We start from the raw sequence: 40,543 nt of genomic DNA on the forward strand, positions 1-40,543 counted from the left end.
TATATTTAGAATGCATGGGTTTGAGTCGATAAAGTCTGCTATCGACCAAATATCTCACAATATACCTGCCATGTCATCTTTACTCGTTTAATCTCTCTATTACCCATTCTTGAAACAGCCCTGCCTTAAAAAGGGGGGAGAATTAAATTCTTCCCCCTTTTTAAGGGGGATTGAGGGGGATCTCTTAGAGTTTTTGACCGCAGAAAGTAATTCTTAAATGGTTTCTAAAGTAAGTGGGCTGAATTAAATATAAAACGCTAAAACCTGCGGCGCACGCTGCGAGTGCGCCGCAGGTTTTAGATCTGGATTTTAATTATGCTGAGGTACTTAGACGCAGTGCAGTTAAACTAAGACATAAAGATCATAGATTTAGATCATAAATTACAAGGCATGGCACTTTTTACACTGCGATCGCTCAGAAAAGACTTTGGCATCAAAGAAATCCTCAAGGATGCTAGTTTTAGCCTCGATGAAGGCGACAAAGTTGGGTTGATCGGCACCAATGGATCGGGAAAGTCTACATTACTCAAAATGATTGCGGGGCTTGAGCATAGCGATGGGGGCGAACTATGGGTCAATTCCAGTGCCAAAATCATTTATTTGCCACAGCAACCAGACTTAAATGAAGAAAATACCGTATTGGAACAAGTGTTTGCCGATAGTGGCGAACAGATGGCATTAGTTAAAGAATATGAGGAGATCTCTGATAAATTGACCCACGGACATGGAGATCAGGATCGCTTACTGGAGCAGCTATCGCGGGTTTCCGAACGGATGGATCTAACGGGCGCATGGGATTTGGAAACCAATGCCAAAATCGTCTTAACCAAATTAGGAATTGACGATCTTGAAGCGAAAATCGGTAGCCTTTCTGGGGGATATCGCAAACGGATTGCGATCGCCTCCGCCTTACTCTCTGCTCCCGATGTTTTATTAATGGACGAGCCAACTAACCACCTTGATGCGCTCTCTGTGGAATGGTTGCAAAGCTACCTTAATCGCTATCGTGGTGCATTATTACTGATTACCCACGATCGCTATTTTCTGGATAAAGTTACCAATCGGATTATTGAAATTGATCGCGGCGATTTGTATTCCTATGCAGGTAACTATTCCTATTATTTAGAAAAAAAAGCCGAAGCTGAAGAGTCCGCATTGAGTACACAACGCAAACATGCTGGACTATTGCGACGAGAATTGGAATGGCTCAAAAAAGGGCCTAAGGCGAGAAGCACTAAACAAAAAGCTCGCATCGATCGCGCCCATGCCCTGCAAGCAACTGAATTCAAACAGGCTAACGCGAAAGTTGATATCACTACCGCAGGGCGGCGCATCGGCAAAAAAGTAGTCGAACTAGATCGCATTGGTAAATCCTACGGCGATCGCACTTTAATTAAGGGCTTTTCCTATAACTTTACTCCCGAAGACCGCATCGGCATTATTGGTAGCAATGGCGCTGGCAAGTCCACCTTGATGAATATTGTCACGGGACGTTTGCAGCCCGACGAAGGAACTGTCGAAATTGGTACAACCATCCATTTCGGCTACTTCGATCAGCATTCGGATGATCTCGCCGAACATGGCAATCAGCGAGTAATTGACTATCTGAAGGATGTTTCGGAATTAGTCAAAACTGCCGATGGTAGCGTGATTACAGCTTCGCAAATGTTAGAGCGCTTTCTGTTTCCTCCCAATCAGCAGTATGCACCAATTAATAAACTCTCTGGAGGGGAAAAGCGACGTTTATTTCTATTAAAAGTATTGATGGCAGCTCCGAATGTCTTAATTCTTGACGAACCGACCAATGATCTCGATGTTCAGACCCTCGCAGTTTTAGAAGAATATCTTGAAGATTTTAACGGCTGTGTGATTGTGGTTTCCCACGATCGCTATTTTCTCGACCGTACTGTGGATATGGTGTTTTCCTTTGAGAAGGCTGGAGAAGTCCGTCTATATCCTGGCAATTATTCGGTTTACTTGGAATATAAAAAAGATGAAGTGGAGGCCGAGAAGGATGCTAATGTCACCAAAGAACTATCGCATAAAGCTGCCAAAGAGCAAAAAACGAATAATTCAGTTCCATCCAAACCATTAACTCCTTCAACGACGGAAGTCGTTAAGCCCAAACCCGAGATCAAAAAAGCATCACAACTTTCCTATAAAGAAAAACGTGAGTACGAATCGCTAGAAGCAAAGATCCCCAAACTGGAAGAAGAAAAAAGCCAAGTGGAGAAAAAACTTTATCATAATCCTCCCAGCGGACATCAAGAACTACAAAAGCTGTCCGACCGTTTAGCTGAGTTAACCCAAGAAATTGATCGATCAACCGAGCGATGGCTCGAACTCGCCGAACGAATTTAGCTGCTATATTCTTATTAGTTTAGTAGCTTCGCCCATAACATTGTAGTGATGAAACCCGCTCAATCTGACCAGACGATATCTAGTGATTCAACTAGTCGTTCAAATTGGAATCTATCTCGATTTGGTTTGGATTTTAAAAATTATCGCTGGTGGATGGAGATGCTCTGCATCGCGATCGCCTATTTTGTGGTGTCTAGGATCACGGCTAATACAATTATTGCTAAAAGTATTGGACCATCTCCCGTTTGGCCTGGAGCGGGGGTAATTGTGGGATTGCTTTTAGTTTGGGGGCGATCGCGCTGGTTGGGTGTTTTCTTAGGGGCGTTGTATCTCAATTCCCACCGTAGTGGGCTTTCAATTCAAGCAATGTTCACCGCTTCAGGTTCGACCATTGGCTCCTTAATCACAGTCTCTTTGATTTTGCACCTCACGGGTACAAATTATCCCTTCAAGCAGGTTCGCCATGTAGTTATCTTCTCCCTATGCTCGTTATTTAGTGGGACAGTGCTTCAGACGATCACAGGAGTCACTAGCTATATGTTGCTGGGGATGTATATCAAGGGCGGATTTTGGAGCTTTTTCTGGCCTTGGTGGATTGGGGATTCGGTGGGGGTTCTCCTCTTTGCGCCCTTAGTATTGGCATGGTTGCGATCGCTTCAGGATAGTGCCATCCCATCTTGGCGAAGTTGGGAAGTCTTAACAGCTATAACGAGTCTGATTGGCGTTGCTTATTTTTCCTTTTATGACAGTCAACCGATCGAATACCTATTATTACCCCCATTACTATGGTCGGCTTTTCGGTTTGGGGCAAAGTTAACAACTTTACTGGTGATGCTTGTGGGGATGACCGCCTCAGTCGCCACAGCCTATAAGTATGGGATTTTTTACAAGGCCATGGAACAGGGAGATTCCCTGCTACTTTTACAAATTTTCATGGGCGTAATTGCCGTCGCAACCATGGCAGTTCTCGCGATCGTCGCTGAAAACCGTAAAGCCAATCTCCGTTTGCAAATGGCTAATGCCGACTTAGAGCAGAGGGTCTTAGATCGCACCAGAGAGCTGCGCCAGAGCGAAACCAAGGCCTTAGAACTAGCTGCCAAGGCTGAAGCTGCCAATCAGGCTAAAAGTACTTTTATTGCCAATATGAGCCACGAACTGCGATCGCCATTAAATGCAGTGATCGGCTTTTCGCAGCTCATGATGCGGACGAACGACCTACCAAGGGAACATTATGAAAATGTCAGTATTATCAATCGCAGTGGTGATTATTTATTGACATTAATCAATAATATTCTTGATCTATCGAAAATTGAAGCGGGTAAGACAACGCTCAATACGCAAAATTGCGATTTGTACTATCTCCTTGAAGATTTGGAGGATATGCTCCAACTAAGGGCGACCAATGCGGGAATAGAGTTGATTTTTGTGAAAGATGATCGGGTGCCGCGTTTTATCCGTATTGATGAAGTTAAGCTCCGCCAAATTTTAATTAATTTACTTGGCAATGCCATCAAATTTACGAAAATGGGGAATGTCAAGCTGCTCGTTACAACTGTCGATGTTGCCGAACAAGAATGTACTTTAAATTTTAGCGTTCGGGATACAGGGGTGGGGATTGCCCCTGAAGAGTTGTCAGATTTATTTGTTTCGTTTTCTCAAGCTCAAGCGGGAAAGGAAAAACAAGAAGGGACAGGACTAGGCTTATCCATTAGTCAAAGGTTTGTCCAATTAATGGGCGGAGAGATTACCGTGGCTAGCGAACTTGGTCAAGGTACGACCTTTCAATTCCAAATTCCCATACAGTTGGGTAGAGAATCGCTCGCCGATGCTAATCCCAAAATGCGGACTTTAGCCCTTGCCCCCGATCAACCCACCTACAAAATTTTAGTTGTCGATGATAAACCCATTAATTGCCAACTATTGATTAAGCTATTGCAACCGATGGGCTTTGAGGTGCAAGAGGCGAGTAACGGACAAGAAGCGATCGCTATTTGGGATCGCTGGGAACCGCATCTGATCTGGATGGATATGCGAATGCCGATCATGGATGGATATGAAGCCACAAAACATATTAAGTCCACCCTTAAAGGGAATGCCACGGCTGTAATTGCCCTCACTGCTAGTGTTTTAGAAGAAGAAAAGGCTATCCTGCTTTCGGCTGGGTGTGATGACTTCATTCGCAAGCCCTTTAGCGAACAGATGATTTTTGATACCCTTGCGAAACATCTTGGCGTACGCTATTTATACGAACAGGTTCCCACCCATGCCCAAGAGCTAGAATCTTCTTCCCTAGAGATAAACTTAAATTCTGAAAATTTAAAAATCATGTCCGAAAGCTGGGTTATGCAGTTATACAAAGCAGCGATGGAAGCGGACAAAAATATTGTGATTGGCTTAATCGATCAAATTCCCGAAGAAGAAATTTCCCTAGCGCGATCGCTAACTAAACTAGCCCGTAATTTCCAGTTTGAGAAATTAATCGACCTCACCGAGCCTGTCATATTTACATACAAACAATAGTTCTTTGTGTTCTAATTAAAATAAATAAAAATAGTTTATAGAATCATTTAATCTCAATATTTCTATGAATTATATAGATTAGATTCAGGTTTAAGTCGCAATATTAATTCATGATCTACAATCCTTCTCTTGAACTAACAGGCAATATCCTCCTAGTAGATGATCTCCCTGAAAATTTACAACTACTGAGCGACCTATTGCTTACGCTTGGCTATAACGTTCGTAGTGTTACTAGTGGGCGGATGGCTCTGAAAACAGCGAAGGTAAAACGTCCCGATCTGATCCTATTGGATATCAAAATGCCAGAGATGGATGGCTATCAGGTTTGTCAAGCCTTGAAGGAAGACGAAGATTTACGGGATATTCCTGTGATTTTTATTAGTGCGTTAGATGATGTTTTTGATAAGGTAAAGGCTTTTTGGTCTGGTGGCGTTGATTACATTAGCAAACCGTTTCAGAGAGAGGAGGTTGTAGTGAGGCTAGAAAATCAACTCACGATTCAACGTCAGAAGCGTTTTTTACAAGATGAAATTGCCAGACATAAAGAGACTGAGGAGATGTTATATCAGTCTAGAGCTTTAGTTACTAGCGTTTTAAATAGCGTGTCCGATGGCATCGCGGCATTACAGGCGGTGCGCGATCCGACGACGGGTGACATTATGGACTTTCGCTGTCTCGTTTTAAATCCGATGATTGCCCGATTTTTCGATCGCAGCCGCGAAGACTTGATCGGTAAACTTGTTGTTAGAAGATTTTTAGAAAAATTTAATCGCAAACTATTTGAAAAACTTGTGAACGTGGTGGAGACTGGCGCTTCGATGGATGAGGAGATCTACTATCCCCTCCATCCTCCAGGGTGGTATCAGATCATAGCGGTCAAATTAGGAGATGGTTTTACGGTCACGATCAGAGATATTACATTGAGAAAGAAATCAGATATCGATACGCAATCGCATAACTAATACCAAAAAAAATGGCTACGCCATTTTTAGTTTTTCAAACCCTTACTAGGTTTGGTTTTTAATCCACAAAAGTATTGTCAACGTCAGTTTGGGTTAAGCTGGCAAATTTTAAAAGCCCAAAAGTAAAAGCCTTGCTACGCAAGGCTTTTACTTTTGGGCTTTGAGAAAGGGTTTGCATCGCAAACCCTTTCTCAAAGCCCGTTTCAATTTATCCCGAACTCATGCTATTGTCACACTTTCGTGAAAAACCAAAAGAAAGGAAAAGATGAGTGGTGACGCGAAGCGTCACCACTCATCTTTTCCTTTTTAAGAATCTTGCTTGCCAACGGAATAATTAATGGCATAGCTCCAACTTAACAAGCGCAACCATAGGCGAGGATTAGTCGGTTCGAGCCAAGTTTGAGAACTACGCAAAATCTGCGGCAACCATCTACCCAAAAGCGCATTAGTTAACGAACTGCGGGTAAATGCACCATAACTAGATAACCATTTCAGCAAGTCTTGTATCCCAGCCATTTCCAAAATCCAGAGAATTAACTGAGGATTTTTAAAAGCGGCAATGAGAGCAAGACGATTAAACATGAGCCATCCCAGACGATCTTTGATAAAGCGATCGCTAACAGGTTGTGGCTCATCGGCAAGCAATCCAAAGAAAGTATTTAGCATCGAGTTCACTCGCTCAGGGGGCAAATGCATTCCCGTCGGAACCATCATTCCTTTTGAGAATAGCCATGTGACCGCAATATTGCTTTGATAGGCATTAATTTGGCTCAGATCATCGGCTTTTAATAAATCATGCTTGAGAGCCGTATCCAGTAAAGTCGCAAGACGGGGCAAATTGCGCACGAGGGAACCAAAGCCTGTAAAGACTAGGGGTGATTGTAAGGAAGCGGCATCACCGATCGCTAGAATTCGATCAAAGGCACATTTCTTAGAATTTTCATTGAGGCTGTAATGTCCCGTAATATAGCCAAAGGTCGCCTTCTTCCAAGTTAGTTTCTCCAGATCACAACGACGATATTCAGGCAAAATCGTGAAGAAGTCCTCATACATTTCCAGTAATGATCCCGGATTATCAGGATGGACTTGGTGATAATGGAATAGATAAATCGTCAGTTCATCTTTCTCGGCTGGGAATAATTCCCAAATCAATTGTCTGCCGCGCGAAATATCGCCATGACTAAACAGAACATCGCCATACTTTGAATCCCATACATGTTTATCAAAACCTTCGAGAACTGCGCCCACAGTCGGACAGACGCTATCAAAGGCTTGACCTGCATTGAGTTGCTGGGCGATCGCTGAAGCCGATCCCATCGCATCAATTACTAAGCGCGAATTGAGAATTACCTCGGCATCGGTTTCCAGATTCTTTGCGAAAATAGTCGCACCATGATCGTTAATTACGACTTTCTGGAATTCAGTGCGATCGCAAATTACTGCGCCATACTGATGTAATTTTTTGCTACAAATTTCTAACAAACGATTAGTATCGATCGCAATATTTAAAACCGTAGGCGTATGCAGCACTTTAGCTTTTAGGTGCGCTGGATTATTGCTATCAAAAAACTTATTAAAGCCATCGACATATTCCGCTGTGATCATCGCTTCAAATTCTTCTTTAGTGAAGAGTCCAAAGTTGATGAGATTCTGAAATTCGGCGCGAGAAATATTCCATTCCCGATTCATTCGCCCAAAGGGAATGCGTTCCACTAAGCAAACGCGATAGCCTAACTTTGCCATCATCGCCGCATGGATTGCGCCCAATGCTCCGCCCAGATAAACGATGTCATAGATTAAATCTGGGTTGACATCTGGCTTTACAGAATTAGCTTGTGAATCCTCAAAAATTACCTGTTTGGGAGTTTCAGGATTCTTCACACTTTCCCGCCAACGCTTTTCCCACCAGTAGACGCGATTGAGATCATATTCGCCATTGGGAATCCGTTGAAAGAATTTAACCGTAAGCGGATATTCCTCAGCAAGGGCTTCAAAAATTGATTGATCAGGTGCGATCGCAGGAGGCTGTTTAAACTCATAGGGAAAGGCAAGTCGCGCTGCTTTCGTTAAATGATCGAGAAAATCCTTTTCGCCATCCATCACCTCATCCGACCAGCGAAATATTTTTAGATAAGTCGTGCGCTGCAATGTCCAGATAAATACTGATAATTGCGCGATCGCTCCTGAACGATTTTGGCAATCGAGGATAAAGCCATGCTTAGCAACGGATTTTTTCCCAAAGGGGGGTTGGTACTCAGTCTGGAGCCATGTTTTCACGGCTGCAACTTGAGGTGTCGGGATCTCGATGTAAAGTAACTGCTGCATGGCTAAATCATTATCTTCAGTGTTCTCATTTTGGCATATAGGCGATACTAAATAAGCGTCAGCTACATTGTAAAGGCTCTAAGCATTCTGAAACTAATCCCTTAAACTAATCATTGAGGCTTTGCAAAATACTCTCAACCAATTTGTAAACACGAGTACCTAATTGTGAAGTCCAGTATCCATTTAGGTTTAAATCAAGACTTCGCGATCGCTCAATTGCGCTTTTGACATTAGGTTTGTAAGCCAAGACATCCAAATTACTCTTATTGTAGCTTCCTAAAATATTTCTAAGTCTTATTTCAAAATCTTTGCAAGTCCTATCTTCGGGGAGTAAATCTCCAAAATGTAAGCATAGCCAAATTTCAAAGCATGGATTACTAATAGCTAATTGATATCCTTTTTGCCTAGCTTGAGGACAAACAGCGATTAATTGATCCTTTTTGACCCAGCGATCTACGTCAAGTACTAGCCAAAATTCATCTTCCTCATCAAAGTCATATAAATCCTTGAATTTATCCAGACGCTCCAGCACATATTCAGGTGCAGACTTGTTATCATCTCCAGTAGCTAATATTTCTACTTTGACTTTACGGCTACCGAACATTTCAAAATATTGTTTTTCAGTATCTTTACCTTCAGTTGCTATGACAAATAATTTTGCACTTCGGCGATCGTGTTTACGGTCTAAAAGTTTTGTACGGTTTATCTTCCTCATAGCTTCGATCAACTTACCGCACTAGATGAAGCCTCTTCATATTCAAACCATCCCAATTTTTTGGGATCACCAAAAAAGGGAATAGAACCAAAACGACCATTCAAATAACCTTTTTCAACCTTAAGATCGGGTCTAACTTTGAATTCTGCCAAAGAATAGCAATCTGATATTCCATTTTTATTTTTTTCAACAAACCATATCTCATCACGTCTCAATAGGTCTAAATCTAATAAATTAGTATCATGAGTTGTAAAAATAAGTTGATTCCCCGTAGATCTATAATTTATTGCAGACTCTACAAAACGTCTAGACAAAAGTGGATGTAATCGTCTATCTAACTCATCAATAAATACAACTTTTTCTACATCTTTTCCTAAAATATACAGAGAGGGAATCAAATTAATTAGGCGCTGTGTCCCTTCTGATTCTTCATCCATAGAAAAATCAATCAAATCTCCATTCTCGTGACGATGACTAGTTTTTAGTTGAGTTAAATTAACCAGACCATTTTTGTCTTTAAATAACAGAAAACGTCCACCTTGAGAGTTCTCAACTGTTGTGACTGAATTTTCTTCTAGTTCCTCAAGAATACTATCCCTAAAGCCTTTGGACATAGTGGGAAAATGATTGTCGAAATCTAGTTCAACCATATCAGTTGATATTGCTTCAATACCTGTTCCAGCAAAAACAAGGAATTTGCTCAGAAAATCTGTAAAGGAATCATCTACAGCCACCCCAACCTCTAAATTTTTGAAATTTGATTCAGCAGGTACAATCATGAGTACATTTTTAAACCAGTTAAAAACTGGCATCAAAATCTCAATCCTGCGATCAATTGCTTCTGTTAAAAAAAGTTGGTTTGGTCTTGTCCCTGTAGCAATAAATTTTAAATTAAGATGTCGGTTGGAATCTTTACCTTTAGTCGCACTTCTTCCCTTAAGTATTATGCCGAACTCAACGCTTGTCTCTTTCTTTGAAGAAGTAGAAGTAAATCGTTCAAAATACATTACCTCTTTTTTTTTGCCTTTAGGAATGCCATGAAGCCATTCTTCAATAATTTGTTCTTTGTTTAATATAAATCCGTAAGAATATTGAGAACCTAGATGAGTAAAAATAAACTCGAACTTACTAGCTTCTTTATCATAATCACCCAGCTTAAATGTAGTTACAGAAATAGATTGATTGCTTCGAGTACCTTTAACAACTAGGCTTTTTACAAAACTCATAGCTTTAATAAGATTTGATTTGCCTGCAGCATTAGCTCCATAAATAGCCGCAATTGGCAATACAGAACGACCTTCTCCTGCTTCATTTTGAGCAAGATGATCACTATGCTGATTATCACTATTAACTGCCACCATACTAAAAGTCACTTCATCTCTGAAGGACAAAAAGTTTTCTATGGTGAATTGAATTAGCATTTTTTAATCAAGCATATTTAGAATTTTGCTTGATTATAGTTTATATGGTTCCTCCAAATGACAATTTAGGAGAAAAAATCTCCTAAATTGTCATTTGGAGGGGTATTTCTTATGAAGTTACTACCACTTAGGGTTTGACAATTAAAATACCGTAGGCATCGGGATTGAGGTATTTGCGAGCGGCGGCTTGGATGTCCTCTTTGGTGATGGATTTAATTAAATCGGGATAGTTTAAAGCCGAATCTAGTGAACCGACAATGCGATCGTAATAGCCATAGATGCCCGCACGTTCTTTGGGGGACTCATTGCCAAAGATAAAGCGATTGGTAACTTGAGTACGGATCTTGGCTAGTTCCTCATCGGTGACAGGAACTTCGTGGAGTTGGCGAATATGCTCGCGAATTGCTTGCTCGACGATCGCTACATCTTCGATATTTAACTTAGCAAACACTTGAAAAGTACCTTGCCAACGCATTGCCGAATTACTGACAGAGATGCGATCAACGATCCGCCGATTTTCGCGTAAGTCTTGTACCATGCGCGATGTGCGTCCGCTCCCCAGAATATTGGCAAGAATGCTCAGAGGATAGGTTTCTGATATTTCCTTCAAACCAGCAACCCGCCATGTCATGCTCAATCTAGCTTGTTTGAGGCTTGTGTCTGTTACTTCACGCCGCACGATTTCTGTAAATGGCTTTTCTGGCGTAAAAGTTGTTTTCGGCTTGAGTTTTGTCTGGGGCTTGGCTTTAGCCTTGGAGCTATCAGCGATGGTCTTCTCTTCGTTTTGTTGCTCAAAGTAATTGGCAATTACGCCGATCGCCTCACTAACTGGTAAATTACCAACAACAGCGATCGTCATATTTTGGGGCACGTACCATTGCCGATGAAACGATCGCATTTGCTCGGAAGTGACTTTTTCAATTACATCAACAGGCCCAAGTACCGCTCGACGGTAGGGTAAACTTTCGTAGGCTAATTCGGAAATATGGCGATAGATTCGGCGATCGGGATTGTCCTCACTGCGCCGAATTTCCTCTAGTACCACATGCCTTTCGCGCTGAAATTCATCATCGGGAATACTTGCCTTGAGGACAATATCTAGCTGCAATGGTGCAAGCTTGGCAAAATCATGGGGAGCTACATTGATATAAAAATGCGTGTAATCTTGACTGGTAGCAGCATTGGTATTGCCCCCGTGGGATTCGATCTCTCGCTCAAATTCACCAAGCCCAAGGCGCTCGCTGCCTTTGAACACCATATGCTCTAAAAAATGGGCCATTCCGTTAATGTTATCGCTCTCAACAGCCGAACCAACATCAACCCAAATACTAAGATTGACTGCATCAATGGGAACTTGCTCGGCAATAACTCTGATCCCGTTGGGCAGAATATATTGAGTTGGTTCCTGAGAAACTACTTGGGTAGCTAGATCGTTGAGAGCACGATCTGGAGCAGCTACATCTAACCGACGCGGAACGACGATCGCTGTCATGGCAAATTTGTTTTTTACTAAATTTTTGACTAAAAAGCAGGATGGCAGGAAATTAAGGTTTTTGTATGTATAAATTTTAGGATTGAGATGGGCGGTACATTGTACCGCCCATCTCAAATGTTATGAAAAGATGACAAACTAAGGAGGTTTTAAGCGAAGTTAAAACCCATATTAAAATTTTACAAACCCGTTCGAGCTGAGGGAAATACCTATTTGAAAATATATCTCAATAATTTTAATTTAAAAAACTAATTAAAAATTAATTAATAGCTACATTTTCTCTAGGGCTTGTAACTTGTAATAGGCTTCGCGCAGAGGCAAGCTTGATGTATTTTCTAGCATAGCAGCAAAATCATAGGATTCTTGGTAAGCAAGTCGTGCTTTTGGCAGATTACCAAAAGATAGGTATAGATCCCCCAGATATCTTTGGATGATAGCCGCTGTTTCTTGATCGCCCATCACTAAAGCTAAGCTGGAACGATTTTGCAATAGTTCTTCAATACGATAGAAGTTTGGTACTTCGAGATAGGCTGCAATAAGGCGATCGCTGGCGACGGACATCAATGGGTAGTTACGATGTTGGCGAGCGAGGGTGAGGGCATTGCCGTAATCTGCGATCGCCGACTTGTAATCATCTAAAGCCATCCGACTATCGCCACTGTGAATGTAGACATAGCCTTCGCCAATGGGCTCGCGAATTGGATATTGCTTGATGGAGGCGTAGTAAAGCTTGATTGCCGCTAGATGATCGCCGTAACGCCCTGCAATTAATCCCTTGTTATTTAGAGCGATCGCCGTATTTAGTCCCTGATCGTTTTGCTCGGACAGGGCGAGAGTAGTTTTATTGAGCTTGGCAACGGGCTCTACATCGCTTTGATTGATGGTCAAACTTGTCAAATTATTCGCGGATTCAATAATCGCTTCCTTGTCCTGCAAGGTATTGCCATAGCCAATTCTTTTGATGAGTGTATCTTGAGCCGCTTTATTGGCTCCGATCATTTCATAGGCATCGCTTACTCTCGCCAAGGTATAGGAAATTGCGGCTTGGTCGTTGACTTGACGGTAATAACCGATCGCATAAAGCCAAGTTTTAATCGCCTCGCGGGGTTTTCCATTCTTCAGTTCGTCGTAACCGCGATCGAGCAAGCGATCGGCTTCATCTCTGACAGATCGATTTTCTGGGTTGACTGTTGCTTGCTGAGCTTGAGTTGGCATCGGCACGACGATCGCCCCCACAAAGGCAGCGAGAATTGTTGCGCCAATATTAGCAATTGACATTTTCTGACGCTTTCTATACATATCCCTACATCCTCACCAAAAGGTGCACACATTGTAGCGACTAAAAAGCAGTTTTTTCTAGAATTTTTCTGACTTTCTACAACTTTCTATGACTTTTTCTGACAATTTATCCAAAGCCATAATTATCTATAAGTAGCTAGGCGCAATTAGATATAAAGCCCCAGAGGCTGTAGCGCACGCTGCGCGTGTGCTACAGCCTCTAGGGCTTTATATCTATTCCCTAAGAAGAGAGGGTTTAGCGTTTCTTTTTCCCCTTTGCCGTGATCGTTTCAGACTGGGCAATTTCCGCATCTAGTATGGTTTGCCCAGTGGCCGCGAGAAATACATCATCCAAACTAGGACGCGATTGAGACAGGCTGAAGACGCTAATATCAACCGCTGCCAACATATTTTGAATTTCGCTAATGGCATTGGCCTCGGGGGTGACGAATAAGTTAACGGCATTCCCCTGCGCTGAATTAATTGTAATGCTCTGGACGATGGGGAGCTGTTGCAAAATCTTCTGGGCATGTTCAGCCTCATGACGCTCCGCAAACTCGCGAATCCTGATGGTGATGCGATCGCCACCTACCTTAGCTTTTAATTCGTTAGTCGTACCTTCGGCAATAATTTTGCCCCTATCGATAATGGCAACGCGATCCGCAAGCGCATCAATTTCTTCGAGATAGTGGCTGCTGATCAGTACCGTTACCCCCGATGCGCGTAATTTTCGCAAGAACTCCCAAATTGCGATCCGACTTTGGATATCTAGCCCCACGGTTGGCTCGTCAAGGACTAATACTGAGGGTTGATGTAATAAACCTGCGGCAAGATCTAGACGCTTTTTCAGTCCGCCTGAATAGGTTCCCGATAGTTTATCTGCGTAGGGTTCTAACTGTAATAAATCCAATACGCTGTCAATGCGATCGCGAATTTGTCTGGGAGGGATGTGATATAAAGCCGCCTGAAACGCCAATAGTTCTCTTCCTGTCAAAACTTTATCGAGAGCTACCTCCTGCGCCACGTAGCCCAATTGGTTGCGAATTGCTCTTACTTCCCTTACCCCAGCAACTTCGATCAAGCCTGAATCTGGTGCAGTCAGAGTACAAAGGCAACGCATCGTTGTCGTTTTACCTGCCCCATTAGGGCCCAGCAGACCATAGATTTGCCCCTGCGTAACATTTAGAGAAATTCCATCTACGGCAACAGTCTCGCCATAAGCTTTCTTGAGGTTTTCAATTCGTACTGCCTGCATGGATTTATCTAAAATATTGATTTCTATCTAAATTATTCTATCTAAATTAGTAGTTCGGCATAAAAAAGCTGAAACCAGAGAGCGTACCATCCGCTACGCGGGCGGTACGCTCGTCTAGGTTTTAAGTTTACTTATGCTTAGCTACTTAATCATTTTAACCGTGACGTTCTTAAAACGGCAATAAAATCTTCAGTTTTTTTCGCGATCGCTACTTAAAAGAGTTTTTCAATATTTATGAGGCTCCTTTTTATTGTTTCAAGAGCAGAGAATATCACAAACAAGAAAACTGCCTTATAAAAGCTCGGCGAAATCCTATTATTTCGTATGATTATTTCTGTTTTGAACTACTTGAATATCGTACTCCCGATAATTTATTGGGGATCGCGACAAAAGCAAACTTGTTTTCTAAGTTTTCTGGAACGCTTAATACTTTTGAAATCATCAAACTTATCCCATGATGCCGCGATTTTACATGACAGCCCTAAATGATTCGTGAAAGGTTATATAACTTACTAGCTATGCATCCTGAAGTGCAAAGTCTTCAATTGATTTGGCGATCCCCAGCTATATATGCGTCGCAATATATTATGTCGAAATGTATTTTTAAGTTAACTTTGATTTCATTCTTGAATATGGTTTTGAATACAAATCTATTATTTTATTAACGGGGATTTCGAGCGAATTAAATTTACCAGTTTGAGCTACCAGTTTAAGTCAATCCAATAGGTGTATTTGCTAAGTTTAATATAGGGGTAAGAAGAAGATTATGCTAACAATGAATCGTACTTTGGACGAAAAAATTGCCGTTATTGATCGCGTTTATCTGAACGATAGCGATATTTACAACTTAGAGCGTTTTGCTAGTGGTTTTTCCCTACGAGTCAAGACTTACAATCTGCTCCGCGATCGCGCTGATGAAATCACAATTCGCGCACTGCAACTCTTGGCTCAGCAGTATCCTGAATTGGTTCAAAAACAATTGCAACGCTGCAAATATGACATGTCAAATATGATTCGCTATGCATCACTAGCTGTTTTGCGTGATGACGAACTATTTTTCCGTGAAGCTTTGATGGATTGGTTGGCAAATATTATTAATTCCTATCAAATTGCGAAGGAATGTTCTACGGCTTATCGTCTGTTGCAAACCGTTATTGATGAGAGACTACCCGCAGAATGTGCAGCCTTGGTAAAGCCCTATTCCGATATGGCTGTCTCCTCATTGCTCAATGCCTAATGCTTAAGTGATAGCAATTTCCTGAAGTGAGCCAACACTTCAGGAAATTAAAAAACAAACCCAGTGAGGTTTTGAGATTTCCAAAATGGCAACGCCATTTTGGAAATTACTATCAGATCGGCGTTTCAAGAGAACGCCCTCATAATTTTTATGTTGCAGTATTCTCACAAGTTTTAGTTTTTTGGAGAAGATGCTATGGATACCCATGCCCCCACCACCATCGATCGCAAATCTACAGAAATAGAGCGTCAGGCGGCGCTACATCAAATCTATACCCAAGTGCTAGAACGTCAGCCCTATGAGTACGAGCGTAGAGCAATTGCCAAGATTGAGAAAGAATTCCTTAAAGGAAAACTAGGCGTTCGACATTTCATTGGCGAATTCATCATGTCATCGGTCTATCTCAACAATTTTTATGTGGGCTGCTCGAATCTTAAATTTGTAGAATTTAGTTTTAAGCATCTCCTTGGTAGAGCGATCAAAGGACATGAAGAGATCGCCAAGTATATCAATTTGTTGATGATGGAAGGTGTAGCTGCTTTTTTTAACGAAATTCTTGGCTCTGAAGAATATCGCAAGGCCTTTGGAGGGTTCACGATTCCCCATGCGCGGGAGATCAATTTCTACGAGTCACCTCGCAACTACCTGCAAACAAATCTCTTGCAGCATGAACATTTTGGTCAAAGAGGAAAAGTAATTCCTACGATTTACTGGCAAGAACTAAAAATGGACTGCGAAACGGGGACTTGTGTGATGCCAGATGCAAAAATTGAGGAACATCAGATGCCTCAATCTGTTAGAGAATCTAAGGGAAAAGCCGCCGTTTCTCAGGAGTTAACTGAGGAGATTGAAGAGCTTTTACAGATGCTTCAACATAGTGACGCTAGACAGGTCTTACAGAATATGAACGAGAATCAACGGGAGCTACTTCGTAATTTAGCTAAGTAATTTAGCTAAGTAATACCAATTCCCAAAATGGCGTTGCCATTTTGGGAATCTCAAAACCTTATACAAAATCACAAAATGGCTACGCCATTTTGTGATTTTAAAACCCTTACTGGGTTTGGTTTGCAATTTCCAAAAGTGTAGCCACACTTTTGGAAATTGATATTACTGGGTTTGGTGTTTAATTCACAAAATTGTTGCCACACTTTCGTGAATTAGTATAATTAAAAACTAAAACCAGAGAGAGTAACGCCCGCGTAGAGAGCGTTACTCTCTCTGGTTTTAGCTACTTAGCTGAGTTTGTAAGGTCTAGGAAAATAAAAGTTTAAGAAGAATTTATCGATTTAATAAACTTCGCTTAACCTGATTGTGTCGAGAAACACATAGGATAGCAAATGTGTACCTCACGCTGATATGACATATACGTTCTCAAGCTTCGATCTTAACTCCACAAACTCTGTAACTGACTGGCGGCGATCGCTCGAAGAAATTTATCGCGGTCGCACCATGCACACTTACAAAAGTGGTCAAATTATCCCCATGTATCCCCATGAAGTGTGGGTAGTTTGTCGCGGAGTTGTCCAATTAAATACTTTGCATCCCTCTGGCGATGAAGTTCTAGTCGGATTTGCAGTACAAGCAATGCCCTTCGGCTTGCCCCTGACGAACTTAGAACCCTACCAAGCGATCGCTCTATCAGATGTTGACTTGATGCGGTTTACGCTGATCGAACTCGAGCAGTCTCCGCAACTTTATCAGGGGATTTTGCAGCATCTCAATCGCCGACTTCAGCAAACTGAGGCTTTATTGGCTCTCGTAAGTAATAAGCGAGTTGAAGAACGTCTCCGCCAAATTTTACTTTTGCTTAAACAAGAAGTAGGAGTAACGGTTGATGAGGGAACTCGGTTAACTGTGCGTCTTACCCATCAGCATCTTGCCAGTGCGATTAGCAGTACCCGTGTCACGGTAACTAGAGCAATGAAATTGTTACAGGACGAAGGCTGGCTCAAAGTTGATCGCGATCGGCATATCATTTTAGTTTAGAAACTTAGTCTAATACCGATTCCCAAAATGGCAACGCCATTTTGGGAATCTCAAAATCTTACTGGGTCTGTTTTTTAATTCACTGAAGTATTGTCACACTTTCGTGAATTGGCATATAAACCTAAAACCAAAGGTAGTACCAGCCGTGTAGCGGCTAGTACTCACTCTAGAAATAATAAAGCCTTGCTCAGCAAGGCTTTATTATTTCTAGAGGTATTATTTACTACTTCTTGAGAATAGTAACGACAAGAGCAGTACCATCGGTTACGGGCTTGACACCTTCTGGATAGGCAATTTCACTGACGTGAACGCCTTTACCAATATCGAGCCCAGTGATATCGATTTCAAAGCTCTCAGGGACATTAGTAGGGGCGCAAGCTACACGAACGTAGTTCTTGATTGTATCTACAGAGCCACCGCCAACTTTTACACCGACAGGTACGCCAACGAAGTGGAGAGGAATGTCTACTTCAATTTTTGACTGGGACTCGATCGCAAAAAAGCTGAGGTGATAAATCGAATTCTTGTAGGGATGATTTTGCACTTCACGCAATAATGTTTTGCCTTTGAAGTCACCGTCAGTTACATTTACTTCGATTAATGTGTTATTAATCGTCGCTTCCCGTAACAAAGTAGTTGCTTCTTTAGCATCTAAAGCGATCGAAATCGACTCAGCCCCTTTATGTCCATATACAGTGGCAGGGATTTGACCATCACGACGAAGTGCGCGATTGTTTGCGGGTGGACGGGTGGTAGCGTTGATTTGTAATTGCATTTTTTTGTAACTTTATGATTGCTTAATGGCTTTTAGCCGCTAGTGATGAGCTATTGGCTTTTAATTTGTAGTGGTCATTACCTAGATTTAACCCAGAAGCTAAAAGCTAAAAGCTAAAAGCTAAAAGTTAAATCTAAGCTTTCAACAAACCACGTTTTGGTCCATGGATTGGGTCTTCCACGATGATCGTTTGCCCTCGGCTTGCGCCTAGGGAGATAATTGCGATCGGAGTTCCTGTCAAATCGGCAAGGAACTTAAGATAGTCCTTTGCCTCTGAGGGTAACTCCTCGACGGTTTTACATTCACTAGTCGATCGCCGCCATCCTGGCAAAGTCTCGTAGATGGGGATCGCCCTAGCAAAGGCGCGTGCATCACTGGGGAAATCGCGCACGACTTGACCATCTAGTTCATAGGCAATACAGACCTTGATTTCTTCGAGATCATCGAGTACGTCAAGTTTGGTAACAGCGAGACAATCAAGTCCATTAATGCGAACCGCATAGCGACCGATTACGCCATCAAACCAACCACAACGGCGCTTGCGTCCCGTGGTTGTGCCAAATTCGGCTCCACGCTCACCGATCTGGTTGCCAATCTCATCATGGAGCTCGGTGGGGAAGGGACCTTCGCCAACGCGAGTTGTATATGCTTTGGCAACGCCGATGACGCGATCGATGGAAGTTGGTCCCACTCCTGCACCAATACAGGCTCCGCCTGCAACGGGATTGGATGAAGTGACGTAGGGATAGGTGCCATGATCGAGATCCAGCAATGTGCCCTGTGCGCCTTCAAACAAAATATTGCGTCTCTCACGGATTGCTGCATCAATTTTGAGGGATGCATCAACTACATGAGGACGGAGGCGATCCGCATAGCCACGATATTCGGCAATAATTGCTTCAGCATCGAGCGGTTCTAAATTATAGAGCTTTTGTAAAACAATGTTTTTTTGCTCGATCGCCCAACGCAGCTTTTTCGCTATGCGTTTCTCGTCCATTAAGTCAATGATCCGAATGCCAACCCGCTCAGATTTGTCAGCGTAGGTTGGACCAATTCCTCGTCCCGTAGTACCAATCTTGTGTTCGGCTCGCTGATCCTCGGAGGCGCGATCTAGAACACGGTGATAAGGCATGGTCACATGGGCGGTTTCCGCAATAAAGAGGTTATCCGTTGATATACCCAAATCTTTGAGTCGATCCACTTCTTCTAGAAGCACCTTCGGATCGATCACTGTGCCACTGGCAATGATGCATTCCGTTTTGGGATACAGGATTCCCGAAGGAATCAGGTGTAGCTTAAAGGTGCGATCGTTGACGACGACCGTATGTCCTGCATTATTACCGCCTTGGTAGCGAACAACGACATCTGCGGAGCGGCTCAGCAAATCGGTGATTTTGCCTTTACCTTCATCACCCCACTGTGCCCCAATAACAATTACATTAGCCAAGAGTCTTGCTGCTCAATAAAATCTCACAATCGTTTATTATTGCAAAAGATTGCATTGTTTGTCAATGTCTTGAACGAGCTTTTTTAGCCTTAGCAATACCTAGTTTTTTCATTGAAGGATTAGAGATTGCGGCGCGAAGTGCCGCAATCTCTAATCCTTCAATGGGAAGGGATTATCTATCTAGATTGAATGATAGATGATCGATTAATGGGCGATGCATAGTAACTATAACTTGCCTAAGCTTTAAGTAATTCGATCGCGGACTCTGCGGCGGCAAGCCCTGAATGATAGGCTGCTTCAATATTCTTACCTGCACACCAATCACCAGCGCAGATTAGCGGTAATGGAATTGCTGTGGATAAGCAAGAAACACCTAAAGACTCTTCGGCGAGGGCATAGCGCCAACGATGTACTTGCCACCATTCGGGACTAGCTAGCCATTTTGCTAATAATCTCCCCACTTGGTTGAGTAAAGGTTTCCCAGCAATTTCCAAATCGGGCTCTTCCATAGATTGCTTCGCAAAGTCGGCGGTGCTTTGGAGTACAAATACTGGTTGGATAGCTTTATCTGAATGTTTGCTACTGTCGTAGCTAATCCAATCAAGAATTGGATCGTTAATACAGCGAATAGCCTGCCATTCTAAAGGAACAGAATTACTGGCATTGTAGCCAGCCATAATAGTGACGCTAGGCGCAAAGGTAACAGACTGCACCGCGTGCAAAAAGTTGGGAGCCGCCGCAAGCACTTCTTCAAATATTGGGAGAAATTGGGGGGCGGGAATGGTGGAGACGATCGCCGCAGTTTCCAATAATTCTTGGCGATCGGTTACTAGCTGCCATTTGTCGTCTTTGTGACTGACACTAACGATACGAGCATTATTAATGATCGGGATTTCATGGGCAAGATATTTGGCGATCGCGGTCATACCCATTGGACAGCAGTAACGGGTGTGTCTTGCATCTGCTTCTGGGGCGATCAATCCCGATGCCGAGAGCTGATAGACATCACGAGTCCATTCTTGCACGATCCCCCTATCCTGTAGTTTACGCACAAACCTACCAAAACTATCACTCTTCACTGAAATTAGTTGCGCACCATGATCGACCCAAGTGCCTTGCAAACGTCTAGTTGCCATACGTCCTCCGACCCCTGCGGATTTCTCGACAATGGTTATATCTAGCCCTGCTTGCTTCAGTTGTTGGGCACAGGTTATACCAGCTATTCCTGCGCCGATCACGATTACATCTTTCATACAGTTTCAGTTCATGCCTCTTGAAGAGCTTAGCTCATCTTTAATTAATCGCAACCATCAAAAATAGTTTTTCATCACCTCCTTGAAATAAGTTGGGATGAAAAAATAAGCAGTTCAGCCAAAATCAGAGAATGTACCGATCGCTAAGCGGTCGGTACATTCTTCTCGGTTTTCTGAGCTGATTATTAAATCTATAGTGTATCCTGTATTTTCTCACCGTCATGATATGCAGCGAACAATACAGGACAGGTTTTGCCCCATGCGATCGCGCCATTGGCATCGAGACAAATTGCCCCAAAATCGCGATCGCGACTCTTTGCCTCAGCAATCGATTTTTCGACCGCTTGCTGAAGTGTCATCCCATCAGTGACTCGCACCACTACTCTAGTGGCAAATCCTTCATCGAGGATATCTTCGCCAACACCCGTACAGCTTACGCCTGCAAGTTTGTTAGCGTAGTTACCCGCAGGGGTTGCCGAGTCGCTGACTCGACCGATGCGCTCGAAACCTCTTCCGCCTGTGGATGTCCCCACACAAATGCTGCCATATCGATCTAGTACCACTGCACCGATCGTTCCCATTGCCACATCTGCCATCTTGCGAGTGAAGTTAGTTTTGCGCTCCTCTACCCATTCCGCAAGGCGTTCATCGGTGAGGGGATTGTAAATCGGGATGCCCAATTCGCGAGTAAGCTCCGCCGAGCCATAATCAGATAAAACGCGATCGTCACTAGTCTGCAAATGCTTAGCCAGATCAATGGGGTTTTTAACTCTTGCCGTATTGATGACACCACTGAAACTTTGGCGATCGCCATCCATAATCGAGGCACTCATGCGGATTTGCCCATCGGACTGCAATACGGAACCAGTTCCCGCATTAAAACGAGGATCGTCTTCCAGCATTTGACAAGCCTTGACGACAGCATCGATCGCCTTCGCGCCATCGAGCAACATCGGGTAAACGGTTTCAAGAACGGCAAATAGAGATTTGCGGACAGGTTCATAGCCGCCTTTACTTTCGACCGTGCTACCTGCGCCGCCATGAATAATGATTTTTGGTTGCATTTTTTATTTGGTAATTGGTAATTGGGGATGGGTAATTGGGGATGGGCGATTGGCGGTTAGCTTTTAGCGATTAGCTTTTAGCGGTTAGCTTTTAGCGGTTAGCTTTTAGCGGTTAGCTTTTAGCGGTTAGCTTTTTAAAATGGGAATTGGGGTTTCATTATCATTATTTAGATGTGACTTTTGATTCTCAATCACCAATCACCAATCACCAATCACCAAAAAGCTAACAGCCAACAGCTAACAGCTAACAGCCAACAGCCAACAGCTAACAGCTAACAACCAACAGCTAACAGCTAACAGCTAATAGCCAACAGCTAATAGCCAAAACCCCTACAATTCTCCAAATCCCTTTTTCTTTTTCTTCTTTTTGCCATAGGCAGGATTGCCTGATGGGGCTTGGTTGCCCATACCGCCCATTCCAGGGAAACCGCCGCCACCCATATTGGGCATTCCAGGGAAACTTGGCATCTTGCCCTGTCCCATTTGCTGCATCAAATCTCTCATCCTCTGGAAATCAGCCACGAGCTTAGTCACATCCTGAAGCTTGTAACCCGAACCATTGGCAATCCTTTGTTTGCGGCTAGGACTCTTGGCAATGAGGTTAGGATCCTTGCGTTCTTGTTTTGTCATCGAAGAGATCATCGACTCACAACGTTTGAGTTGCTTTTCGGCTTCTTGGATTTGTGCATCGTTGATTTTCATTCCTGGAAGCATCTTTAACATTCCCCCAAAAGAACCCATGTTTTTCATCATGCGAGTATTTTTGAGGAAGTCGTCAAAGTCAAACTGAGCTTTCAGGATCTTTTCTTGGAGATTTGCTGCGTCGGTGAAATCAATTTCTTCCTGAGCTTTCTCAACCAGAGTCAGTACGTCGCCCATGCCCAAAATCCGTGAAGCCATCCGTTCGGGATAGAAGGGTTGTAATGCTTCGACCTTTTCGCCGACACCGATAAATTTAATGGGCTGTCCCGAAATCTGCCGTACCGATAGCGCTGCACCACCGCGAGTATCGCCATCCATCTTGGTCAAAATTGCGCCTGTAATCCCAATCTCATCATGGAAGGTGCGTGTCAGTGTTGCCGCCTCTTGTCCTGTCATCGCATCGACGACTAGAAGTACCTCATTGGGCTTTATCGTATCTTTAACGCGCTTGAGTTCATCCATCATGTCGCGATCGATCTGCAAGCGTCCCGCCGTATCGATAATGACGGTATTAACGCCCAATTCCTTCGCCTTTGCCAAACCTTGACGGGCAATCTCGACAGGATCGGCATCGGCTCCCATTTCAAAGACTGGCACGTTGATTTGTTTGCCGAGGGTCAGCAACTGATCGATCGCGGCGGGACGATATACGTCAGTCGCTACGAGTAAAGTCGTGCGATCGAGTTTGCGTAAATGTAAAGCTAATTTGGCGGTAGCAGTCGTTTTACCCGTACCCTGCAAACCTGCCATCAAAATTACTGTGGGGGCGTTGCTTGCCTCGGCAAGCGGTACATTTGCCTCGCCCATCGTCCTGACCAATTCGTCATAAACGATCTTGATAAATTGCTGATCGGGGCGCACACCTGCGATTACATCAGCCCCTTGAGCCTGTTTGGAGATTTCTTCGACAAATTCTTTGACAACCTGTAGGTTGACATCTGCCTCTAAGAGCGCCCTGCGTACCTCACGAATCGCGCCCTGTATATTGGATTCAGAGATTTTGTCCTGTCCGCGTAACTTTTTCCAAGCCGCCTCAAATTTATCGGCGATTTCATCAAACATATCTAGTTTTGCTTTTGCTTTTGGTTCTAACTACTAATTTACCGTTACCACCGTTACATTGATCGCGATCTGTGAAAATTATGGCGGCGATCGCTATATTCAAAGATTGAGTCAGGGCTATTGATGTTGTTTAACCTAAAGCCTATTTCGTATAAGCACTTAGAAAAACTAATTGGTTTCTCATATCTTCAGCAGATTTTTGGCTGATCAATTTTAGCAATCCGCGTAATTGTTCTCCAATTGAATAGCGCTGTTGTGGAACAAGGATGATTCCACTATGCTCCATATCTTTTGCTAGAAAAATATGGTGAAGTTGCTGAAAATCCCCCATATTGAAACTATATATAACTCTTCTCTGTTCCGTTGCCCAAATTAGTTGTTCTTCGTCAGAGAAGCTAAATCTTGCAGCATCAGTCACTGTAATTACGTCAATATTAGACTTTCTGAGAGCTAAAACTAAAGCAATTTGAAGAGCATCTTCATCTAAATAAAGGCGAATTTGACTCATCGATTTGCGTAACTTGCTTCTAAATGGGCAAAGTCTTGATAGTAATTAGTGATTTCTAAGTCAATCAGTTCTTTATTGGAATAGTAGTAAGCAAGGGCAGCATATACCTTTGCTAGATCTAGATGTGGTCTTTGCTGAATGATTTCCTCTGGTTTCATTCCCGCATTAAAATCCACTGCGATCGTCTGTACGGTGGTTCTTGTGCCAGCGATGCGAGGACGACCACCACAAATTCCATGAGTTTGGGTAATTAGAGTACTGATGTCAACAATTGTTTGCATAGTTAACTCACTAAGATTTTCTAATAATTACTATCTTAGAGCCTGTTTGAAATGTCTCGCAAAGGCTTTGTGTATCAATGAAGAAAATTCAAGCTAAAATCGTGATATTAAGCTGTGAGTCTCCAAGCCATGATCCAAACTTTAACTGAGGGCGATCGCGAACATATTGTTAGGCAATTTGTAACGTGGGAGCAGTTCCAAGCATTGGAATCTGCTTTTGCAGATATTGATGGTGTGCGCCTGACTTATTGTGAGGGAGTTTTAGAAATTTTAGGTATCAAACGACCTGATGAAATGATCCGTACTCTGCTTGGAGCATTGTTAGGGCAGTATTTCATGATCAAGCATATTTGGTTTGTTTCTACTGGCGCATATACCCAGTCTTTGCAAGGACGCACCAACTTTCAAGCGGATTTGTCCTATAACTTTGATACGGAGAAAGAGATTTCGGATTTGTGTATTGAGGTGGTGGTGACGAGTGGTAATGTCGCTAAGCTCAGAAAATATCAATTGCTAGAGGTTCCTGAAGTTTGGTTTTGGGAAGATGGGAAGATTAGTGTTTTTTGCTTGCGGTCTGGGGATTATGTGCAGAGTTCCCATAGTTTATGCTTGCATGATTTGGATATTGAGCATTTGGAGCAATGTCTGTTGATGGATTCTCAGTTAGATGCAATGTTAGCTTTGGCTGAAAGGTATAGATAGTTTTTTATGGATTCAGTAAGTATTGTTACTAACAGTTCAACAAAAATTAAAGGTAGGAACTTAACAACTAAATGTAGGAACTTAACAACGTGCAAGTTAACAACAGTATTGATCAAGTGATTTTTGAAGAAAGAGATACTCAAATCTTCAATATCCCTGATACAAAAACTAAACTATCAACCTTACAGAACTACTTTTTCCCTCGACTGGAGATGTTGCTACGCTATACCCTTAATATTGTGGCGGAGGTATATGATGTCAATCCATATGAAAGAATGACCTTTGTTTACTGTCCAAATCATCGAGACAAAGCAAAGGAAAACAAAGACTTTGGAATGGTTCATATTGGAGTTGGAGCAAAACGCGGTGATAAACCTCTCAAAATTATCAAAAGAAATGGACAACCTTTTTCCTTTCATCCAACTTACCTAACTTTCAAGGTGTTACCTAGTGGAACAATTCATGCTGAGTTATTACCATTTAGGCAAGGAGTTGATGATGCTTATGTATCAAACATTTCAGGGATTATTGAAAAGTACAGTGATGTGCTAATGCCGATTTTATCGCTGGCACACATTTCACATAAAACATATAATCCCTTCTATGAATTTCTCCCTTTGTATAAAGCAATTTCACCTGAAGAAGTGGGTTATAATGGGATAAAACTTGTATCACCTAAATATTACTTTCCTGTTGATTCTAATCGAGGTTTATATGAATTGATTGTTGCATTCACACTTTTATATGCTTTAGCAGAGTCGTTCATCTGTATTGGGGAAGGAAAAGAACCCAATCTTGGCAAGATGCTCGAACAGTTTAAAGAATGGTATATCAAACTTGAAAATTACGAAGAAGATAAAGAGGAAGATATAGAAGAAGATTTTGAACTTTTAGAAATATCTGACCTTGATAGTTATTCTTTTGTGCGTGCAGGTAAATGGTGGTCTGTTTTGGCTAGAGATAAATGGAAATGTCTTAGTTGTGGTAGATCCGCAAGAGAAGATAGCGTTTTATTGGAAGTTGACCACATCATTCCGCGCTCTAAAGGAGGCTCTGATGACATCATCAATCTACAAACCCTCTGTAAAAAATGTAATATTGGTAAAAGCAACAAAGATAGTACAAGATTATGATCCAGTTATTTTAAGAGATCGCCTCTTGATGGGATATGTATTGATATGTATTAGGCGATCGCAGTTTATAGAGATTGAGTTGAGGGCGATCGCTTTTTGATGGGTGTGATGTAGGCGATCGCGGGTTGTTGAGTATGAGTTACTGGTGATCGCTTTTTGGTGGATTTTGTTTTAGGTGATCGCGAGTTTTGAGATTGAGTTGGGGGCGATCGCTTTTTGATGGATTGTGTTTTAGGCGATCGCAGGTTGTTGAGATTGAGTTGAGGGGCGATCGCTAGTTATCTTGGACTAGATTAAGCAATAAAATTGTTAATATTGTAGTAACTAACCACGAAAAATTATGACAAAGATAGAGCTAATCGAAAAGCAAATCGCTGATCTTGACTATGACTCATTTGCACAATTGCGTGAATGGTTTATTGAATTTGATCAAGCGATTTGGGATAAAAAACTCGAATCAGATTCTAATTCTGGCAAACTTGACTTCCTGATCAATGCTGCACTTGTTGAACATCAATCAGGGGAAACGATAGATCTGTGAAACATAAAACAGCATCCAGCTTTTGGAAGTATTACGAGAATCTACCAACAGATATTTGCGACCTTGCTGATAAAAACTTTCAGCTATTGAAAGATAATCCTTCGCATCCATCCTTGCAGTTTAAAAAAGTTGGGAAGGTATGGTCTGTAAGAGTTGGGTCTAATTACCGAGCGATCGCTACCCAGATTGAAGAGGGATATTTATGGATTTGGATAGGTACTCATGCTGAATATGATAAATTGCTGAGATAGGTGCTAAATATGTTAACAAATTCAGTAAAACTTCTAGATGTAGTAGCTCTAACTATCGATCTTCCCCAAGATAATCTATGGCGCGGACAGGTTGGCACAATCGTTGAAATACTTGCCAATGATCAAGCCTTTGAAGTCGAATTTAGCGATCGCAATTGAGTTGAGAGGCGATCCTCGTATTCACTGCAATTATAGAAACTGGTATAATCCAAGAATCAGTTTTAGCAAATTCGAGCCATGTTGTTTGATTGGGATGAGGAAAAAGCCAAAAGCAATCTTGCTAAACATGGAATCTCTTTCGATGAAGCCACTTCTGTATTTGACGATCCCTTATTTTTAACCTTTTCCGATCCAGAACACTCACTTCAAGAACAACGTTTTCTTATTATGGGAGAATCAGCGAGAGGAAGATTACTAGTTGTTTCTTACACTGATCGCAAAGATATCACACGTCTAATTAGCGCCCGTACAGCCACTCGCAAAGAACGTAAAGCATATGAATCAGAACTTTGAAATGGAAGATGATTTACGCCCCGAATACGACTTTACTCAACTCACTGTTGTTGCTCGTGGGCAAGGTAGGAAGCGATTGCCAATCACTGTGCAACTAGATCCCGATGTTGCAAAACTTTTCCCAGATTCAGGAGCCGTTAATGAAGGTTTGCGCTTATTAATGAGACTGATTAAACAATCTCCATCTCAACCAAATGAACAGTCTTTAACAACATATAGCAATTTGTAAATATTGCCTTTCACATATTTTAGTCGATCTTCTCTTGATAGGCTATGTATTAGGCGATCGCAGATTGTTGAGATTAAGTTAGGGGCGATCTCTTTTTTGTTGGAATTTAGGCGATCGCGTTTTTAGAGATTGAGTTGGGGCGATCGCCTTATCTTAAAAAACGATGCTAATATGAATTTAATCTACTCTGTAAGGAGTCAACTGTATGGCTAATATTACTTACGATGAACTTTTTGGAGCAGTGTTAACCCTGCCACCTCTATACAGAGCAATGCTTGCCGAACATCTTCTTAATAGTCTTGACGCAGTTGATCCTCAAGTTGAACTAGCTTGGGGTACAGAAATAACAAATCGCATAGAGGCTATCGATGCAGGTAAAGTCGCATTAATTCCAGCAGATCAAGTATTTCAGAAACTTAGGAATCGATAATGTTGCTTGAATTTGATCCTAATGCACAATTGGAACTTGAGGAAGCAACCTCATACTATGACAGCATTAATCGTAAACTAGGCAATACTTTTATTGATGCAGTCGAACGGACACTGAATCGTATTGTTCAGTTCCCCGAAGCATGGACACCAATGATTGCAAGCACAAGACGCTGCCACGTTGACGGATTTCCCTATGGCATTGTTTACAGAACCTACAATGAGCGCATCCAAGTTTTAGCTGTAATGCATTTGCAGCGCGAACCACGATATTGGATAAACAGAATTCAAGAGTGATGATAATAAAGTTGTTGAAATACTTGCAGATGGTCAAGCCTTTGAAGTCGAATTTAGCGATCGCAATGGTCGCACATACGAATCTCTAGGATTAACTCCAGAAGAATTTATGATCCTACGTTTCGAGCCAATATTACCTAATTCAAAAGCTCAACTAATTACTGTATGATCGCTTTTTGATGGGTTGTGATTTAGGCGATCGCAGATTGTTGAGATTAAGTTAGGGTCGATCGCTTTTTTGTTGGAATTTAGGCGATTGCGGGTTTTTGAGGTTGAGTAGAGGGCGATTTTTGATGGGTTGAGTTTTAGGCGATGCAAGTTAGAATGCTATAAGTACCTGTAATTAGGACTATAAAATCATGTCAACACAACAAGTCACCTTTCAAGAATGCAATACCCACTTCGCACAAATTTTTGAACGAGTATTAAAAAATCACGAAGTCATTTCAGTTTATAAAGAGCCAGAGCAAGGCATCGTCATACTAGACGCAAAAGAATATAGCAGTCTAGTCGAAACCTTGTACTTATTAAGCAATACTGCCAACCGCGATCGCTTATATCAAGGCATCTTACAACATCAACAAGGTCAAGTAAGAGAAATAGATGTTAAAGCTTACTTGGACTGAAAATGCCTTAAAAGACTTAGATTGGTGGCAACAGAACGACATCAAGATGCTGAAAAAGATTATCCAAATCTGTCTTGAAATTTGTAAAAACCCTACAACAGGATTGGGAAAGCCAGAACCTTTGAAATTTGAACTACAAGGTTACTGGTCTAGACGCATCAACCAAGAACATCGCATTATTTATGCTTTTGATGAAAACCAAGTGACCATTACCCAGTGCAGATTTCATTATCACAAATAGTCGGGTGAAGCGGCGATCGCTCTTTAATTAGGTTGAGTTTTAGGCGATCGCAGATTGTTGAGATTGATTTGAGGCGATCGCTTATTCCCAAAAATCAATATTGACAATAGAGTCAGTATCTTTCTCAAACTCCCATTCGTTAGGGAAAGTAAAACCTTTTGACTGATATTCTTTGCGATTATGCTTTACAGCAAATCGCAAAGCATCACTAAAATGTTCATCCCAATAGCTTTTGAGACTGGGATAGTTATTAAGTAATACCTCAAACTATTTCCTATTGACTGCGTTCTAATAATGCTACCCAGAGACGACGGGAACCAATTTGAGAACTATAAAATAGCAAATCGATTAACAATTTTAAGGCTAGTCGCTGAATCGCATCGGGTTTAGCCTGTTCCTCTTCTGCCATGCGTTCTTGATACAGACTATTAAAGCGATCTAGATAATCGCCGAGAATCGGTTCGCGGTAGGGAGGGTGTTTGAGAGCAGTACATTTCTCTAATTGAGCGACCGCATTACGAATAGCAAACTGCTGCTGCGCTGCTAAGGTACAACTGATTAAAGTCATGGCCCTTGCCTCATCAACATCTAGTTTTTTGCGCCCCTTCCCCTTGCGTAAGGGACTAGCCTGCCGTAACCGCCATAGAGTAATGCGATCGCTTAAAATCTCCTCCAAACCCAACTTTTCCGCAACCGCCAGCATTTCATCGGAGCCAATCCCCGTTAGAGCTTCCAAGGACAGCAGCACCAAATCCAGATGCGCTTTGATTGCCTGTAACTGAGGCAATTCTGGATCGTCAAAAGAAGGTGCAGGTTGGTTCATGAGTCAGAACTGGATTTAATTTGCGGTAAAGGAGGCAAGGGTAAAGGGCGATGTTTACCTCTTGAGTTTTCAGCAAGAGCTTTTGGTACATTGTCAAGCAAGGTAATATCTCCTAATTTACTGCTTAACTTGTCGCTTGCTAGATCGATCGCTTCCCCACGAGAAGCACTCCTTGCCCTGCCTTGAGTTGCCCAAGCCTGCATGAAACTAATCTGTTCTCTCGCTGTACTTGCTAGGGGATAGGTTTCCTTGATAGCGCCTAAAATATCCTCAGTACTAACGTCACGCTGTTCGTGGAAAGCGCGATACATCCCTTCAACGATCGCCTGTTCTATTTCCGCACCGCTAAATTCCTTAGAGATAGCAGCCATGCGATCAATATCAAAACTAGGTAACTCGGTCGGACGAAAACGTTTTAAGTGGAGTAAAAAGATTTCTTTCCGTTCTTCATAGGTGGGCAAATTAATAAAGAAGAGTTCGTCAAACCTTCCCTTTCGCAATAGCTCAGGGGGCAAGGCATGGATGTTATTGGCCGTTGCTACCACAAATACTGGGCTAGACTTCTCTTGCATCCAAGTTAACAGGGTTCCTAAGACCCGTTGACTGGTTCCCGAATCGCCCATACTATTCGCAATTCCACCGAAGGCTTTATCAATTTCGTCAATCCAGAGAATGCAAGGTGCTAGGGCTTCGGCAAGCTGGATCGTTTGGCGCGTGCGGCTTTCCGACTGCCCCACTAAGCTGCCAAATAGGCGACCAACATCCAATCGTAATAGGGGCAATCGCCAAAGATTGGCGATCGCTTTGGCACAGAGACTTTTGCCTGTTCCCTGAATCCCCAACAATAAAACTCCTCTGGGATTGGGTAAACCGAACGCTCTGGCTTCATCGGAAAAAGCCTGCTGTCGTTGCATTAACCAAAGTTTGAAATTGTCTAAACCGCCAATGCTATCTAAGGTCTCATTGGGAGTAAAGAACTCTAAGAATTCCGTTTGTCTGATGCGTTTTTGTTTCTCAACTAAAACGCGATCGATATCCGATTCATTCACAAAATGCTTTTGAACGATCGACTTAGAGAGGGTATGACAGATGCGATCGCGGGTCATGCCCATACAGGCTTTAATCAACTGTTCGAGACTATTACCCTCCATTCGCAACTGTTCGGGGGGGATCATCTGCTCGATAATATGACGGATTTCCGCCGTTTCGGGTAATGGAAAATAAAGAACTGCGATCTGTTCTTCGAGTTCCGAAGGCATCTCTAATAATGGACTCAACAGAATTAGGGTTTTACGCGAATTCCGAAAACTGCGATAAAGATTGCGAAGTTGACGCACCAAAATCTCATCTAGTCTTGGCGCAGCCAAACGCCGATGTAAATCTCGAAATACATAAATAGTTGCCGTTTGGCGATCGCTATTCTCCACCACTTGGAGAGCTTGCAGTAAATTATTTTTGCCTTCCTGATTATGCTCGAACCCACGCACGAGATCGTAATAAAGCATCTGACGGGGGGGACCACATTCCTGCGCGACCTGAGCGATCGCCTTTTCCGCACGCTCTTCCTCCCATGTCACGACATAAATAATCGGACATTTTGCGCGGATCAATAGACTAAGTTCTTCTTTAAAATTGAGAGATTTCATGCAGGGATGCCTTGGATTTCTAAAAACTCGCTGGGTGACATTGGCAAGCGGTTTTTCACAGATAATTTGACAAATAATTTCACAAATAATTTTAGAAGAAATCGTCGTTTGCTAACTGTCGATTTGGAGTTGGCAGCGATCTTAAATAGCTGAGAAATTGTAGTAGCTCGTCGTTACTTAATTGCTGCCGTGACTTTTTATCAAAAGTCCGTACTAAATAATCGCGCCCTTGGGCTTTTGTCCAGTTTAGACGCTCCATCTCCACATCGATTTTAGAGATCGGATCGGATAGATCGATTGGTTCGGGCGCGATCTGGGGTGATGAAGACTTGATCGTCGTAGGATTAGTCGTAGGATGAGACGAACGAGATGTTGTTACGGTTTCGCTAGGATTTTCATGGGGTGACGATATTGCGTTAGGTGCTGGTTCGCTCGGCGCATAGTAGACATGCTCTTCGGGTATATATTCGCTTGTCCCATAGTTACTTGATGCATAGTTTAAAGTCGGTTCGGCTTGAATGGTTTGCATCGTATGGCTTAACTGGGGATTAGCATTACGCTCCGAAAGGTTTCCCGCACTACCTAGGGCATTAAAATTAGCTGATGGCAGGGAATTGACCGTTGCAGGCTCCCGCGAAACTTGGGTGAGCATGGGCGATCCATAATTGCCATAGTTATTATCAAATCCATTGTCAAAGGCAAGCCCCGCGATCGTCAGAGCCCGTTTAATAGCCCGATCCTCTGCTATTTCAAGATCACTATCGACAGCCGTAGCAGTGCCCATAACCGCATCTCCTTCCGAGACGATCGCCCTAAAAGCATGGAGCCCGTCGATTTTGGGGAGCATCTCAGTTTGAATGCGACCTTGAGGATATTGAGAGCGAAACTGGGCAAACATAAATAAGTACGAAATCAATGTGGTTTAAGTAATTGGGGCAGGATCGAGGATGTTTCACAAACCTAGATAACTTATTGAAGGGTTATGTTTAGTAAAGTCTTAAAAGAATATCGGCATTGGCGATCGCGTGCAACATATCTCAAACCTCAGCTCTAAAAATTCTCTTAGTCTAGTAAGTATGGGCAACGTTTCACGCCGCCCATACCTATTTAGTACCAACATTCGCTAAGGTTACCCTATACCCAGGAATCTTATCCTCATCGACTTCATCGATCTGATCGGGATCGAGGTACTCATTGGCATAGCGTAAATACACTTTCTCGCTGACAAATAGATCGAACAGATCGGGGTCGATGTGATTTTCTAACTTCATCTTACCGAGAATTTGGAGGCATTCAGTTAAAGTTTTACCCTGTTTATAGGGGCGATCTTTAGCGCTGAGGGCTTCAAAAATATCAGCAATTCCCATCATCCTCGCAGGCAGAGACATTTGTTCGCGCGTTAAGCCTCGCGGATAGCCTTTCCCATCCATTCTCTCATGGTGACCGCCAGCATATTCTGGTACGCGACGAAGATTGCGCGGATAGGGTAATTGTTCGAGCATTTCGATCGTAACCACAATATGATCGTTGATAATTTTGCGCTCTTCGGTAGTAAGGGTTCCCCTAGAAATATTGAGGTTGTATAGTTCGTTCTCAGTCAAGAAATTAGTTTCGACACCCATAGGATCGATCCATCGATAGGTCGCAATGATTTGCAGCCTTTCTTTATATTCATTACTCATAAATTCGCCACCAATATTACAAATACGAAGAAAATCTTGGTCGCTGGAATATTGAGCGAGTTTTTGCTTAAACGACTCCTCTAGGGCAGGAATAATGCTGAGATTGCCTGACTCGATCGCCGCAATTTTTTGATTAAGAAAGCTAATTTCGGCATCCCGTTTGAGGACTTCAAAGCGAGTATTAATTAAGTGAATGCGATCAAATATTGTTTCGAGTTTAGTTGCTTTATCGATTACATGTACTGGGGTGGTTACTTTACCGCAGTCATGGAGCAGCCCTGCAATTTTTAGTTCGTATCTTTCCTCATCATCCAAACGGAAATTTTTGAAAATGCCATAATCTGCTTTACAGGCGGCATCGGCAATCATCATGGTCAAGGTGGGGACGCGGCGGCAGTGAGCGCCGTTGTAAGGCGATTTTTTGTCGATCGCCTCAGACATGAGATTAATAAATGATTCAAATAACTCGCGAAATTGACCGATTAGTTTGTTATTGGTTAAAGCGATCGCGGCTTGGGATGCTAAGGATTCGCCAATGCGCTGGGCAATCTTAGAAAATTCAATAATTTGACGATCATCTCCCTTGGCATTAATCAATTGCAAAACGCCAATCAATTCATTTTCATGATTGAGCATCGGTAAGGTCAAAAACGACTGCGATCGATAGCCCGTTTTGGTATCAAAAGCTCTAGTGCCCGCAAAGTCGAAACCCTTGGCAGTATAGGCATCAGGAATATTAATTGTTTTTTTGTACAAAGCGGCATGGGCGGCCACCATCGTGTTATTGGGATTCCCATCCGCGTCGTAGAGAGGCAAGGGATCAAAAGGAATCGGCTCTCCGAGTTGTGCGCCCATCATGATACCGAGAGAATCATTCATGATGATTTCAAATTGAAGATGCCGTTTGTCCTCCGTGGCTAGGTATAGTGTTCCACCATCGGCGTTTAAGATTGCCTTGGCTCCTTTTAAGATCATTTCTAGCAGCTTGGGCGTATTTTTTTCGGTCGAGAGTGCTATCCCGATCTCATTTAACTTTTCGATTAGTTCAAAGGATTCCGTTTTTGTTTCGCCCATATCCATTAGTTTGCATCTCTATTTATCAACAGCGTCTTGGTTTGGAAATATCATGAGGGAATTAATTTATTAACTTTTCTTGGGTTGATTCGGTTGAATAAATATTTTTGGTAGCGGAGGCAACCCAGTTTTTTCCCAGAACTGTTGAAATTGTTGAGGTTGAACTAGCTTCCATCCAAACAATAAAATCGTAGCTAAAAATGTTGTTGCTAGACCAAATTTTATAAAGTTGATCGCATTAAAGCCTTTGAAATTAGAGCTTGTGCGAGGGCTGGACTGTGGACTTGTGTCTCGGTCTACACCTAGATAGGCAGATTTTGAGGTTTCATTGGGTGAATTTGTGGGTTGGTGAGAGGATTGAACGGGTGTTTGCTCTAATTGTTCCTGTAGCTGTTTGATGACGAGTTGCACAATTGGTGGTTCTTGATCGGTTCTAGACCATTGTCTGGCAACTGCTGAAGGAATAGCGCAGAGGTTTTTAGACTCTAGCTTGGCAATGCGATCGCGTAAGGATATTTCATCAGAAATTAAAACTACACATTGTTGCGGATGAGCATTAGCAACTCCAGCAGCACTTCGAGCAACGTTCATCATCAATTTTGCCTTACGACTAAGATTTTGGGTAGCCCTAATCGCTAAATCGCTACGGTCAGAAGTTAAGGGGGTAGTTTTCCAGTTGAGTTTTGGGAGTAGTTTCTGAAATTGTTTAGCGGCCGATTCGTTACCTTCAGTTTTGCCACTGGCGATATTTCTAATTTCTACTGCTACAACCTCTGGCAAAAGACATTCGCCCAATTTGGCGATCGACTGCCAAGTATGAGGATCGGTTTGAGTAATGATACTTGTTTCCACAAGCAATAGATAAGAAACGTTGTACATAGGCAAAACATGGGTTTTATTTTTAGATAGTGTCATCTATCTAAACAATTAAGTGAGATTAAGTGAAATTAAGTGAAATAAAATCAAAGCCTAAGCTTATTTGAGCAGACGGGAACCTTGCCAATTACCGAAATTATTTGTACTACCCCCAATCCCATAGCTACCGTAAAATTCTTGACAACCCTCTCCAAAAACTATAATTCCTTTACCCTGTTGCTTCGGCTGTTGATTGGGCGTTTCCTGCCAATCAAAGGAAAGGACATTCTTGTTCAGCCTACCAGTTAATTCACCGCTAATTTTACCGCGTTCAAAATTTGTATATTCATACTTCCCTGAAACGAGGTTCTCTGCCTCTGACTGCAAGGTTACTTTGCCAAAGGGCGTTTGCCAATCTCCACCGATCTTAGATTTACAGATGAGGTTGCTATCTGGAGTTGCTTCAGGTGCGGTCAGATACTGCAATCCAAACATTGCGACCATAATCACGCCGCCGACTCCTAAAGCTACAAAAAACCAAGCGGCAGAAGCTTCCCATTCAAAGGTTTTGGCGGGGAGGTTGGTTTCCTGTGAGGTTTGCTCTGGAGTGGTTTCGCTTGCCGATGACGATAGAGATTCCTCTGCGGGAGGCGAAGGCTGTGGCTGCTTGCTTTTACTAAACCAAAGTTTTTGCATAGTTAGGGCAATGGTTGTGTTGCCAATATCTAGTATTACATTGTTGCATGATGATAAAACGCGTGCCGATCGATCCGCTCAGCGATTATGCTTAGCAATGGTGTAAGTAGCTTTTAGGTAACTCCATGTCTCAACCTTCGGAAACTGATATCCAGCAGATTTTCGATCGCATTGCCCCATTGTACGATCGCTTTAACGATCTGCTGAGCTTAGGACAGCATCGCGTTTGGAAAAAGATGGCTCTGCGCTGGTGCGAACCGCGACAGGGGGAAAAATGGCTCGATCTTTGCTGTGGTTCTGGGGACATGACAACCTTACTGGCTCAACTAGTTGCGCCAAGGGGGCAGGCGATCGGCGTAGATTTTTCTAAACAACTATTAGCGATCGCCGCCGATAAGACCAATAACTACGCGCCCACAATTCAAAAATGTCTCTCATGGCAAGAAGGGAATGTTTTGGAGCTACCTTTTAGCGATAATACCTTTGACGGAGCCACTCTCGCCTATGGGTTGCGAAATGTGACAAATATTCCTCAATGTTTAGCCGAATTGCACCGCGTTCTCAAACAGGGAGCAAAAGCCGCCATCTTAGACTTTCATCGCCCTAGCGATCGCCTAATGCAAAGTTTTCAAGATTTTTACTTGGAGCGAGTGGTCGTACCCATGGCTGATCGCTTTGCGATGACTGAGGAATATGCCTATATTGCCCCAAGTTTAGCGAGGTTTCCCGTTGGTACTGAGCAGGTAAAATTAGCCAAAGCCGCAGGATTTATGCAGGCAACCCACTATGCGATCGCCAATGGCATGATGGGAATATTAGTTTTGCAGAAAAAGCTTTAGGAATTTAAGGATGGGCGGCGCTTAGCGCCGCCCATCCTTAAATTCCTAATACTCGATCAATTTGTGGTTTGTAGTCTATAGATTTATTTGCTTGGTTACAATTGATGAAGTACATCCTGCCCACTAAACGAACACATACTCTGGTTTTGATTTTTAATCCTGCCGAATTACGTAAGTAAGTGGGCTTCATTAAATATAAAACCCTAAAACCTGCGGCGCACGCGCAGCGTGCGCCGCAGGTTTTAGCTCTGGATTTTAATTGTGCTGAGGTACTTATTTAAATGCCAATTTACAGCGCTTTGCGCTCAAACCCAAACCAAGAAGATTTTTGAAAGCTTTGCAAAGCAAAGCTTTCAAAAATCTTCTTGGGGTTCGTTTGATCGATAATTGCTGTAAGTACCAATTTTAAGTGCCAAGTCAAACTTCAATGCTGAATTATCTGAATTTATGGTCGTAAAAGTTTTAGAACTGCCAAGTTGGGAAAATATTAAACGGGAATGGCGTGATGCTGATGTATTACTGCTGGTTTTTCCGATTTTATTGACGATTCTAGGTGGTATTGCCATTTTTAGCTCGGACTATAGCGCTAGACGTACCGAATGGTGGCAGCATTGGGCGACTGGTTTAGTAGGATTGACAGCGATGTTTTCGATCGCGCGATTTCACTACGATCGCCTGTTGCGCTTGCATTGGGTTACCTACGCCATTACCAATATCTCCTTGATTTTGGTATTAGCGATCGGGACGACCGCGTTAGGAGCAGAGCGGTGGATTACGATCGGCGGCTTTAACATTCAGCCTTCGGAATTTGCGAAGGTGGGCATCATTATTTCTTTAGCGGCCGTAATGCACGATCGCCCAATTCACAGTCCCATCGATGCCTTTAAAGTTGCTTGGGTAACATTGCCCCCTTGGATTTTGATCTTTTTACAACCAAATTTAGGTACGGCTCTGGTATTTGCGGCAATTACCATTGGAATGCTCTATTGGGCAGGGGCAAGTCTAGGTTGGCTGGTATTGATATTTTCGCCAATTGTTTCGGCGGTCTTGTTTTCGCTTTATTTACCTGTTTGGATTGTCTGGGTGATCCTGATGGGGGTGGCGGCTTGGGTCTCTCTGCCTTGGTTTCGTATTGCTAGCACGATCATAGCTGTGGTTGTTAATTTAGTGGCGGGACAAGCTGGAGCGATCCTGTGGAATGTGCTGCATGATTACCAAAAAAAGCGGTTACTTCTTTTTGTTGATCCCAATCAAGATCCCCTTGGCGCTGGTTACCACGTCATTCAGTCAAAAATCGCGATCGGTGCAGGGAAATTGCTCGGTCAGGGTTGGCTGAAGGGTACGCAAACCCAATTAAATTTTATTCCCGAACAACATACAGATTTCATATTTTCGGCGATCGGTGAAGAGTTTGGCTTTATTGGCTGTATCTGTGTGTTGCTATTGTTCGTTGGTATTTGCTGGCGTTTGCTGGTAATTGCCGTAAATGCGCGGGATAATTTCGGCTCATTGTTAGCGATCGGTGTATTTTCCTTTGTGCTATTTCAAACCTTTGTAAATATTGGCATGAATATTAATGTCGCCCCTGTAACGGGCATTCCCCTGCCTTGGCTCAGTTATGGGCGATCGGCATTACTCGCTAATTTTATGGCGATCGGCTTGGTGGAGTCGGTTGCCGCCCATAAACGAACGATCAAGTTTTAGGTAATAAGTTCGCTTTCCGCTCAGCTCATTTATAGCAATTATCGATCAAACGAACAAAGTAAAAATCATGAAAGCGTTGCAAAGCAACGCTTTCATGATTTTTCTTGGTTTGGGTTTGAGCGCAAAGCGCTGTAGGATTGCTATAGCTGTTGCCAAATAAGCTCAGGAAGCCTTAACTTTGCCTAGAACAAATTTAAAATTGCTGTGGTTATACTATTAAAGCTAATTTAAGTGCTTCTTGAGCAGTTTTTATAATTATGCCGACACAAGTTGAAGATTATCGATCGCCTAAGGTCACCGTTGTTGGTGCGGGTAACGTTGGCGGCATGTTAGCTCAGCGCATTGCTAAGCAAAATTTGGCAGATGTGGTGTTATACGATATCGTGCAAGGCAAACCCCAAGGTATTGCCCTCGATCTATTACAAGCCCACACAATTTCCGATCTTGATCGCCAAATTATTGGTACTAATGACTATGGCGATACCAAAGATTCTGACATAATCGTCGTCACTGCGGGCTTACCACGCAAAGATGGCATGAGCCGCAATGATTTATTGAGGATTAATGCTTCGATCGTCAAAGAGGTAGTGCAACAGACGATCGCTCTATCCCCTAACGCGATTTTACTGATAGTTACTAATCCGCTAGATGTAATGACCTATCTGGCATGGCAAGTAAGCGGATTACCACCTCAGCGGGTAATTGGTATGGCAGGAGTTCTAGATGCTGCGAGATTCCAAACCTTTATTGCGATGGAACTAAAAATTTCCAGTGCTGATATCTATACTACTGTTTTAGGTGGTCATGGTGATTTGATGCTTCCTTTGCCACGTCTATCAACGGTAAATGGCGTGCCAATTACCGAACTGCTATCTCAAGAGGCGATCGCTAGACTAGTGGAGAGAACGCGTAATGGAGGTGCTGAAATCGTGCAGTTACTCCAAAATGGCAGCGCTTATTTTGCTCCATCGGCGGCAGTCAATGTCATGGTGGAAGCAATCATTAGCGATCGGCATCGGGTTTTGCCTGCCGCAGCTTATCTGACAGGCGAATATGGTTTAAGGGATATATTTATGGGTGTTCCCGTGCAATTAGGGCGACAGGGCGCGGAAAAAATTGTCGAGCTAAAGCTTTTAGATGAAGAACTTGCCGCACTCCACGCTTCAGCAGCATCCATCCAAGCAAATATTAATCTATTGTGATTAATTTATTGTGATTAATCTATATCTAGAAGAGCATACCGCCCGCTACGCGGGCGGTATGCTCTTCTAATACCAATTCCCAAAATAGCGTTGCCATTTTGGGAATCTCAAAATCTTACTGGGTTTGGTGTTTAATTCACAAAAGTGTTGTCACACTTTCGTGAATTGGTATAACGTGATTTTGGGATAATTTGAAATGGGATTTGAGAAAGGGTTTGCGTAGCAAACCCTTTCTCAAAGTCTAAGAGTAAAAGCCTTGCCACGCAAGGCTTTTACTCTTGGAATTTTAAACCCACATTCCGCTCTTATTTTACTGAAAAAAGTATTTAGAAAACAAATCCTTATACAGTAAGTGTTTTGAGCTTTGCCAGCAAAAATATCACTATCTTAATACTTTAAATAGTGATGCACTA

The 40,543-nt window shown here is 42.7% G+C and carries 38 protein-coding genes and 3 pseudogenes; 21 read left to right on the top strand and 20 right to left on the bottom strand.

Annotation, left to right across the window (positions count from 1 at the left end):
- The first annotated feature begins 390 nt into the window (after window positions 1–390).
- From PseudUWO310_RS16115 to PseudUWO310_RS16125, 3 genes are all read left to right on the top strand, one after another.
- The gene (locus tag PseudUWO310_RS16115) at window positions 391–2,361 is read left to right on the top strand and encodes an ABC-F family ATP-binding cassette domain-containing protein (protein WP_142603063.1); all 1,971 of its coding nucleotides are present in this window, start codon (window positions 391–393) and stop codon (window positions 2,359–2,361) included.
- Window positions 2,362–2,409: 48 nt separating this feature from the next.
- Window positions 2,410–4,881 carry an MASE1 domain-containing protein gene (locus tag PseudUWO310_RS16120; protein WP_142603065.1) on the top strand — a complete coding sequence of 824 codons (2,472 nt, stop codon included), beginning with the start codon at window positions 2,410–2,412 and terminating at the stop codon, window positions 4,879–4,881.
- 110 nt (window positions 4,882–4,991) lie between these two features.
- Window positions 4,992–5,843 carry a response regulator gene (locus PseudUWO310_RS16125; RefSeq protein ID WP_055076982.1) on the top strand — a complete coding sequence of 284 codons (852 nt, stop codon included), beginning with the start codon at window positions 4,992–4,994 and terminating at the stop codon, window positions 5,841–5,843.
- A gap of 306 nt (window positions 5,844–6,149) precedes the next feature.
- Here PseudUWO310_RS16125 and PseudUWO310_RS16130 read toward each other — a convergent pair whose 3' ends face one another.
- The 6 genes from PseudUWO310_RS16130 to PseudUWO310_RS16155 all read right to left on the bottom strand — a co-directional run bounded on the left by PseudUWO310_RS16130 (window position 6,150) and on the right by PseudUWO310_RS16155 (window position 14,329).
- Window positions 6,150–8,168 (bottom strand): FAD-dependent monooxygenase, encoded by a 2,019-nt coding sequence (locus tag PseudUWO310_RS16130; RefSeq protein WP_142603067.1) that lies wholly within the window; start codon window positions 8,166–8,168, stop codon window positions 6,150–6,152.
- A gap of 106 nt (window positions 8,169–8,274) precedes the next feature.
- A complete protein-coding gene (locus tag PseudUWO310_RS16135) occupies window positions 8,275–8,895 on the bottom strand; it encodes an RloB family protein (RefSeq protein WP_223805701.1) in 621 nt (206 codons plus the stop codon).
- Window positions 8,892–10,304 carry an AAA family ATPase gene (locus tag PseudUWO310_RS16140; protein ID WP_142603069.1) on the bottom strand — a complete coding sequence of 471 codons (1,413 nt, stop codon included), beginning with the start codon at window positions 10,302–10,304 and terminating at the stop codon, window positions 8,892–8,894. The genes PseudUWO310_RS16135 and PseudUWO310_RS16140 overlap by 4 nt, the downstream gene beginning before the upstream one ends.
- A 127-nt stretch (window positions 10,305–10,431) precedes the next feature.
- Window positions 10,432–11,796: a M16 family metallopeptidase gene (locus tag PseudUWO310_RS16145; protein WP_223805702.1), complete on the bottom strand. Its 1,365-nt coding sequence runs from the start codon at window positions 11,794–11,796 to the stop codon at window positions 10,432–10,434.
- A 270-nt stretch (window positions 11,797–12,066) separates the two neighbouring features.
- The gene (locus PseudUWO310_RS16150; RefSeq protein WP_190316055.1) at window positions 12,067–13,095 is read right to left on the bottom strand and encodes a hypothetical protein; all 1,029 of its coding nucleotides are present in this window, start codon (window positions 13,093–13,095) and stop codon (window positions 12,067–12,069) included.
- A 235-nt stretch (window positions 13,096–13,330) separates the two neighbouring features.
- Window positions 13,331–14,329 carry an ATP-binding cassette domain-containing protein gene (locus tag PseudUWO310_RS16155; protein WP_142603073.1) on the bottom strand — a complete coding sequence of 333 codons (999 nt, stop codon included), beginning with the start codon at window positions 14,327–14,329 and terminating at the stop codon, window positions 13,331–13,333.
- A 775-nt stretch (window positions 14,330–15,104) separates the two neighbouring features.
- On the opposite strand from PseudUWO310_RS16155, the gene PseudUWO310_RS16160 reads away from it, so the two are divergent.
- From PseudUWO310_RS16160 to PseudUWO310_RS16170, 3 genes are all read left to right on the top strand, one after another.
- Window positions 15,105–15,566, top strand: coding sequence for a phycocyanin (locus tag PseudUWO310_RS16160; protein WP_223805703.1), 462 nt, complete (start codon window positions 15,105–15,107; stop codon window positions 15,564–15,566).
- Window positions 15,567–15,761: 195 nt separating this feature from the next.
- Entirely contained in the window at window positions 15,762–16,514 is a 753-nt protein-coding gene (locus PseudUWO310_RS16165) for a phycobilisome rod-core linker polypeptide (protein WP_142603078.1), read from the top strand.
- Window positions 16,515–16,925: 411 nt separating this feature from the next.
- Window positions 16,926–17,555, top strand: coding sequence for a Crp/Fnr family transcriptional regulator (locus PseudUWO310_RS16170; RefSeq protein ID WP_009629817.1), 630 nt, complete (start codon window positions 16,926–16,928; stop codon window positions 17,553–17,555).
- Window positions 17,556–17,778: 223 nt separating this feature from the next.
- On the opposite strand, the gene PseudUWO310_RS16175 is transcribed toward PseudUWO310_RS16170, so the two are convergent.
- From PseudUWO310_RS16175 to PseudUWO310_RS16205, 7 genes are all read right to left on the bottom strand, one after another.
- Complete coding sequence (locus PseudUWO310_RS16175) at window positions 17,779–18,330, bottom strand: 50S ribosomal protein L25/general stress protein Ctc (RefSeq protein WP_009629218.1); 552 nt, start codon at window positions 18,328–18,330, stop codon at window positions 17,779–17,781.
- Window positions 18,331–18,463: 133 nt separating this feature from the next.
- A complete protein-coding gene (locus PseudUWO310_RS16180) occupies window positions 18,464–19,777 on the bottom strand; it encodes an adenylosuccinate synthase (protein ID WP_142603080.1) in 1,314 nt (437 codons plus the stop codon).
- 236 nt (window positions 19,778–20,013) lie between these two features.
- A complete protein-coding gene (locus PseudUWO310_RS16185) occupies window positions 20,014–21,030 on the bottom strand; it encodes an NAD(P)/FAD-dependent oxidoreductase (protein WP_142603082.1) in 1,017 nt (338 codons plus the stop codon).
- A 191-nt stretch (window positions 21,031–21,221) separates the two neighbouring features.
- Complete coding sequence (locus tag PseudUWO310_RS16190) at window positions 21,222–22,094, bottom strand: isoaspartyl peptidase/L-asparaginase (protein WP_055075376.1); 873 nt, start codon at window positions 22,092–22,094, stop codon at window positions 21,222–21,224.
- Between the two features lie 330 nt (window positions 22,095–22,424).
- Entirely contained in the window at window positions 22,425–23,858 is a 1,434-nt protein-coding gene (ffh, locus tag PseudUWO310_RS16195; RefSeq protein WP_142603084.1) for a signal recognition particle protein, read from the bottom strand.
- Between the two features lie 142 nt (window positions 23,859–24,000).
- Window positions 24,001–24,366 (bottom strand): DUF5615 family PIN-like protein, encoded by a 366-nt coding sequence (locus tag PseudUWO310_RS16200; RefSeq protein WP_142603086.1) that lies wholly within the window; start codon window positions 24,364–24,366, stop codon window positions 24,001–24,003.
- Window positions 24,363–24,647, bottom strand: coding sequence for a DUF433 domain-containing protein (locus tag PseudUWO310_RS16205; RefSeq protein WP_142603088.1), 285 nt, complete (start codon window positions 24,645–24,647; stop codon window positions 24,363–24,365). The genes PseudUWO310_RS16200 and PseudUWO310_RS16205 overlap by 4 nt, the downstream gene beginning before the upstream one ends.
- Window positions 24,648–24,761: 114 nt before the next feature.
- Between PseudUWO310_RS16205 and PseudUWO310_RS16210 the strand changes: the two genes are divergently transcribed.
- The 12 genes and pseudogenes from PseudUWO310_RS16210 (at window position 24,762) to PseudUWO310_RS16265 (ending at window position 29,609) form a co-directional block, all read left to right on the top strand.
- Complete coding sequence (locus PseudUWO310_RS16210; protein WP_223805704.1) at window positions 24,762–25,349, top strand: Uma2 family endonuclease; 588 nt, start codon at window positions 24,762–24,764, stop codon at window positions 25,347–25,349.
- An 89-nt stretch (window positions 25,350–25,438) separates the two neighbouring features.
- Window positions 25,439–26,482: an HNH endonuclease gene (locus PseudUWO310_RS23360; protein WP_223805705.1), complete on the top strand. Its 1,044-nt coding sequence runs from the start codon at window positions 25,439–25,441 to the stop codon at window positions 26,480–26,482.
- A gap of 340 nt (window positions 26,483–26,822) precedes the next feature.
- Window positions 26,823–27,023, top strand: a complete 201-nt coding sequence (locus tag PseudUWO310_RS16220) for a hypothetical protein (RefSeq protein ID WP_142603092.1) — start codon at window positions 26,823–26,825, stop codon at window positions 27,021–27,023.
- The gene (locus PseudUWO310_RS16225; RefSeq protein ID WP_142603094.1) at window positions 27,020–27,274 is read left to right on the top strand and encodes a type II toxin-antitoxin system HigB family toxin; all 255 of its coding nucleotides are present in this window, start codon (window positions 27,020–27,022) and stop codon (window positions 27,272–27,274) included. Before PseudUWO310_RS16220 ends, PseudUWO310_RS16225 begins: the two co-directional genes overlap by 4 nt.
- Window positions 27,275–27,283: 9 nt before the next feature.
- A pseudogene (locus tag PseudUWO310_RS16230) lies at window positions 27,284–27,430 on the top strand (DUF4926 domain-containing protein); the annotation flags it as partial.
- 81 nt (window positions 27,431–27,511) lie between these two features.
- Window positions 27,512–27,787 carry a BrnT family toxin gene (locus PseudUWO310_RS16235; protein ID WP_055075006.1) on the top strand — a complete coding sequence of 92 codons (276 nt, stop codon included), beginning with the start codon at window positions 27,512–27,514 and terminating at the stop codon, window positions 27,785–27,787.
- Entirely contained in the window at window positions 27,771–28,016 is a 246-nt protein-coding gene (locus tag PseudUWO310_RS16240) for a hypothetical protein (RefSeq protein WP_142603099.1), read from the top strand. The genes PseudUWO310_RS16235 and PseudUWO310_RS16240 overlap by 17 nt, the downstream gene beginning before the upstream one ends.
- Before the next feature lie 205 nt (window positions 28,017–28,221).
- Window positions 28,222–28,446: an addiction module protein gene (locus PseudUWO310_RS16245; RefSeq protein WP_142603101.1), complete on the top strand. Its 225-nt coding sequence runs from the start codon at window positions 28,222–28,224 to the stop codon at window positions 28,444–28,446.
- Entirely contained in the window at window positions 28,446–28,742 is a 297-nt protein-coding gene (locus PseudUWO310_RS16250; RefSeq protein ID WP_142603103.1) for a type II toxin-antitoxin system RelE/ParE family toxin, read from the top strand. The genes PseudUWO310_RS16245 and PseudUWO310_RS16250 overlap by 1 nt, the downstream gene beginning before the upstream one ends.
- A gap of 10 nt (window positions 28,743–28,752) precedes the next feature.
- A pseudogene (locus PseudUWO310_RS16255) lies at window positions 28,753–28,911 on the top strand (DUF4926 domain-containing protein); the annotation flags it as partial.
- 190 nt (window positions 28,912–29,101) lie between these two features.
- Window positions 29,102–29,368: a type II toxin-antitoxin system Phd/YefM family antitoxin gene (locus tag PseudUWO310_RS16260; protein ID WP_142603105.1), complete on the top strand. Its 267-nt coding sequence runs from the start codon at window positions 29,102–29,104 to the stop codon at window positions 29,366–29,368.
- Window positions 29,346–29,609 carry a Txe/YoeB family addiction module toxin gene (locus tag PseudUWO310_RS16265; protein WP_142603107.1) on the top strand — a complete coding sequence of 88 codons (264 nt, stop codon included), beginning with the start codon at window positions 29,346–29,348 and terminating at the stop codon, window positions 29,607–29,609. The genes PseudUWO310_RS16260 and PseudUWO310_RS16265 overlap by 23 nt, the downstream gene beginning before the upstream one ends.
- Window positions 29,610–29,690: 81 nt before the next feature.
- Here PseudUWO310_RS16265 and PseudUWO310_RS23975 read toward each other — a convergent pair.
- The 7 genes and pseudogenes from PseudUWO310_RS23975 to PseudUWO310_RS16300 form a co-directional block, all read right to left on the bottom strand.
- Window positions 29,691–29,855, bottom strand: a pseudogene (locus tag PseudUWO310_RS23975) (DUF29 family protein); the annotation flags it as partial.
- A gap of 28 nt (window positions 29,856–29,883) precedes the next feature.
- Entirely contained in the window at window positions 29,884–30,432 is a 549-nt protein-coding gene (locus PseudUWO310_RS16275; RefSeq protein ID WP_142603109.1) for a DUF3038 domain-containing protein, read from the bottom strand.
- On the bottom strand, window positions 30,429–32,078 hold the full coding sequence (locus PseudUWO310_RS16280) for an AAA family ATPase (protein ID WP_142603111.1): 1,650 nt from the start codon (window positions 32,076–32,078) through the stop codon (window positions 30,429–30,431). Before PseudUWO310_RS16280 ends, PseudUWO310_RS16275 begins: the two co-directional genes overlap by 4 nt.
- Before the next feature lie 91 nt (window positions 32,079–32,169).
- On the bottom strand, window positions 32,170–32,976 hold the full coding sequence (locus tag PseudUWO310_RS16285) for a hypothetical protein (RefSeq protein ID WP_142603113.1): 807 nt from the start codon (window positions 32,974–32,976) through the stop codon (window positions 32,170–32,172).
- Between the two features lie 205 nt (window positions 32,977–33,181).
- Entirely contained in the window at window positions 33,182–34,840 is a 1,659-nt protein-coding gene (locus tag PseudUWO310_RS16290; protein WP_142603115.1) for an HD family phosphohydrolase, read from the bottom strand.
- Between the two features lie 63 nt (window positions 34,841–34,903).
- A complete protein-coding gene (locus PseudUWO310_RS16295; RefSeq protein WP_142603117.1) occupies window positions 34,904–35,749 on the bottom strand; it encodes a hypothetical protein in 846 nt (281 codons plus the stop codon).
- Window positions 35,750–35,809: 60 nt separating this feature from the next.
- On the bottom strand, window positions 35,810–36,385 hold the full coding sequence (locus tag PseudUWO310_RS16300) for a hypothetical protein (protein WP_142603120.1): 576 nt from the start codon (window positions 36,383–36,385) through the stop codon (window positions 35,810–35,812).
- A 125-nt stretch (window positions 36,386–36,510) separates the two neighbouring features.
- Between PseudUWO310_RS16300 and ubiE the strand changes: the two genes are divergently transcribed.
- The 3 genes from ubiE to mdh all read left to right on the top strand — a co-directional run bounded on the left by ubiE (window position 36,511) and on the right by mdh (window position 40,130).
- A complete protein-coding gene (ubiE, locus tag PseudUWO310_RS16305; protein WP_142603121.1) occupies window positions 36,511–37,224 on the top strand; it encodes a bifunctional demethylmenaquinone methyltransferase/2-methoxy-6-polyprenyl-1,4-benzoquinol methylase UbiE in 714 nt (237 codons plus the stop codon).
- A gap of 447 nt (window positions 37,225–37,671) precedes the next feature.
- Window positions 37,672–38,928 carry a rod shape-determining protein RodA gene (gene rodA / locus PseudUWO310_RS16310; protein ID WP_055074941.1) on the top strand — a complete coding sequence of 419 codons (1,257 nt, stop codon included), beginning with the start codon at window positions 37,672–37,674 and terminating at the stop codon, window positions 38,926–38,928.
- A gap of 257 nt (window positions 38,929–39,185) precedes the next feature.
- Complete coding sequence (gene mdh / locus PseudUWO310_RS16315) at window positions 39,186–40,130, top strand: malate dehydrogenase (protein ID WP_142603123.1); 945 nt, start codon at window positions 39,186–39,188, stop codon at window positions 40,128–40,130.
- The last annotated feature ends 413 nt before the right edge of the window (window positions 40,131–40,543 follow it).

The organism is Pseudanabaena sp. UWO310 (assembly GCF_006861605.1).
GTDB lineage: Bacteria > Cyanobacteriota > Cyanobacteriia > Pseudanabaenales > Pseudanabaenaceae > Pseudanabaena.

Bases quoted from the DNA above. Each gene is read 5' to 3' on its own strand.
- PseudUWO310_RS16115 (WP_142603063.1), top strand. From the start codon at position 391: ATGGCACTTTTTACACTGCGATCGCTCAGAAAAGACTTTGGCATCAAA.
- PseudUWO310_RS16120 (WP_142603065.1), top strand. From the start codon at position 2,410: ATGAAACCCGCTCAATCTGACCAGACGATATCTAGTGATTCAACTAGT.
- PseudUWO310_RS16125 (WP_055076982.1), top strand. From the start codon at position 4,992: ATGATCTACAATCCTTCTCTTGAACTAACAGGCAATATCCTCCTAGTA.
- PseudUWO310_RS16130 (WP_142603067.1), bottom strand. From the start codon at position 8,168: ATGCAGCAGTTACTTTACATCGAGATCCCGACACCTCAAGTTGCAGCC.
- PseudUWO310_RS16140 (WP_142603069.1), bottom strand. From the start codon at position 10,304: ATGCTAATTCAATTCACCATAGAAAACTTTTTGTCCTTCAGAGATGAA.
- PseudUWO310_RS16145 (WP_223805702.1), bottom strand. From the start codon at position 11,796: ATGACAGCGATCGTCGTTCCGCGTCGGTTAGATGTAGCTGCTCCAGAT.
- PseudUWO310_RS16150 (WP_190316055.1), bottom strand. From the start codon at position 13,095: ATGTATAGAAAGCGTCAGAAAATGTCAATTGCTAATATTGGCGCAACA.
- PseudUWO310_RS16155 (WP_142603073.1), bottom strand. From the start codon at position 14,329: ATGCAGGCAGTACGAATTGAAAACCTCAAGAAAGCTTATGGCGAGACT.
- PseudUWO310_RS16160 (WP_223805703.1), top strand. From the start codon at position 15,105: ATGAATCGTACTTTGGACGAAAAAATTGCCGTTATTGATCGCGTTTAT.
- PseudUWO310_RS16165 (WP_142603078.1), top strand. From the start codon at position 15,762: ATGGATACCCATGCCCCCACCACCATCGATCGCAAATCTACAGAAATA.
- PseudUWO310_RS16170 (WP_009629817.1), top strand. From the start codon at position 16,926: ATGACATATACGTTCTCAAGCTTCGATCTTAACTCCACAAACTCTGTA.
- PseudUWO310_RS16175 (WP_009629218.1), bottom strand. From the start codon at position 18,330: ATGCAATTACAAATCAACGCTACCACCCGTCCACCCGCAAACAATCGC.
- PseudUWO310_RS16185 (WP_142603082.1), bottom strand. From the start codon at position 21,030: ATGAAAGATGTAATCGTGATCGGCGCAGGAATAGCTGGTATAACCTGT.
- PseudUWO310_RS16190 (WP_055075376.1), bottom strand. From the start codon at position 22,094: ATGCAACCAAAAATCATTATTCATGGCGGCGCAGGTAGCACGGTCGAA.
- ffh (WP_142603084.1), bottom strand. From the start codon at position 23,858: ATGTTTGATGAAATCGCCGATAAATTTGAGGCGGCTTGGAAAAAGTTA.
- PseudUWO310_RS16200 (WP_142603086.1), bottom strand. From the start codon at position 24,366: ATGAGTCAAATTCGCCTTTATTTAGATGAAGATGCTCTTCAAATTGCT.
- PseudUWO310_RS16205 (WP_142603088.1), bottom strand. From the start codon at position 24,647: ATGCAAACAATTGTTGACATCAGTACTCTAATTACCCAAACTCATGGA.
- PseudUWO310_RS16220 (WP_142603092.1), top strand. From the start codon at position 26,823: ATGACAAAGATAGAGCTAATCGAAAAGCAAATCGCTGATCTTGACTAT.
- PseudUWO310_RS16235 (WP_055075006.1), top strand. From the start codon at position 27,512: ATGTTGTTTGATTGGGATGAGGAAAAAGCCAAAAGCAATCTTGCTAAA.
- PseudUWO310_RS16240 (WP_142603099.1), top strand. From the start codon at position 27,771: ATGAATCAGAACTTTGAAATGGAAGATGATTTACGCCCCGAATACGAC.
- PseudUWO310_RS16245 (WP_142603101.1), top strand. From the start codon at position 28,222: ATGGCTAATATTACTTACGATGAACTTTTTGGAGCAGTGTTAACCCTG.
- PseudUWO310_RS16250 (WP_142603103.1), top strand. From the start codon at position 28,446: ATGTTGCTTGAATTTGATCCTAATGCACAATTGGAACTTGAGGAAGCA.
- PseudUWO310_RS16260 (WP_142603105.1), top strand. From the start codon at position 29,102: ATGTCAACACAACAAGTCACCTTTCAAGAATGCAATACCCACTTCGCA.
- PseudUWO310_RS16265 (WP_142603107.1), top strand. From the start codon at position 29,346: ATGTTAAAGCTTACTTGGACTGAAAATGCCTTAAAAGACTTAGATTGG.
- PseudUWO310_RS16275 (WP_142603109.1), bottom strand. From the start codon at position 30,432: ATGAACCAACCTGCACCTTCTTTTGACGATCCAGAATTGCCTCAGTTA.
- PseudUWO310_RS16280 (WP_142603111.1), bottom strand. From the start codon at position 32,078: ATGAAATCTCTCAATTTTAAAGAAGAACTTAGTCTATTGATCCGCGCA.
- PseudUWO310_RS16285 (WP_142603113.1), bottom strand. From the start codon at position 32,976: ATGTTTGCCCAGTTTCGCTCTCAATATCCTCAAGGTCGCATTCAAACT.
- PseudUWO310_RS16290 (WP_142603115.1), bottom strand. From the start codon at position 34,840: ATGGATATGGGCGAAACAAAAACGGAATCCTTTGAACTAATCGAAAAG.
- PseudUWO310_RS16295 (WP_142603117.1), bottom strand. From the start codon at position 35,749: ATGACACTATCTAAAAATAAAACCCATGTTTTGCCTATGTACAACGTT.
- PseudUWO310_RS16300 (WP_142603120.1), bottom strand. From the start codon at position 36,385: ATGCAAAAACTTTGGTTTAGTAAAAGCAAGCAGCCACAGCCTTCGCCT.
- ubiE (WP_142603121.1), top strand. From the start codon at position 36,511: ATGTCTCAACCTTCGGAAACTGATATCCAGCAGATTTTCGATCGCATT.
- rodA (WP_055074941.1), top strand. From the start codon at position 37,672: ATGGTCGTAAAAGTTTTAGAACTGCCAAGTTGGGAAAATATTAAACGG.
- mdh (WP_142603123.1), top strand. From the start codon at position 39,186: ATGCCGACACAAGTTGAAGATTATCGATCGCCTAAGGTCACCGTTGTT.